Source organism: Phycicoccus sp. Root563 (assembly GCF_001427915.1).
GTDB lineage: Bacteria > Actinomycetota > Actinomycetes > Actinomycetales > Dermatophilaceae > Pedococcus.
This window is the reverse complement of sequence record NZ_LMGM01000001.1, coordinates 562,104-619,774: the sequence shown is the minus strand read 5'-3', so window position 1 is coordinate 619,774 and position 57,671 is coordinate 562,104. Positions and strand designations below refer to the sequence as shown.

Genomic DNA, 57,671 nt, shown 5'->3' with positions numbered 1-57,671 from the left:
GTCCTCGCCCCGACCGGCTGGACCCGGCCGACGGAGCGCCAGTCCCCGACCGGCGCCGACATCGTCGACCGGTACCTGCGCCCGTTGGCGGACGCCCTCGGCCCGGACGTGGTCCGCACCGGCGTACGCGTGCTCGCCGTCTCGCGCGACGGACTGGACCGCTCCCGCACCGTGGGCCGAGCTGACCGGCCGTTCGTGGTGCGCGTCCAGCACACCGACGGTGCCGTCGAGGACCTGCAGGCACGGGCAGTCATCGACGCCTCCGGAACGTGGGAACAGCACAACCCGCTCGGCTCCTCCGGACTCGCAGCCTTGGGGGAGGAGCAGGCTCGCACTGCCGGGTTCCTCGTCGGCCCGCTGCCCGACGTCCTCGGCGCCGACCGCGCCCGGTTCGCCGGCCGCACCACCTTGGTCGTCGGGATGGGCCACTCCGCCGCGAACACCCTGCTCGCCCTCGCGCAGCTCGCCCGGGAGGTGCCCGGAACCCGCATCGTGTGGGCCATCCGCGGCACCAGTGCGCGCCGCGTGTTCGGTGGCGGCACCGACGACCAGCTCGCCGACCGCGGACGCCTCGGCTCGGACCTGCAGGACCTGGTGACGTCCGGAGCTCTGGAGTACGTCACCGGGTTCGCCACTCGGCAGCTCGACATCCACACCAATGACACCGTCTCCGTCGTCGGTGACACAGCGGACGGAGAGCGACTCATCGCCAGCGTGCACAACATCGCCGCCGCGACCGGGTTCCGCCCCGACCTGGCGATGCTGTCGGAGCTCCAGCTCGACCTCGACCCATCCGTTCAGGCACCCCGTGCCCTCGGCCCACTGATCGACCCCTCTTTCCACTCCTGCGGAACCGTGAGTCCGCACGGCTGGCGAGAGCTTGCGCACGAGAGGGAACCTGGCTTCTTCACGGTCGGGATGAAGTCCTACGGCCGTGCCCCGACCTTCCTCATCACCACCGGCAACGAGCAGGTTCGGTCCATCGCTGCGCACCTGGCCGGTGACGACGCCGCGGCAGACGAGGTCCAGCTGGTGCTTCCCGAGACAGGCGTGTGTTCCTCCTCCAACGCGCTGTCCGATGACGAAGTCGCTACTGGTGTTCAGTCTTCGGGTGGCTGCTGCGACACCACTCCCGACGTAGCCATCGCCGACCCTGCGACCGAGGAGTCGCTCGAGCGGCTGCGAGTCGGATTCGCGACAGGGGTGCCGAACGGCCGCGCAGGGGATCTCGAGGCGCAGCCGACTACCCGCACGTCCCTCGCGCTGGCGAGTGGGACGTCACCGAGTTCTGGTGGCGGCTGCTGCGGCTGAGCCGTACCGAGGTGGATACGCCCGCCCCGCCCGGGGATGGGGCGGGCATGGCAAGCCGCGGCAGAACGCTTTGGCCTGCTTGACTAACTGCTTGACAACGAGGGCGTGTGCGGGCGGATTCAGGGGCACGTCGGGGGACTGGTTCGTGCTCAGATGGACGTCTGGGCACGGTCTCGGACGGGTCGAGAATGCTTGACACGGAAGAGGTCACTGGTTCAAACCCAGTATCGCCCACCAGTACGAAACAGCCCCTGACCTGCGGAAACGCCGGTCAGGGGCTTCTTCGTTGGGTCGGGCCCGCGACGCCTGCTTGACCAGCTGCTTGACTAAGACGTCGCGTTTCGGCCCTGGTGCCGGTCCCTGCACGTCCCCTGACGTGCGTGGACGTGCGAAAGAGAGCTAGTCACTTCCCGTGCAGGGAACAGGTCAGTCGCTGCGTCTCGAGGCCGTCTCTCTATTCTCCTGAGACCGACCTCACGGCCATGGCGATCGTGTTGTGGACCTTGGACGAGTACGTCCGCCCTCTGAGCGGCCTGACGTCCCGCGGAGCTGGGCCGCAGCATCTCGGTGTGGGTCGACCACCTCGAAGGATTGGGACTAGGGGACTTCCCCGCAGAGCGGCATCCTGCCGGGCAATCCCCGGTCTATTGGCCGACGCATCCACTGTCACGTCCATGACGTCTGAACGTGGCCCAGGCGGTGCGTCATCAACAGGCAGGTGGACGTCGCCCACGCTTCCCACGCGATGTATACCGAACTGGGCACGAATAGTTTCGAAGTCCATAGGCTTCAGGGGTCGATCGGTGCCGTCATCGAGGCAAAGTCGTTGGAATGAGCGACGTTCAGCCCTGCGCTCGTCCAAGAGCCGAGATTTCAGCTCCTGCGACCATTGACGTGTCGCGCCGAATTGTATACCGTCCGAGATCTACCGACTGAGAGGTGCCAATGAGCACGTTCCGCCTTGTAGGGGTGCTGCATCTCCCGCCGCTGCCGGGGGCCGCCAACTATGGTGGTGCCTGCGTCCGGGAGATGGCGAAGACCGCCGCGGCCGATGCCAAGATATTGGAGGCCGCGGGATTCACCGACGTGATGGTGCAAGACGCCAGCGACAATCCTCAGCCCTCCTTGGTGGGGGCCCCGACCGTCGCGGCATTGGCCGTGGTTGGAGCGGCCGTGCGCGCTGCCACCAGCTTGGGGCTGGGTGTGATCGTGGGCCACAACGATGGAGCCGCTTCCGTTGCGGTCGCACATGCTGTTGGCGCGCAGTTTGTCCGTGTCAAGGTCCTCACTGGCGTCTCCGCGGGCCCGACGGGGTTCATCCAGGGTTGCTCGCTGCAGGTTGCACAGATGAAGCGGCTTCTCGGCAGCGAGGTGGAAGTCTGGGCAGACGCCCACGAGGCGACCAGTGCATCCCTCCTTGGCGACACCCCTTGGGCGGCAGCGCAGGCCGTGGCTTTCGGCGGGGCTAACAAGCTCATCGTGACCCGAGACAGCGGAGTCGGCGACGCGATTGACGACATCGCTCGCGTCAAGGCCGAGTTGGGCGCCGGGATCGACGTGCTTGTTGGCGGCAGGGTCACTGCCGAGTCATTGCCTGCGGTTCTTCGGGGAGCCGACGGAGCGATCCTAGGAAGCGTGCTCAAGACCTCCGGCGGGTCCGCGCCGCGGATCGACGCCGCGAGGGCCGATCATCTGGGGTCGCTGTATCGCGACTCCCTTCCGCGCTGACGTCGTCGGCCCCTGTGACCCGGTGTGACCACTGACCTGAAAGGCACCTGCCAATGACCCTCGACAGTCCCCTCCTGGGGCCGGGCAGCCCCCTCGATGCGCGCCAGCAGTCTGTCGTCGCGCGTGTCTCCGAAGGGGAACGCGCGAGCATTCTCGCGCTGCCGACCGACGACCCCTTGGACCCGAAACGTCGACACCGCGTCGAGGTCACCCGAGGAGAGATGTTCGGCCAGCCGCAAGCCATCCTCGACACGTGGGAGCGGAACGTCGCTGGTCTCGACTCGGTGAGCGAGCACATGGCTACCCGGTCGTTCGACCGGATCTTCCTGGTCGGCGCCGGTGACTCCTTGGCCGTGATGATCGCGGCGCGACAGGCACTGGAGCTGATGACCGGCGTGCCCTGCGAGGCCGTGCAGTGCATGGAGTTCGCCTACTACCAGCAACACCTCGTCACCAACCGCTCCATGGTCATCGCCCTGTCCAGCTCGGGAGAGACGACTCGCACGGTCGAGGCAGTGCTGGTGGCCCAGCACGCTGGCGCCTACACCCTTGCGCTGACGAACACACCCGCCTCCTCGATCGACCAGGAAAGCCAGCACTCCCTGATGATCGAGGCCACGAGAGTGGGCTGGCCCACGCAGTCGTCCACAGCCGCTCTCGCGCTCCTGCTCCGACTGGCGAGCAAGGTCGGCATCCAGCGTGGCGCGACGGGGGCGGCCGACCTGGGTCGTGAACTCGCTGGTGCCCCCGAGCTGATGGCCCGTGTGCTTGATCGAGTGGACGGGCCCATCGCCCAGATCGCTGCTGCCGAAGCAGCACGGCAGATGTACCTGTTCTCGGCGGCAGGCCCGAACTGGGCCGCTGCAATCGTCGGCGCCGCCAAGGTCAAGGAGACGACTCCGGACCACGCGGTGGAGATCCAGGTCGAGGAGTACCACCACTACAACTCCCAGAAGCCGCACGAGCCGTTGTTCCTCTTCGCGCCCACAGGACCTTCGGTGGCTCGGGCCACATACACCGGGCGGGACGCTCGACGGTACGGCGGCACGCTCTACGCCATCAGTACCGAAGGAGAACGAGCCTTCGACGCGGACGCCAACCAGGTTGTGGAGATGCCTGCGGTCTCGGAGACCCTGAGCCCCCTGCTGTACCTGGTGCCGGCCCAGATGATCGGTTATCACCTCGGGATGGCGAAGTTCGCCCTTGCTGAGGCGGCCCTCGGTGACTGACGGGACGTCGGACCGCTCGTTGGTCTGCGTCGGCAACCTGACGATCGACGAAGCAAGGTACGGTGGAGAGCGCGGCAGACCGGCGCTCGGTGGTGATGCGGCGTATGCGGCGCTGGCCGCCCGTCTGTTCACCGAGAACGTCAGGATGCTGGCCCCGGTGGGGCACGACGTCCCCCAGGAGCTCCTCAGCGCCCTCGCTACGGCAGGCGTCGGCGCCGATGACCTCCCCGAGAGGGACAGCGCGACCATCCGCAACATCATCACCTACCACGCGGACGGGACCCGCACCTGGGACATGTTGTCGACCGAGGAGGACTTCGACCTCATGTCGGTCTACCCAGTGGACGTCCCGCACGCAGCGTTGGGCGCCGACGGCATCGTCCTGTTGGCCATGAGCCTGGCCTCGCAGCTCGCGCTCACACCGTGGCTGAAGAAGAACAGCGGTGCCCGCCTCTACCTGGACCTCCAGGAGGACTACCTCGAGGGGAACCGGGAGTCGATCAACGCGATGATCTCGTGCTGCGACGTGTTCCTGCCCAGTGAGGTGGAAGCTGTCGCCTTGGCCGGCACCACGGACCTGGTAGCTGCCGCGCAACAGTTCCGAGGACTTGGGCCGCGGACGGTCGTGATCAAGCGGGCCGAGCGGGGGAGTCTCGTGGTCGAGGAAGGCCGAGTTCTCGAAGTGCCGACCGAACCTGTTCCCGCGATCGACAGCACCGGGGCGGGAGATGCCTTCTGCGGAGCGTTCGCGGCAGTCCACCTGCGCACCGGTGACGCCGCGACGGCCGCCCGTGCCGGAGCCACGGCAGCGAGGGTCGCGATCAGTGCCTACGGCGTCGACGCCCTCGTGTCAGCAGCTCAACAGGTCGAAAGATCCGGTCAGGTTTTTGGGCCAGGCGCTGGGGATGGAGGTGTCGGCAGATGAAGGACGCACTGCGGATCGCGGTCGTCAATCCCAACACCACCGAGTCGATGACTGCTGCTGTGGTGGCTCGCGCTTCCCTGGCGACCCGGCCGGGGACAGAACTTGTGGGTGTCACGCCGGGACACGGCGTGGCCACGGTGGAGAGCCACACGGATGAGGTCACCGCTGCCCTCAGCGTCCTCGAGGAGGTCGAGAAGGCGGAGGCGACGGACGAGCCGCCGGCTGCCTACGTGATCGCCTGCTTCGGCGACACGGGACTGCAGGCGGCCCGCGAGGTCGCAATCGGCCCGGTGGTGGGGATGACCGAGGCCGCGCTGCTCACCGCGACCCTGGTGGCGCACCGGTTCACGGTGATCACAATGCCGCGGCGCACGCTGGCCCAGTCTGACCGGGTCGTGCGCGCCCTGGGGCTGGGGCACCGCTGCACGGTTCGTGCGATCGACGTGCCGGTCAGCGAACTGGCTGACGGATCCAGCCACCTGCTCGAAGCATTCGTGGAGCAGGGCAGGATCGCCATCGAACAGGAATCGAGCGAGGCCATCATTCTCGGCTGTGCCGGCTTGGCTGATCTCGTCGTTCCGCTGCAGGCGCGCCTCGGCGTCCCGGTGATCGAGGGAGTAGCAGCAGCAGTCGTGCTGGCCGAGGGGCTGGTCGCGCAGGGCGTGGCCACCTCCCGTGCGGGTACCTGGGCTCGGCCCGACCGACCGACGACGGGGGACCGATCATGAGCGTCCTGTTCACGGATGTCTTCGTGTACGACGGCGACCACCCTGCAGGGATGGTGGGCCCCACCGACCTTCTGGTCCTCGGCAACCGGGTGGCCTCGATCGGGGCTGACGCTCGACGGCTTTTCGACGAAGGGCTCGGCCAGGACGGCCCGCACCGGGTCATCGACGGCAGGGCACAGAAGCTCATCGTCCCCGGTCTGGTCAACGCTCACTTCCATTCGCCCGCGAACCACCTCAAGGGTTCGCTGCGCAGCCTGCCACTGGAAATGTTCATGCTCTTCGAGTCACCGTCGGACGAGCAGCTCGTCCCCACGCCGCGGGAAGCGTACGTGCGCACGATGCTGGCGGCTCTGGAGATGCTTCGCACGGGTGTGACCACGGTGCAGGACGACGCGTTCCTCATGCCCTTTCCCACCTCGGAGATCATCGACGCCGTCATGCAGGCCTACGCGGATTCCGGCATGCGTGCCAGCGTGGCGCTGGACCAGCCCGAGGTCAGGGAGGCGGACAAGCTCCCCCTCTCCCAGACGGCAGACCCCCACGTCCGTGCAGCCCTGTCGGCGTCGCCCCCGATGGGCGCGGCGGCGCTGCTCGACATGTACGACCACCTGATCTCCCGCTGGCACGGCTCCGAGGGCGGTCGCCTCACTGCCGCCGTGTCCGTGTCGGCACCGCAACGAGTGAGCCCTGAGTACTTTGCGGCGCTGGACGACCTGAGTCGTGTCTACCGGATCCCTCTGTTCGCGCACATGCTCGAGACGAAGTTGCAACGGACGTTGGCGACGACCCAGCCACGGTTCGCTGGCCGGTCCCTGGTGGAGTACACCGCGGACCTCGGCCTGCTGAGTGAGCGGATGAACGTCATCCATGCTGTCTGGGTCGATGACCACGACCTGGACCTCATCGCATCCTCTGGAGCCATCGTCGCCCACAACCCGGTCAGCAACCTGCGGCTGGGAAGCGGCGTGGCGCCCTTCCGCAAGCTCAAGGATCGCGGGATCACCACCTGCCTGGGGATTGACGAGGCGATTTGCGACGACTCGTGCAACCTGTGGGGAGTCGTCAAGATGGCCGGCCTGATCCACAACGTGTCCGGACTCGAGAGCGATGAGTGGCCATCGCCTCATGAGGTTCTCGACAGTCTTTGGGTGGGCGGCGCGGCGGCCCTGTTGCGGTCTGATGAGCTCGGCGCGGTGCGAGAGGGGTTCTTGGCCGACCTGGTCGTCCTTGACCTTCATAGCCGGGCCTTCACGCCCTTCAACGACCTGCGCGGTCAGCTCGTCTACTGCGAGTCCGGCAATAGCGTGGAACTGACCATGGTGGATGGGCGCATCGTCTTCGAGGACGGCGCCATCTCGACCGTCGACGAATCCGCCCTCCTGGACGAAGCGCGCGACCTCTTCGCCCGGAAGCGGCCAGCGGTCGAGCGCGCCCGCCATGACGCCGAGGCTTTCCTTCCCCATTACAAGGGGCTCGTCCACGACGCGGCGCTCGCCGACGTCGGCATGAACAGATGGGTGGGATCCGCATGACATGCGTGCCAAGGCCTGACGAGCGTTACGACTACTCACCCATCCTGGACCGCCCATCCGCCTCCTGGCCCGGTGGTAAGAAGCTCGCCGTCTACGTGGCCATGGGCGTGGAGCACTACACCTTCGGAGAGGGCCAGACCGAGGACCTCCTTGAAGGAGTCTCGGCGCCCGATCTGGTGAACGCCAGCTGGCGCGACTACGGCAACCGCGTGGGCGCCTTCAGGCTGCTGCGGCGCATGGAGACCTTCGACATCGCACCTACGGTCCTGCTCAACACGGCGCTCTATGACAGCGCGCCTCAGCTGCTCGAGGCCGTGCGTCGAAGCGGCGCCGAGGTGGTGGGCCACGGAGTGTCCAACTCACACTCTCTGGGTTCCTTCAGCGAGCCCGAAGAGCTCCTGTACCTCAAGGAGGTGGCTGCGCGGATCCATGACGAGGAGGGTGCAGCCCCCCTCGGCTGGTCAAGCCCATGGCTGACCCAGACCAGCAACACGCTCGACCTACTGGGGGAGAGCGGCTACCGCTACGTGCTGGACCTCCGCCTGGACGACCAGCCCGTCTGGCTGAACACTCGCTCGGCTCCGTTGCTGGCGATTCCTTACGCCCTCGAGCTCAACGACAGCACGTCGATCATCGGTCGCAACGTGGGCGCCCGCGAGTTCGCGGACATGATCATCGACGAGTTCGAGGAGCTGCTGCTGGCTGCCGGGGAACAGCGACTGGTCATGAGCATCGTGATCCATTCGTTCATCTCGGGCGCGCCGTTCCGACTTCGGCAGCTCGCTCGCGCGCTGGAGCACCTCGCCAGCAGGGGAGACCAAGTCTGGTTCACCCAACCGCGTGAGATCTACCGCGTCATGGCTGACGAACGATCCGCAGCAACCGGAATGGACGTGACTGATGAAGTTCGCTGACGTTCGCTCGAAGCGGTCGACCGGGGACCGGCCCGACCCGCACCCCGCCGAGGGTTTGGCTGCCTCCATCCGTGGGCTCACGGTCAGCCTGGAACGCGACGGTGCACGCAGCGAGGTGCTGCGTGGTGTCGACCTTGACGTCGGACGCGGCGAGATCGTGGGACTGGTGGGCGAGTCCGGATCGGGCAAGAGCGTGCTTGCGCTGAGCATGATGGGCCTGCTGCCCCAGGCGTCCCGACCGCGCACGCACGGTTCGATTGAGATCGCGGGCGTGGACGTCCTCAACAGCGCGCCATCTGAGCTGCGTCACCTGCGCCGCCACGAGCTTGGTGTGATCTTCCAGGATCCAATGACCTCGCTCAACCCGACCATGCGGGTGGGCAAGCAGATCGGTGAGGTCAGCCACGACCGGGAGACGTCGCTCCAGCTGATGACGTCGGTCGGGATCGCTGATCCCGAACTACGTTTCCGGGTGTTCCCCCACGAGCTCTCAGGCGGACTGCGCCAGCGGGTGATGACGGCCATCGCTGTAGCAGGGCGACCCTCCTTGATCATCGCCGACGAACCCACCACCGCCCTGGACGTCACCGTGCAGGCCCAAGTGCTGGAACTGCTCGCCGACCTCCGCGACACCTTTGGCTGCAGTGTCGTCCTGATCACCCACGACCTCGCCGTCGCTGCCCAGATCGCCGATCGCATCGCTGTTCTCTACGCCGGACGGGTGGCTGAGCTCGGTCCCGTCGCGGAGATGCTGCGACGTCCCACGCACCCGTACACCGTGGGGCTGCTGAGTTCCCGGCTGTCCCTGGAGACACCACGCAACCTGCCACTGACGACCTTGAAGCCGGAGACGGCTACCCCGGCCGAGCGCATGCTGGGTTGCGCCTACCACTCGCGGTGCCCCCTCGCCGACGAACAGTGCTCGCGCGAACAGCCGCCGCTAGCTCCCGTCGCCTTGGGCGCCGATGCGACCCTCCTGCACGAACGGTCGTGCTGGCGATCTGTGGCTCAGGTGCAGGCTCTTGCCCACTCGCGGGCTCCCGTCGATCCGGTGCTGCGGTCCGAGAGCCGTCAGCTCTCGGAGGCAGGGGAGTCGGTACGCCTCGACGACGTGCACGTGCGGTTCGTCCTGAAGTCCGGGGCGCGCCACCGCGAGGAGGTGCATGCCCTTCGTGGCGTCGACCTGACGGTCGGAGCCGGCGAATCACTCTCGATCGTGGGTGAGAGCGGGTCGGGGAAGTCCACCCTGCTGCGCGTGGTGGCGGGACTGATCCCCCCCACCTCCGGTGCCGTGCACGTGGGCAACAAGGGAGCGCAGATGGTCTTCCAGGATGCCGGCTCATCTCTCACGCCCTGGTTGACGGTGGGTGAACTCCTCCGTGAGCGCCTGCGCCCGCTGCGCCTGGGTTCGGCTGAGGTGCAGCGCCGGCTGGACTTGGCGCTCACCACGATCGGTCTCCCGGCTGGTATTGCCAATGCCCGCCCGAGCGAGCTGTCCGGCGGCCAGAAGCAGCGTGTCGCCCTCGCTCGTGCCACCGTCATCCCACCGTCCGTGCTGTTGTGCGACGAGCCGACCAGTGCCCTCGACGCCTCCTTGGCGGCCAGTGTGCTCAACCTCATCCGTGAGCTGCGCAGCGCATTCGCGATGACCGTCATCTTCGTGACACACGACCTGTCGGTAGCTCGCCTCATGGGCGACCAGATCGCCGTGATGACCCAAGGGCAGATCGTCGAGATGGGACCGGCGACGGATGTCATCGAGAGACCGGAGCACCCCTATACGCGCTCTCTTCTTGCCTCGGTCCCGACGATCGAGGTGACGACGTCATGACTGTTGCGAAGATCCCCGCGTCACGAATGCGCGTGCTGGCGTTCACGTCTCGCACCCCCTCGGGGTCACGGGCCAGTACGGCTGTCGCCTCACTGCTTCTGCTCGTCACCATCGTTGCCGTTCTCGGTCGCGTCCTCTCGCCCTACGACCCAGTCCAGCCGGTGGGGATGCTCAACTTGCCGCCAGGGTCTCCCGACCACCTTCTCGGCACCGACTCGATCGGCCGTGACCTGCTCAGCCGAACCCTGTGGGGCATCCAAATCAGCTGGTTCACCTCACTGGTCGTCGTGGCCTCCGGCTTGGTCATTGGCGGTGCGATCGGCGTCACGGCAGGGGTGTGTGGCGGTTGGATCGACAACCTGCTCATGCGGTTCACCGACCTGTTTCTGGCGCTACCCGGCGCTCTGGTGGCCATCGCCATCGTCGCTGCGCTCGGACCCGGACTCAAGAACACCCTGATCGGAATCATGATCGTCTGGTGGCCCTACTACGCCCGCATCATCCGTGCCGAGGTGAAGTCCCTCGCATCGAGACCGCATGTGGAGGCGGCGCGGCTCGCCGGTGTCGGGCGCGGTCGCTTGGTGCTGCGACACATCGTCCCCGGAGCCGTGCCCACGGCCCTGGTGACGGCCAGCCTGGACATCGGGAACGTCATCCTGCTCCTGGCAGGTCTGTCATTCCTCGGGCTCGGCCAGTCCGCCCCTGCCCCCGAGCTCGGAGCAGACACTGCCCGCAGTCTGCAGCTCTTGCTGACCCAGTGGTGGATTCCCATCACTCCAGGCATCGCCGTGTTGTTGATGAGCCTGATCGCCAACCTGGGCGGGGACGCCGTCCGGCAGCTACTGAACTCAAAGCGATAAGGGGACGACCGTGCTCAAGTTCATCTTGCGTCGCCTAGGGTCGAGCCTCGTTCTCATCCTCGTGCTGTCAGCAATCATCTTCCTTCTCCAAGAGATCACCCCCGGGGACCCGGTCAAGGCCTACATCGGACTGAACGCCTCGCCGGAAGCCGTTGCGGCGGCCCGGGAGTCTCTCGGGTTGAACAGCCCACTTCCCCTACGCTATCTGCACTTCTTAGGACGCCTCCTGCACGGTGACCTTGGCGTCTCCTTCCGCACTCACAGGTCGGTCGTCTCCGACCTAGGCGACTTCCTACCAGCGACGGCCGAGCTCGTGACGGTGGCGTTCGTGTTCGCCCTTGTGCTGGGCATTCTGTTCGCCGTATCGGGGGCACTGCGGTGGTGGGGAACCTCGGTCCTACGCGGCCTGCTGCTCGTGCTGGCCACCGGCCCGTCCTTTCTCCTGGCCCTGGGCGGCATCGTCCTCTTCTACTCTCGTCTCGGCTGGCTCCCGGGCGGCGACCGCGGCGCCAACGCCTCGGGCCCGACCGGGTTCCTAATGGTCGACAGTCTCCTCCATGGAGACGTAGCGCAGTGGGCGACAGCCCTTCAGCACCTGGTCCTGCCCGCCCTTGCCCTGGCGATCGCCCCGGCCATCGCCATCGGACGCATCCTGCGCGCGAGCCTGGAGACCACGATGAATGCCGACCACGTCCGCACCGCGCGTGCCAAAGGCCTCAGCGAAGGGGCGGTTCTGGGAGGCCACGTGGTTCGTAACTCGATCGGACCAGCGCTGTCGATGGCCGGCCTGCAACTCGGCTTCATGTTTGCGGGCGTGATCGTCGTCGAGCAGATCTTCAGTTGGCCCGGCATCGGGAACTACCTGGCTCGGAGCATTCCGGTATCGGACTTCCCGGCCATCGCCGCGGTCACGCTTGTCCTCGGCACGATCTACATCATCGCCAACGCGCTGGTTGATCTCCTCCAGGCGGCCGCCGACCCACGCTTGAACCTATGACCCGCCGTGCTGCCCCGAAAGGGCGCGCGTGCGACCAGCTTGAACACAAGAAGTCTGCCGGATCACAACTAAGGAGTAGCGCGTGATGAATCAACTAGGTGGGAAGAGGGCTCTGAAGGCGCTGGTCGCCGTCGCCATCCTTCCTCTGCTCGCAGTCGCCGGCTGTGCTGACAAGACCAGCTCCCAGGGGTCCGCGGGCGGTAAGGCGGCCCCTACCGACGGCGTGTTGACGGTTGGACTGCTGGGTGACATCGGACAGCCACCCGACCCCGATGTGTACTACGCCAACAATGGCTGTGCCATCATCCTCAACGTCTACGAAGGCTTGGTGCAGTACAAGAACAACCTCGACAAGGTAGAGGTCGCGCCGCGTCTGGCTGAGTCCTGGACCGTTTCACCGGACTTCAAGACCTATACCTTCAAGTTGCGCAAGGGTGTCACCTTCCACGACGGCACCCCGTTCACCTCGGACGCTGTCCGCTCGTCCTTCGCCCGCCGCGCGGCGGTCAAGGGTGGCGCTGCTTACATGGTCGAGGATGTCGCGTCGGTCAAGACGCCGGACGCAGCCACGGCCGTCGTCGAGCTCAAGTCCTCGAACTCCGCCTTCCTGGACTACCTGGCATCCCCCTTCGGCCCGAAGATGGTCTCGCCCGACGGTGTGAAGAAGAACGCAGGGTCGGACAACGCCCAGAAGTACCTGTCCACCCACGACCTTGGCACAGGCCCCTACGAGCTGAGTGACGTGCAGGTGGGATCGAAGTACGTCCTGAGCCAGTACAAGGACTACTGGGGGACGATCTCGCCGTTCAAGACCATCAACATGCCGGTCTACGACGACGTGTCGTCGCTGCAACTGGCAATCGACAACGGCGACGTATCCGTCAGCGTGGCAAACCTGCCGTCCTCGAGCCTGAAGAAGTACCAAGACAACCAGACCGTTGCCAGCTACTTCCTGCCGACCATCCAGTCCGCGATGATCTTCATGAACCCCAGCAAGGACTTCTTCGCCAAGCAGGAGGCCCGGACCGCATTCCTCCAATCCATCAACCAGAAGCAGCTCGTCGAACAGGTGCTGGGCGCCCGGTCGACACCCGCGACGACGATCTACGCCAAGGGAATGATCGACGACGGGTCAGACAAGCAGAACATCACGTACGACCCGTCCGTGCTGAGCAAGTATGCGAAAAGCTTGCCCGCCGGGACGGCAATGGTGATCGGACATGCTTCTGACAATGTCAACGCTCAGCAGATGGCCAACATCGTGGCTGCGCAGTTGCAGGCCATCGGGATCAAGGCCAGCGCTCAGAGCTATCCGACGTCGCAGGTCTTCAACTGGCCCAACGACCCCACCAAGGGCCCAGACGTCTTTTTCGACGGCAACAACGGACCTGACGGAGGCAGCCCGTACATGTGGGGCCACGTGTTCTGGGACAAGACCGGAGGCATCAACTACTTCAAGTGCGACGACCCGTCCACGGACGCCGACCTCAACGCCGCGCTAAAGACCGGCGACAAGGCGCTGTTCGCCAAGGCCGCCCAGACGTACTCGGCCACGGGTTGCTGGATGAACCTGTCCTACAACAAGGACTGGGTGGTGGCGCAGAAGTGGCTCACGGGCGTGCCGGAGTCCCAGAACATTGGCGCCAATGAGCTCAACTTCAGCATGCTGTCCATCAAGAAGTAGACACGCCCGCGACAGCGGGGGCCAGCAGACGACTGCTGGCCCCCCAGGCGAGATCGGGTCACCGCACGAGTGCCGCACGTACCCAAATGAAGGAGTCACATGGCCACCCAGGAACGGGAACTGGTCGAGGTTGCTCAGAAGGACTCGTTGGCGCGGCAGGTCTACTTGGCGCTGCGCGAAGGAATCATCCTCGGGACCTACCCGCAAGGTTCGCGTCTGATCGAGCAACGCCTGGCCGAAGAGCTCGAAGTCTCCCGGGTTCCACTCCGGGAGGCAGTTCCGCAGCTGGAGATGCACGGCTTTGTGGAGACGTCTCCGCGCAGAGGTGCCGTGGTGGCCACGTGGGACGCCAAGCGGGTGAACGACCTGTTCGACCTGCGGCTGAGCCTCGAAGTCGGGGCTGCGCGCTACGCCGCCGCACGGGTCGCTGCCGGGGCGTCGACAGAGCCACTGGATGCGGCACTGCAATTAGCTCAAGATGTCGTGCACGAGGGTGACCCCTACAAGATCGCGGAGGCCAGCACCCGCTACCACGAGGCAATCGTTCAGCTGGCGGGTAACGACCTGATGGCCACCTTGATGCGGTCAGTCTCGGAACGAGCCCTCTGGCTGTTCTACCTGACCTCGCAGCTCGATGCCGACGAGGCGTTCAACGATCACGTGCATCTGACTGATGCGATTCGCTCGGGCAACGAGCGCCTGGCTGAGGCACTCGCCTACACCCATATTGAGCACGACCGCATACCCTCCTTCACTGCGCTCCGATCAAGAGAAGGCTGAGCATCTTGGAGGTGCAGAGGAGGGGCCTCGCTATCGATTGGCCGTTTAGCTCGTCCGGGTCGGCGGAACGAAAGGTCGCAACGTGTCTGGGGTGGCGACGGCCACGGACGCGTCAGCACGAAACCACCCAAGGTCGCGCCCCGGCCGACCCCCGGTTCCCGTGACAGTCGCATAACGTCTGCTTGACTAACTGCTTGACAACGCCGGCGTGCTAGACCGGATGTCGAGGAACATCGGGGGACTGCTTCGTGCTCAGCAGGACGTCGACGAACAGTGACGCACGGCATGAGAATGCTTGACACGGAAGAGGTCACTGGTTCAAACCCAGTATCGCCCACCAGTACGAAATAGCCCCTGACCTGCGGAAACGCTGGTCAGGGGCTTCTTCGTTGGGCCGCGTCAACGACGCCTGCTTGACTAGTTGCTTGACTAAGAGGGCGCGTTTCGGCCCTGGTGCCGCTCCCTGCACGTCCGCTGACGTGCGTGGACGCCCGAAGGAGGGCCAGTCACTTCCCATGTGGGGAAGAGGTCAGTTGGCTGCGTGAAGGGGGCGTCGGTGCTTGAACGTCGCATGGTCAGAGACGGGATCGTTTTCGAACACTCGCGACCGCTGTTCAGGTGGGCGGGCTCAGCGCCACCCTGGGCGCTGAGACGAACTGTGTCGGTGCTACTGCGGGAGGACGACGAGCCCGATGATGCCTAGGAGGTAGAGGCCCAGGACCGCGATGCTGTCGATGCCGAGACGGGCGTGCTGCTTCGCTGGACGGAAGATCAGGCCGGCCATGTAGACGACTGTCAGGAGTGCGGCCAGACCCGTGAGGTAGATGTCGGCGGCGTGGGCGTTGGGCAGGACGGCCTTGCCCGAGACCAGGACCGCCAGCAGGAACAGCACCGGCAGGAAGGCGTTGCCGCCGAAGATGTCGCCGAACGCAAGCTTGTAGTCGCCCTGCCGCGTCGCGTTCAGGCCCGTACTGAGCTCTGGGAGGGACGTCGCAGCCGCCAGCACGGTCGCACCGAACAGCACTCCTGACAGGCCCACCTGGTCGGCAGCCGCCGTGCCGCTCTCCTCGGCGACGGCACCGGCGACCAGGGTCGCCACCGCTGCGGCACCGAAGATGAGGATGACCCGGGTGGTGCTGACGCCCTTTCGGGTCGCCTCGGCTGAGCGGGTCTTCTGCGAGTGGCCACGCGGCTTCGGCTGGCTGTCGGGGGCTTCACCGCTGTTGGACCAGGGCAGCTTCCCCCCTGCCCGCTGGGTCAGCATGAGCCCCGCGACCCAGACCAGCCCGATGAGGACGACGTCGGGCGTCAGCCGGGCGACCACGAGGTCCTTGGGCAGCTGGGTGCCCATCACGACGACGACGAGCACTGCCAGGACGATCGCCCCCTCGATCACGAGGGTGAGGCTCGCGGCCTGGTACGTCAGCGGCCGTCGTTCACGAACACCGAACGCGTCCAACGCGACCAGGACCACAGTCTGGATCGCGATACCTCCGAGGATGTTGCTCACCGCCACGTCCAGCTTCCCGCTGGCCGCAGCGCTGTAGGTGATGGCGATCTCGGGCAGGTTGGTGGCCACCGCGAGGAGGATGAGACCCCCGAGCGCCTGACCGAGGTGGAGCCGGTCGGCCAGGATGTCGGTGTAGTTGGACAGCGGGATCCCGGCGACCCAGATCACGGCTGCACTCGCGACGAAGAGCAGCAGCTCCGCCCACAAGGGCAGGTGCGGCAGCACGTTCAGGCCCTCCCGGGGGTGAAGGCTGCCGGCGGGTCGGCCGGGGGAGCCACGATCAGGGCCTGGGGTGCGGCGGACTTCATCCGGGTCACCAGCCACGCCAGCTGGCGGGAGACGTCCTTGCGTGCGGCCTTCTCGATGGACAGCAGCTCTTCGTCACGCAGTCCCTGCGCCCCTTGTCCGATAACCGTCCAGGTGCTGTCGACCAGGGTCGCGAGCATGTGGAGGTCCTGCAGGTCGCGCAGCAGGCCGACGGCTCCACTGCGAACCTCGCCGACACCCGAAGCATGCAGGCGTTGTGGTTCTTCGACGTCCGAGGCCTCGCCGTACCTGGCCGCAACGGGTTGCAGCTTCGCCACGTGCTGCCGGCTCATCTTGGCCAGGGCCTGGCAGGTGAACAGCACGTCTGGATGGTTCGCGTGTCCTTGGCCGATAGTGTCGAAGGAGTCGGCCAAGGTGGCTTCGCTGGCGTGGATGAGCGCGACATACGTCGCGAGGTGGGTGCTCATGACCGGCCCCCTTCCGACGTTCTGGCGTCGCCTTCCGGCAGGACAGGGACGCGTCCGGACCTGGGTGCCTGCGCAGGGTCGTTCGGATAAAGGGGTATGGGGTCGAGGACGACGCTGGAGGTGGGTGTTCCTCCGCGGGTCGGTGGCACGTCGGCTTGAGCGGGGGCGGAGGCCGCCGTGGTGGGAGCGGGGGAGGGGCCGTCGCCGTCGCGCACCTTGACCACTCGGCAGGCGGCCGTCTTGAAGTACGGCTGCTTGGACACGGGGTCCCACACGGTCATGGTCAGCTCGTTGGCCTGCCGTGAAGGGCTGTCGAGCTCGGCGTCGGTGAGGTCCCAGGTGCCGTAGTGGAACGGCGCGAAGACCGCGCCCTTCATGACGCGGCCCACGCGGGCCTGAACCTCGATGGCGCCTCGGGGTGACTCGACGCGGACGACGTCGCCCTCGGCGACACCGAGCCCTGCCGCATCCTCGGCGCTGAGCTCGACCCAGGCGTCGGGCGCGGCCTCGTTGAGCCTGCGCGCCCTAGCGGTCTTGGTCCGTGTGTGGAACTGGTAGACGGTCCGACCTGTGGTGAACAGCAACGGGTATTCGTCGCTCGGGACCTCGTGGGCGGGGGTCCACTCGCACCCCTTGAGGAAGGCCCGGCCGGCAGGAGCGAGGGCACGGTGCTCGGTCTCGGTGACGGCACCTCCGGTGAGCAGGTCGTGTCCGTAGGTCTCGCACTCGTCCGTGTGGGTGGGGAAGACGGCGTCGGTGTAGAGCCGGTCGGTGCCGTCGGGTGCGGTCTGGGCGTTGACCGGCCAGGGGATGCCGCTGGGGCCGCGGAGCTGGTCATAGCTCAGTCCCGTGTAGTCGACCGGGCGTCCGGCCGTCGCTTCCTTCCACGCCTCGAATGCCTCTTCAGGGGTACGCCATGACGGCAACGGCCGGCCCGAGCGGTCGGTGAAGCCCATCAGCTCCGCGTACAGCGTGAAGATCTCGAGGTCGCTCTTGGCCTCACCTGGGGGCTCGACAGCCTTCTCGGACAGGTGCACGGTGCGATTGACGTTGGTGAAGGTCCCGGTCTTCTCGCCCCAGCCCGCGGCCGGGAGCACCACGTCGGCCAGCTGCGCGGTCTCGGTCAGGAAGAGGTCCTGCACCACGACGAAGCACTGGTCGCCGCCGAGGATCTTGCGCATCCGGGCTGACTGGGGCATGGACACCGCAGGGTTGGTCGCCGACACCCACAGCATGCCGATGGTGCCCTCCTCGGCGTGGCGGAAGATCTCCATGGCGTTGGTCGGGGGAGCCCAATGGGGTATGACCGACGCATCGACGTCCCACAGGTCGGCGAGCTCCTGGACGTGGGCGGCGTTGTCCCAGTTGCGGAAGCCGGGCAGGTCGCCGTCGGCTCCGCACTCACGGTTGTTCTGGGCCGTCGGCTGGCCATTCATCTGCAGCACACCGGAGCCGACCTTGCCGATCTGCGCTCGCAGGAGGTGCAGGTTGTTGACCGCGACCGACGCCGCTGTCGCCTGGTGGGACTGGTAGAAGCCCTGCAGGACCGTGGACAGCACGTGGTCGCTCTCACCGAAGATCCGCGCCGCACGCCGGATGTCCGCGGGGTCGAGACCGCAGATCTCCCCGGCCCACTCGGGGGTGCAGTGCTCGACCGTCTCCAACAGGTCCTGCAGGCCGACGGTGTGGGCCTGCACCCACTCCTGGTCCACCCAGTCGTTGACGAACAGCTCACGGGTCAACGCGTTCATCAGCGCCAGGTTGGTGCCCACCTTGGCCGCGAGGTGGACGCCCCCCGTGCGGATCGCCTCATCGGCGACGCGTGTGCGGCGCGGGTCGACGCAGACGATGGTCGGCGGGTTCGGACCACGCGTCCGGTCCAGGATCCGGGTCCAAAGGACGGTCTGCGTCTCGGCCATGTTGTGGCCGAACAGGAAGATCGCGTCACAGTGCTCGATGTCGGTGTACGAGCCCGGTTGCCCGTCGGCGCCGAAGCTCTCCTTGAACGATGCCGCAGCCGTGGCCGTGCACAACCGCGTGTTGCCGTCCATGTGAGGTGTTCCCAAGCAGGCCTTGCCGATGACGGCCAAGGCGTAGTACTCCTCGATGAACAGCTGCCCGGAGGTGTAGAAACCGAGTGACAGCGGCCCCTTCTCCTCGAGAAGGCGCTTGCTCACCTCGACGACTGTGCCCATGGCTGTCTGCCAGTCGGTCTCCACCAGGACCCCGTCCCGCCGCACCAGTGGTCGGGTCAGGCGATCCGGGGACGATGCCCACGGCGTGCTGCCGTACAAGCCCTTGGGTCCCAGCCGTCCGTGGTTGACGACGTCACCGCCACGTCCCCGCACCCCTACCATCCGGCCGTCCTTGACTGCGATGTCACATCCACATCCGTTGCTGCACAGCAGGCACGCCGACTGGACCCACCGGTCGACCGAGTCCGGGGTGATTCCTTCCTCGAGGTGGGTGTCGACGCGGGCGGGCCACGCCGTGCCGCGCGCGTGCGGGGTCAGGGGGCCCCAGATGTCCGCAATGCGATCGATCGAGTCGGTCATCGTCCGCTCCTTGTTGTCGTCGTCAGCCCGCCCCGGTGTCCAGCGAGGGAGTGCTCCCTCCGAGAGGCCTGACTGCAGCCTGCCCAAGTATGTGCGCGCCCGCAACAGATGCGATGCCGCACACTATTTCTCCGACGGGAGTCAGCTGCGCCCGAGGCGGTTCGGGCCGCCTACTCGTTCGTGCCGCAGGGCGTCATGGTCCTCCCGAAGGAGGTCCTCGGCCCGGCGCTGGTCCGGTGGGGACGGAGTGGGGACCTGGTCCGAGAAGTAGAGGCCTGCCGCTGCGCGACTCAGCCGCCCACGCAGCCCCGTGACGTGCAGGCGAGCTGCCTGCGTGCCAAGGACGTTGCGGTCAGGAGCGTCTTCCGCCGAGTCGGACGTCGGCAGGCGCTCATCTTGTCCATCTCCAGCAGCGACGTCGGGTTGCCCGTGCGCCACCAGGCGCCACTGCTCGTACGTCGACAGTGGGCGGTGTGCTTCGAAGAACCCGCCACCGGCCGTGCGCACCAGCGTGCCCGTCTCACGACCCTTCAGGACCGTTGCGCGGTCGCGTGACTGCAGTGACAGGCAGATCCGGCGTGTCGTCCACCCCACGACCAAGGGCGCCAGGACGACCAGGATCCGCAGCGACCAGGTGATCGCCTCGATGGACAGGTGCAGCTTGAGCGCGATGATGTCGTTCCCGCCGGCCAGAAACAGGCCGACGTAGAAGGTCAGTGCACCGGCACCGATCGCCGTACGGGTAGGTGCGCTCCGCGGTCTGTCGATGAGGTGGTGCTCTTGCGGGCCGGCGCGGGTCGCCCATCGCTCTATGAAGGGGTACGCGGCGGTGACGGCGTACATCACCGGGATCAGCAGGACCCCAGGGAGGAGGACGTTGAGGCTGAGCGTATGGCCGAACGCGTGGATCTCCCATGGCAGCATGAGCCGCAGGGCTCCTTCGGCAAAACCCATGTACCAGTCCGGTTGCGACCCGGCGGAGGCCGCCGTGGGGTCGTAGGGACCGAACATCCAGATCGGGTTGATGGTGACCAGGGCTGCGATGAGGGCGGTGACCCCGAAGACGATGAAGAAGAACCCACCGGCTTTGGCGAGGTAGGTCGGCATGAGTCGGAAGCCGACGACGTTGCGGTTGGTGCGGCCGGGGCCGGCGAACTGGGTGTGCTTCTGGACGACGACGATCAGGACGTGCACCAGTGCCAGCCCCACGAGCAGGGTGGGGATCAGGAGGATGTGGGCCACATACAGGCGCGGGATGATGTCGTCGCCGGGGAACTGTCCGCCGAAGACCGCGAACGCGAGCCACGAGCCGATGACCGGGATGGACAGCATGAGGCCGTTGGCGATGCGCAGACCCGTGCCCGACAGGAGGTCGTCGGGAAGGGAGTACCCGGCGAAGCCTTCGACGATGGCCAGCAGGGACAGGCTCACGCCGATCACCCAGTTAAGCTCGCGGGGCTTTCGGAACGCACCGGTGAAGAAGACCCTCATCATGTGCACGGCGATGGCAACGGTGAACAGCAGTGCAGCCCAGTGGTGGACCTGCCGGATCAGGAGCCCACCGCGCACGTCGAAGGACATGTCGACGGTCGACCGGTAGGCCTCGCTGACCGTGAGCCCGCGAAGAGGCGCATAGGACCCCCCGTAGACGACGGTGCCGCTGCTCGGCACGAACCACACAGTGAGGAACGTCCCGGTGACGAGCAGCACCAGCAGCGAGTACAGCGCCAGCTCGCCCAGCATGAACGACCAGTGGTCGGGGAAGACCTTGCGCAGGAGGTGGCCGATGGGCTTGGCTGCACCGGTGCGGTCGTCCAGCCAGCCGGCGACCCCACCCAAGGTCCTTCGTGAGTCCATCACGCCACCCTGTACGGGATGACGTCGGACTCCCGCAGGGTCAGACCATGGCCGGGTGAGTCCGGGCGGGGTGTCAGGTGACCGTGCGCGGGATCGAGGGTGCCTTCGAAGAACATCGTCTCGATCCGGACGTGGTCGTGGAACCACTCGAGGTGCCGAAGGTTCGGGGTGGCTGCAGCGACGTGGGCGTGCAGGTGGGGAGCGCAGTGCCCGGAGACCTCCAGTCCGAAGGACGCCGCAACAGCCGCCGCACGCAACCACTCGGTGATGCCGCCGCACCGGGAGGCGTCAACCTGGAGGCAGTCCACCGCCCCGGACTGGCACAGGCGACGAAAGTAGTAGAGGTCCGTCCCGTACTCGCCGGCGGTGACATCGGCATCGATGGCGTCGCGTACCTGGCGCAGTCCCTGGTGGTCGTCGGAGGACACCGGCTCCTCGAACCACCGCACCTCCAGATCGTCTGCGGCCCGAATCAACCGGATGGCCTGCTTCGCCGAGTACCCGCCGTTCGCGTCCACGAACAGCTCGACCTCCGGCCCGATCACTGTGCGCGTATGGCGCATCCGCTCGAGGTCGCGCCCGGTGTGGGTGCCCCAGGACTCGCCGATCTTGATCTTCACCCGCGGGATGCCCTGCCCGCACCAGCCAGTGAGCTGGTGGTCCAGCTGTGCGGCGTCGTACGTGGTGAAGCCGCCGCTCCCGTACACCGGCACGTCATGGCGGACCAAGCCGAGGAGGCGGTGCAAGGGTAGGTCGAGCAAGCGGGCCTTGAGGTCCCAGAGGGCGACGTCGACGGCGCTGATCGCGTAGGACACCAAGCCGGGACGCCCGGCGTTGCGCACCGCGCGGATCATCGACTGGGACAGGCCCGTCACGTCCAGGGGGTCGGCACCGGACACCACGGGGGAGAGGAGCTCGGTGACGAGCGCGGCCGCCGCGGCGGGGGCGTAGGTCCAGCCCGTTCCCACGACGTCGGCCGCCCTGACCTGCGCCAGGACCACCGTCGTGGAGTCCCAGGTGGTGGTGCCATCCGCCTCGGGTGCGTCGGTCGGCACCGTGTAGACGCTCACGTCCACGTCGTCGATGACCGGGTGGGACTGGCCCCGGAGCCGCTTGGCGGTCATGCGCGCTGGTCTCGGCACATCAGCTGTCACCGCCGGGCATGACCTCGGCGACCTTGGTCTTCACGCCCTCCTTGATGACACCCCACCGGTCCTCGTCGCCCCCGAGGATCGACCGTGCCGTGGCCTTCATCTCCGTCCAGGTCGCGTGCGGGGGCACGGGGGGCACGTCCGGGTCGACGTGCACGTCCAGCACCGTCGGGCGGTCGGCAGCGAACGCTCGCCTCCAGGCGTCTTCGAGCTGTCCTGGGTGGGTGACGCGGATCGCTTGCAGGCCAAGGCTTTCCGCGAAGGCGGCGTAGTCCACGTCCGGCAGTCGCTGGGACTCGACGAACTTGGGCGCGCCTTCCATGGCCCGCATCTCCCACGTGACCTGGTTGAGGTCGTTGTTGTGCAGGACGGCGACCACCAGTCGCGGGTCGCTCCAATGCTCCCAGTAGTGCTTGATGGTGATCAGCTCCGCCAGACCGTTCATCTGCATGGCTCCGTCACCTGCGAAGACGACGGCAGGCCGATCGGGGTGGGCGAACTTCGCTCCGATGCCGTAGGGCACGCCGGGCCCCATCGTCGCGAGGGTGCCCGAGAGCGAGCCGCGGATGTCTCCCCGGAACTTCAGCTGTCGGGCGTACCAGTTCGCTGACGAACCTGAGTCCGCGGCCACCATGGCATTGGAGGGCAGTTGTCTGGACGCCTCGTGGAAGAGCCGTTGCGGGTTGACCGGGTCCGCGTCCACCATGGCCTCGCGCTCCATCGCTCCCCACCAGTCGGCGACGTTCCCCTCGATCGTCTCGCGCCAGGCGCGGTTCTCGTTGCGGTGCAGGTGCGGGATCAGCGCCTGCAGCGTCGTCGCAGCGTCGCCGACGAGGTTGAGCTCGTAGGGATATCGCATCCCGATGAACTTGCCGTCGATGTCGATCTGCACCGCGCGCGCCTGCCCGAACGCCGGCATGAACTGGGTGTAGGGGAAGTTCGACCCGATGGTCAGCAGGGTGTCGCAGTCCGCCATCATCTCGTAGCTGGGCCGGGTGCCCAGCAGGCCGATCGAACCGGTCACCCAGGGCAGGTCGTCCGACAGCACGTCCCTGCCCAACAGGGCCTTCGCCACACCCGCACCGAGGATCTCGGCGACCTGTCCGATCTCGTCCGCCGCGCCGCGGGCACCCTGCCCGATGAGAATCGCAGGCTTCCCACCGCTGTTGAGCAGATCAGCGGTCTCGCGGATGGTCTCGTCGTCAGGGACCACCGCGGGCCACCGGACCCCGAGGCTGGAGGGGACCATCTTCATGGCGTGAGTGGGGGCGGAGTACTCCAGCTCCTGCACGTCGGAGGGAATGATGATGGCCGTCGGCGCGCGCTGCGCCACAGCGGTACGGATGGCGCGGTCCAGCACGTTGGGCAGCTGCTCCGGCACCATGACCATGTGCACGTAGTCGCCGGCGACGTCCTTGAACAGGGTGAGCAGGTCGACCTCTTGCTGGTAGGCGCCGCCCATGCCGCTGCGCGCCGTCTGTCCGACGATGGCCACGACCGGCACGTGGTCGAGCTTGGCGTCGTACAGCCCGTTGAGCAGGTGGATGGCTCCGGGGCCCGACGTGGCCATGCAGACACCGACGTGGCCGCTGAACTTGGCGTAGCCGACGGCCTCGAACGCGGACATCTCCTCATGTCGGGACTGGATGAACTGAGGTGTGTTGTCTGCTCTCCCGAACGCGGCGAGGATGCCGTTGATGCCATCGCCCGGGAAGGCGAACACGTGCTCGACTCCCCAGTCACGCAGTCGTTCCAGCAGGTGGTCGGCGACCGTCTGTGCTGCCATGTCTACTCCTGTGATCGAACGGGTGGGCCCCGTCTCAGTGGGCGCGTGAGGTCCTCGAGCGAGCGTTCTGGTCCGCCTGCCGTTCCGGGTCCCTGCGCGGGGCACCGCCGCGACTTCCAGCGGCGAGCAGGTCGGCGGCTCGTGCGGCGACGGCCATGATCGTCAGTGCGGGGTTGGCGGCGCCCTGGGTCGGCAGGACGCTGCCGTCGGTGATGTAGAGGTTCGGGACGGCGAAGCTGCGGCATGACGCATCGACGACACCTTCGCGTTCGTTGGCGGCCATGCGGGCGCCCCCCACCAGGTGTGCGGAGCGGTTGATCGTGATGACCTCACCTGCACCTGCCGCGCGAAGGATCGACTCCATCACCTCACCGGCCGCCTTCAGGAGCATGCGGTCGTTGTCGCCCTGTGAGTACGAGAAGTGCGCCACCGGCAGTCCGTGGCGGTCCCGCTCGTCAGAGAGGGTGACCCGGTTGCCCGGCCGGGGGAGGAACTCGCAGAGCGCACCGAGACAGGCCCAGTGCGGGTAGTCGCTCATGTACCGGCGCAGGTCCGCACCGAAATGGCCCTGAGCCGAGACGTGCTCTGCCCAGGTGATGGGCAGCGGGGACACCGTCTGGATCGAGAAGCCGCGCTTGTACGGCTTGGCCGGGTCGGTCTCGTAGAACGCCTCAGTGCTGGCCTCGGGCGGGGGCGCCTTCCACATGCGCACCTCGCCGTCGAACCTGCCCGCGGTCTGGGGCGCCCCCTGCACCATGAGGTAGCGGCCCACCTGGTCGAAGTCGTTGCACAGGCCCTGGGGAAACCTGGCGGAGTCTGAGTTGAGCAGCAGCCGTGGGGTCTCGATGGAGTAGCCGGCGACCGCCACCATGCGCGCTCGTTGGAAGCGTGCCCTGCCACGTCGGACGAAGTGCACACCCGTGGCCAGGCCGGTCCGTTGGTCCACCTCCACCCGGGTGACCATCGAGTCCGCCCTGACCTCCGCGCCGTGAGCGAGGGCGTCGGGGACGTGGGTGATCAGGGGCGAAGCCTTGGCGTTGACCTTGCACCCCTGCAGGCAGAACCCCCTGTAGATGCAGTGCGCGCGATGTCCGAACCGGCCGTTGGCGATCGCCACCGGACCCACCTTGACCGGGATGCCGAGCACCTCGGCGCCCCGCAGGAACACCTCGCCGTTGCCGCCGACCGGGTGCGCCGAGTGGGGGTATCGGTGCGGATCCCCCCAGGGCCAGTCCTCGCCGGCCACGGGCAGCTCGCCCTCAATGTCCTCGTAGTAGGGGCGCAGGTCCGTGTACTGCAAGGGCCAGTCGGCTCCCACCCCGTCCTGGGTCCTGGTGTGGAAGTCGCTGGGGTGGAACCGAGGTGTGTACCCGGCGAAGTGCACCATCGATCCGCCGACGCCACGCCCGGAGTTGTTCGAGCCCAGGGGGACCGGGTTCTCACCGGCGATGACGCGGGGCTCGTTCCAGTACAGGTGGTGGGAACCGGCCTCGTCGCTGACCCAGTCGCGCTCGGGGTCCCAGAACGGGCCGGCGTCCAGGGCGACGACCCGCCAGCCCCGGCGCGCCAGTCGTTGCATCAGCGTCGAGCCGCCTGCACCACAGCCGACGATGACGAGGTCGACCTCGTCATCGTCGTCGAAGGTGCGCATGTCGGAGCGCAGCTGGTGGTTGACGTCGCGACCGTCGGCCGGCACCAGCCACGCGGACTCGTTCCGGCTGCGGACCGCGCGGCCGTCGAGTCCCTTCACTGGTTGCCCCGCGGACGCAGGGGGTCGAGCTGGCGACGGGTGTCCTTGACCTCCCACGGTTCCAGGGCGTCGACGCCGAGGTTCTTGTAGCCGCGCGGGTACGCGGGGCCACCGAAACCGATCTCGTTCCACGCCAAGGGATGGGAGTAGAAGGCGGTGTCGGCGTAGCGGGTCCATAGGCTCCATACCGAGTCGGCCGGCATGCCGTGCCATGACCCGGTGGCATGCTGGACGGCACGCAGGACCGCGAGCTGGTCAAGCCACCTGCACTCTGCGAAGTCGGCGCCGAAGGCGTTGCGTGCATCGGCGTCGATCCCGGCCAGGCTGTCTCGCCAGGCCTGGGCGTCCGGGGGCATGTGGACGTGGTGCCAGCCGTCCCCCTGGCCTTCGGCGAGGCGAGCGTCGATCATCCGCACCACCGGTACGCGAGGGTCTTCACGCTGCCCCAGCAGCTGGTCGGTGAGGGCGCACGCCGCGGCTTCTTCCGAAAGGGTGAAGAAGCGTAGGTCGGCGGGGATCCCGATCCGTGGCGCCACGATTCCGGTCGTGGCGGCGTCCCAGTGCTGCGACTGGGCAAGGGTGTCGAATCCCGGGTAGCGGCCACCGCCGTCCTCGGGGCTCAACGGCAGCGGAACCCCTTGGCCGCGTGCACCTTTCACTTCTCCCTCCGGAGAATGGCTGCGACCACGCCCATCCCGCCGACCAGGGTGACCAGCAGGGGGGCCAGCAGGGGAGGGCCCATCTCCACGTTGTAGCGCCAGTTGCGCCATCCGCCCGGCTTGTCGGCCACGCCTCGCGCATGGAGGTAGGTGCCTTGGAGTCCGTTGGCGACGATCGCGGCCGAGGCGATGGGCAGCGCGGTCTTGGCGGCGCGCTGGCTCACCACTCCTGCAACGCCTGCGGCGGCGCCTATCGGTCCCAGGACGACTGGTGTCCACATCCACGGGTTCCCGAAGCTCGCCTTGTCGTGCTCGAAGTAGATCTCCGCGGCGGTGATCAGGGCTCCGGCGGCGGTCAAGGCAGACAGGCTCCGCTCGAACCGTCCGTGGGCGACGTTTCGCACCAAGCGATCGATCCCATGGGAGGCGCTGGGTGGGTGGTGGTCATGACGTGTGGACACAAAGGGCTCCTGACAGGTCGGTGCCGTGGTGCAACGATTGCGCGGGTGCAACTATAGCGAGGATGACACGCCAAGAATGAATCCACAAGCGCAACGATTGAGTGGCTGCAACGGCTGGCATACTCGTGTCATGAGTGGTGATTCGGTGGCAAGTGTCAATGACCCAGACCGGCAGGCCGATGCGGTCATGCGTGCGGCGCGGGTGCTCGTAGGGGTGATCGCCCGGTCGGTGGCTGAGGTGGAGGACATCGTCTCGTTGCCACAGCTGCGCGTCCTGGTCCTCGTCGCCAGTCGCGGGACACTGAACCTCGGGCAGGTCGCCGATGCCCTAGGTGTCCACCCGTCCAACGCGACCCGGACGGTGGAACGGTTGGTGGTCGCAGGGCTTCTCGAGCGCACGGAGGACCCCGCAGACCGTCGATACCTGGCGCTGGAGCTCTCGAAGGGTGGCCATGACGTGGTCGAGCGCGTGATGGCCTACCGTCGCGAGTCGATCCTGGCGGTGATGGAGAACATGAGCCCCACCAGCCGTCGGGCTCTGGCCCGGACGCTGGAATCGTTCGCGGAGGCAGCTGGGGAGCCGTCCGAGGGTGAGGATGCCTATGTTCTGGGGCTCCCCACCTGACGTAGGTGGCGGTGGTCAGGTGGGGCCGTGCGGGGGAAGCTCCAACCCGGTGTCCTGCATGGCGGGACCGTTCACCACATAGATGTTGCCGTTGACCAGGTCGATCGCGGCGGCCTCCAACCAGGGCTCTGGCGGCACGCCGAGCCCTCGGGCCTCCAGAGCGCTCACCAGTGCTGCCCGGGTCTGCGCCAGGTTGAGGCCGGGGGACTTGGCGAGCACCTCTCTCAGGGCATCCTGACGCTCGTGCCGGTGCCGCCTTCGTAGCGCGGCGCCACCCGTCAGTCCCCGGTCCGCTATCGGGAGCACTCCCTTCGGGTGCGGGGGTGCGGGGAGGTCGAGCAACGGCTGCGGCGTCCGCGTCGCGGGCCGTCGACGGGGGGCGAGGGCGTTCGAGTTGTCCTCGGTGGGACTCGAGGGTCCGGCGAAGAGGGTGGCGACGGCGGCGTCTGCCATGGCCGTGCGGGTCCGGTCCGGGGCCCACGCGGCCAGCAGCAGCATGCTCGCGGCGTGCAGCAGGTCAACGGCGCGGCCCACTCGGCGCACGGCGGCTCTGCCGTCGCGCGCGACCAGAAGGGCTTGGGCGATGTGCCGGCCGCCGAGGATGCGCGCCGTGACGCGCGCCCGACGGTCCAACCCGCCTCCGGTCAGCACCCTCGCCACGCGCTCGGGACGAGTCAGGAGCAGGAATCCGTACCCGAGGCGCACCGCGTCGCGGACCTTCATCGAGGAGACCGGGTCCGTGCTTCGTCGAGCACCGTGGTCCTCACCGTCGCCTGGCCCAGATACCGGCGACCAGGCCGCCGACCAGCGCGGCTCCCGCGCCGACGACTCCGTGGTGTTGGGAGGCCCAGACCTGAGGGCTGCGGGAGGTCGAGCGTGCGTCGAACCTGCCATGTGCTCCGAAGTCGTGGTCCTGGTCGGCCGGATCCCACAGGTTGACCGGTGCGTCCGACGGTTGCGGCTCCTGGGTCTGCTGTGACGACATTCCGGTGCGGGCCAGGTAGCGGTCGAGGATCCCTGGGGCGACGGCGTTGGCGATGAGGGTGCCCACCGTGCTGCCCCCCACCCAGTACTCGCGCCGCTGGGGATGATCTGCAGCATGGACGACCGCCCGTGCGGCCACCTCTGGTTGGTAGATGGGCGGCACCGGTTGCGGTCTGCGGGGCAACCGCGAGAGCACCCAGGAGAACTGCGGTGTGTTCACGGCCGGCATCTGCACCATGGTGACCTTGACCGGGCTCTTGTCGTGCAGGAGCTCGCACCTCAGCGATTCGTGGAAGCCCTGGATCGCGTGCTTGGACCCGCAGTACGCGGTCTGCAGCGGGATCCCGCGGTAGGCCAACGCCGAACCGACATGGACGATGGTTCCCCTACCGCGGCCCTTCATCAGGGGGAGCACCGCCATCGACGCGTAGACGTAGCCGAGGTAGCTCACCTCGGTCACCCTCGCGAACTCCGCAGGGGTGATGTGGTCGAAGCGGCTGAAGACCGACGTGAATGCCACGTTGACCCAGACGTCGATCGCGCCAAGCTCGGCTTCGATCTGGTCGACCGCCTCCTGTACCTGCGCAGGGTCGGCCATGTCCGTGGGGACGACCAGTGCCACGCCACCGGCGGCCCGCACCTGCTCGGCGGCAGCCTTCAGGCCCTGCTCGCCGCGGGCCACGAGCGCGACTGCGGCCCCTTGCCGGGCGAACTCGATCGCGGTGGCCCGACCGATGCCTCCGGATGCTCCCGTGACTGCGACGACGCGACTTCGCGCTGCAGGCTTTCGGGTCTGTTGACTGTTCATCTGTCGTTCCGTCATGAGCTTCATCTCTCCTCGTGGGCGGTTCGGATGGCAGGGCTTGCCGCCGGATGATCAGGTCATGGGTGCGGTGCTCGGGCCGGCGAGTCGCGTGGCCGACTCGATGAGCAGAGCGTGGACGAAAGCCTGGGGGTAGTTGCCCCGTAGCTGGCGCTGCTCGACGTCGTACTCCTCGCTGAACAGTCCAGGAGCACCGCAGGCGGCCCGATTGCGCTCGAACCAGCGCATGGCCTCGGTGTGCCGTCCTTGTTGATGGACCGCCATGGCGAGGTGGAATCCGGACAGCAGGAAGGCGCCCTCCGCTTCACCCAGGGGTCGTTCGTCCTGGCGAAAGCGGTACACGTAGCCCCGGGAGCCGAGCTGTCTGGCCACGGCGTCGACGGTGGCCACGGTCCGTGGATCTGACGTCGGCAAGGCACCGCGAATCCCGGGTAGCAGGAGACTGGCGTCGGTTCGCCCATCGTCGGGTGAGCGCTGCCAGTGTCCTGAGGGGTGGAGGCAGTCCCGCGCCGCGTCGGCGACGATGGAGTCGGCGAGCGAGCTCCAGGCTGACCCCTGACGCGCTGGCGCGTGCCGGCCGAGGGCTCGCAGCCCGGCGGCACACATCAGTCGTGAGTGGGTCCAGCGGCGACCCTCGAGCTCCCAGATGCCGGAGTCTGGCTGCTGCCACCGGTCGCGGATGGCCGCAACGGCGACCTCCGCGGCGCGCCAATGTTCGACGTCCAGGCGGTCGCGCCCGGCGCCTGCTGCGAGCAGGAGCAGGACCTCTCCGAGGTTGTCCAGCTGGAACTGACCGTTGATCCAGTTGCCGACGGTGCTGCTGCCACCGGGATACCCGGGCAGGTCGAGCCGGCGCTCCTCGGGGACCGGTTCACCGGTCACCGTGTACGCCGGCGCGAGCTGGTCACCGTCGGCCAACACCCTGTCGCTGACGAACCGCACGGCGGAGTCGAGCAAGGTCAGGTCACCGCTCGCGGCCATCGCCTGTCCGGCGTAGCACTGGTCGCGGATCCACGCGTATCGGTAGTCGTAGTTACGTCCCTGCGCAGCCCGCTCAGGAAGGCCGAAGGTCGCGGCAGCCACCATGGCCCCACTACTGCTGGTCAGCCCACGCAATGTCGCCGCAGACTGTCGGGCGTCGTCCGCCGCGATGGTCGTGTCCATCGCGGGTACGGCGGACGACCATGCGTGTTCGGTGCTGTCCCATGCGACATCCGGGGACGGCGCCGGTCCATCCCATGGCCTCGTCGAGATCTCCAGGACCAGGTCGTGGTGGTCGCCTTCGGCCACGACAAGGTCGAGCTCGAGACCGCCCCCGTGGGAGGAGCGGGCTTGGGTACCGCCGGACCACCGGACGTAGAGGGAACCCAGACGGCCGGTCCACACCCCGTCGCGCTCGGCCAGGCGAGTCATGCCGAAGCGACCGAACTCCGTACGCGGACAGAGCGTCACGCGGACGGCCGCCGGCCCCGACATGGCCTGCACCCGACGCAGTAGTACCACAGTCTCGGGGGTGGCGGGAAAGGCCAGCGCTTCACGACACTCGATGATGCCGCCGCTCGTCACCCACCGGCTGCGCCAGATCAGGGAGCCGTCCTCGTAGCGTCCGCCCCAAACATGGCGGTCGTCCTTCGGCGTCACGGCATACGCGCTTGGTGCGCCCAGCAGCGAGGCGAACACGGCGTCGTCGTGCCAGCGGGGGGCGCACATCCAGGCAATGTCTCCGCGAGGGCCGACAAGTGCGCCGCGTTCACCGTCGGCCAGAAGTGCATACTCGCGCAACACATGCGGCGGGAGGGGGGAAGGGGCCTTGCTGGTCATACCTTCGTTCTATCACGCAATGATTGCGTATGCGCAATTGAATGACCTCAGGCTCAATTGAGTTGGTCCGACACGTCCCGCTCGGACGAACGGACGCCGCGCCCTTGGTAAGGCGGGAGTTCTCCTGATAGCGACGCCGCCTCCCCACGCTGCTGGAGGAGACGACGCCTCCATGAGTCCGCATACCCACGAGGACCCGTTCCACTCTCATGCACGCCGCATCGTGACCGTCACCGGGTTCATCGCCCTGATCGCCCTGATCGTCTGCAGGACCTTCTCACTCCGGGAGAGCGACCATGACTGCGCCAGCGCCCGGTACAAAGACGTCGAGTGTCTGGCCAGATCCGGTCCAGGAGATCGGCTGGCGGCTCGCTTTGCGGCTGACCACCGGTTGTATCGGTGTGAGTTGAGGGAGGGCGCGCATGGTGGGAATGTCGCCCGCGCTACGAGCAGACCTGGCAGGGAGGCAGTCAGTCTGCGCGATCCACGCAGCGCACCTCGGTCGGCGAGTCACATTGCAGCCTCGGTGAGGAGCTCCTCCACGTGGCCGCACGGCACTGTGGCTATGAGGTGTCGAGTTGTGCGCACGGTGACAGCAACGACACGGACGGTGGGTCGTCGGGACAGCAGATGATCCGATCCGGGCCACTGGCACCTCCAGGACCGGTCAGGTACCGGTGGGCGGACGTCCGGTTCGCGGCCGCTCGTGTGCGCAAGCCCAGTTACCGAGTCAGGGGTCCCGGTTGGTCGGCTGACCCGGCTTCCGGGCCATGGTCGCCACGCCTTGCGGTGCCCTCGGAGGTGAGCAGGGCACGCAGCGACTGGACCTCTTCCTGACAGGCGGCACAGCCCTGCAGGTGCCTGTCCATGGCGAGGTCGTGATGGCCGGGGTCACGCAGCAGCGCCTCGACGTGGGTGTCCATGCGTTCGAAGCATTCGTCGCAGGACAGCCACGGGGTGGTGTCCAGCACCAGCTCTCCGATGGCAGCTGGGGTCAGGCTCCCGGATTCGGAGGGTGGTGTTGGGTTCATGGCGTACCTGCCGGGTTGCTGAGGATCGGTTGGTCCTTCGGAGCGACGGTTGCCGTGGCATCGAGAAGGTAGCCGCGGCTGGCGAGCTCGGTGCGCAGGCGCACCCGGACGTCGTGGACCGTCTTGTACAGGGCCCCCCGGCTGGTTCCGAGCCGGTCGGCCAGGACGTCGATAGGGATGTCGTCGACCAACAGGGCGAGCGCGACGCGTCGCTGGTGCGGCGTGAGAGCGGTGCGCATGGCACGGGCGACGGCCCGTGCCAGGTCGCTGGCTTCGGCCTGGTGTTCCGGACTGTCGTGACCGACGGTGGGCGGGTCGCTCAGTTCCAGGTCGTGCAACTCGACCTCACGGTGCTGCCACTGCACGCGGCGTACGTCGGTGGCGGCCTGGAGGATGGCGAACTTGTACGCCCACGTGGTGAACCGGCTGCGGCCCTCGAACGTGTGCACCTTGGCCAACAAGGCCGTCATCGCCTCGTCCGCGGCCTGGTTGGCGATGACCTCGACGGCGCCTGGTGAGGAGTTGGGCAGGACGGCCCGCATGCGCCACACCTGATGCGCTGCAGCGCGCACCATCAACTGGTGCAGCAGGTGCAAGGCCTGCACCTGCCCGGGACCGGGCGTGCTGAGCGCCTCCACCCAGTCGGCAGGCTCGCCCCGCTCAGTCATCGGCGTCGCCGAGATCCTGTCGGAGCCAGGACTCGGGCGGTCGGGCCGGTGCTCGTCACGCCTGACGGCGGTCACCACGAGGTTCTCGTGTCGTCGGCCGGGGACAGGATGCGTGCGGCCAGATCGGGGGCACAACCCGCATCGACGAGCTGCAGCAGCGCATGCAGGTCGACATGTTGGGCCGCCAGGGCGTCGGCCAGTGGCAGGGGGAAGCCGGCTTCGCGCAGTCGGCATGCCCGCCAGGCGACGACGTCGACCGGTGGGCCGGGCAATGCGCACGCCCCGGGGGTGCGAGTCCGATGGGTGGTCATACCGTGTTTGCTGCCCGCGGCGCCGAACCTCTTACCCGAACCGGCTGGGCGGGTAAGACCTTGAGGACCGGTCACCACTAACACGGTGTCAGCCTCCCACGCGCTCGCTCGTGCCAGCCAGACCCGCAGCCTCGGGAGGACACCGCCAGTCCTTGGAGGACCCACCATGGCCACCACTCTCACCCCACGCGAGACCCACGTCCCCCACCCCGCGCCGAGGGACGCTTCGTACCAGGCGTACTTGGTGCTTCGTACCGCGTTCGTGGTCGCACCCGTCGTGTTCGGGCTCGACAAGTTCCCGAACCTGCTCGTCCACTGGGACAAGTACCTCGCCCCTGTCATCGCCCGGCCGCTGCCCGTCACACCCCATCAGGCCATGTATGCCGTCGGGGTCGTTGAAGTGTTGGCCGGCTTGCTCGTCGCCTTCCACCCACGTCTGGGCGGGATCGTCGTGGCCGGCTGGCTCGGGGGAATCATCCTCAACCTGCTGTTGATTCCCGGCTACTACGACGTCGCCCTTCGGGACTTCGGTCTGCTGCTGGCCGCTGTCGCCCTGCAGCGACTGGCGACCAGGTACGACTCTCGAGCCATCTTCTGGCCGCTTCGCAGGGCGTAGGACATGAGCGCCCCTGGTAACGCGGTCCGTGGTGGCGCAGGTAGGACGGCGTTCGTCCTGACCGGCGGCGGCAGCCTGGGAGCCGTCCAGGTCGGGATGATGACGGCCCTGCACGAGCACGGCATCGATCCCGATGTGCTGGTCGGCACATCGGTCGGTGCGGTGAACGCCGCATACCTGGCCGGGCCTGGCACCACCGGGCAGCGGCTGACCTCATTGGCGGCCTTGTGGACTGGGATGCGCCGTCAGGACGTGTTCGTCGCAGAACCGCGGCGCTGGGTCCGCGCGGCCGTGGGCGGTGCGCCGTCGATGTTCTCGTCTCGACCGTTGCGTCTACTCCTCACCACCCACCTCGGCTACGAAGCGTTCGAGGGGGCACGCCTCGGCCTTGCCGTGACGGCCACCGACATCGTCACCGGCGCAGCACTGTTGCTGGACAGCGGCCCCGTCGTGGACGCGGTCGCTGCCAGCGCGGCCGTGCCGGGGATGCTGCCCCCGGTGCGTCGCGGTGGGCGGACCCTGGTCGACGGTGCGATCGGGCACGCGGGTGCGCTGGCGTATGCCGACGCGCACGGGGTTGCTGACATCTACCTCCTACCGGCCGGCTACCCGTGCGCGGCACCGCCCCCGGCCACCGCACTGGGGGTGGGTCTGACCGCCCTGAACCTGCTCCTGCACCGGCAGCTCGTCCAAGAGGTGCGCGCCTATGCCGGCCCTGCCCGGCTGCACATCGCCCCGCCCCTTTGCCCGCTGGCCACCTCATCGGCCGACTTCACCCACGCGAACACGCTCATTCGCCGCGCGTTGACCAGCACCCGCCACTGGTTGGACCAGCCCGCCCACGCGACGACGATCGCGACCCAGAACGCTGGCGCCGCAAGCGTTCTCGCCATCCACGGCCCGCACCACCACGCAGCCCCACCCATCACCCGTGCCGTCTCAGCACCCATGAAAGGAACGCTCGCGTGAGCACCTCAGCCATTGACCTCAACGACGAGGACCCGAACCCCCACGCGAACGGCGCCCACTCCGGACGACGACAGCCGCGAGGGCGGTGGGGCGGTACAGGAGCCGTCCCACGGCCCGACCTTCTGGCGGCGACCTCGGCGGCGCACGACCTGCTGCGCGCTCTCGGTGTGGACCTGGACAGCGAATCGATGACCAAGACCCCGGCGCGCATGGCGTCGGCTCTGGCCGAGCTCTTGACGCCACGGCCGTTCCAGCTGACGACGTTCCCCAACGACGGCGGGTACGACGAGCTGATCGTGGCCCGCAGCATCGCCGTTTGGTCCGTGTGCGAGCACCACATGCTGCCGTTCATCGGCGTCGCGCACATCGGCTACCTGCCCGGCGAACGGATCCTGGGGCTGTCCAAGCTGGCCCGCGTTATGGAGCACTTCTCCCGCAGACCCCAGGTGCAGGAACGCCTGACCACCCAGGTCTCCACATGGTTGCGCGACCAGCTGGGGGCCGCCGGTGTCGGCGTGGTCATCGAAGCAGAGCACCTGTGCATGACTCTGCGCGGCGTCCAGGCACCGGGGACCACGACGGTCACCTCGAGCCTGCTCGGCGTCCTGCGTGAGGACGCGCGCACGCGAACGGAGTTCCTGGCACTCACCCGGATTGAGCGTTGACGAGCCGGCTGCGCTGCGTCGGTGGCGGCCGAATAGATCGAGCGCTCACAAGACTGGTCTGGAGACTGCCTCGGTCAGGCGATGAAGGCGCCACCAGGCGTCCCCCTTCCTGAGTGCCAGATTGGCACGCGCCGCGGCATCCACAGCGCTGAATGCCGCAGCCCACCGCCATCATCCCCTGCTCCCTGCGTCACCCTCTGGTCGCCGCACGGCCTGGACGCGACACTGAGCCAGGGAGACAGAGCCGCTGGTCGAGATCGAGACTCCTCACGGCCTGATGCCGTCCTGTGCGGCGATCCCCCCGACGGCGCCGCCGTGGCCAGGCGTCGTCATCATCCACGACTTCACCGGCATGAGCCAGGACCTGCGGCACCACGCGGACTGGCTGGCCGGAGAAGGCTTTCTGGCGATCGCACCTGACCTGTACTACTGGGGCAGCCGGCTGCGCTGCCTTCGCACGATCATGCGTGAGCTCGGTCCTCGCCGTGGGCGCACCTTCGACGACATCGAGGCGGCACGGCAATGGCTACGTGACCAGGTCGGCTGCACAGGTGTCGTGGGCGTGGTCGGCTTCTGCATGGGCGGCGGGTACGCCATCGCACTGTCCGAAGGCCACGGGTTCGACGCCTCGGCGGTGACCTACGGGGTTGCCCTTCGGACGCCGCAGGCTGGCTGCCGCGCGCGTGCCCGGTCGTCGGAAGCTTCGGCAGCGCTGACAGGTCCCCGTTGGGCGCCAAGGCCGGTGAACGGCTGGAGAACCTGCTGACCGAGTTCGACGTGCAGCACGATGTGAAGATCTACCCCCGCGCCCGGCACGGGTTCATGAACAATCACGCAACCGCAGACCAGACGCTGTTCTTGCGCTTCCTGGCCCGGAGCTCGGGCACCCGGTACGACCAGGAGGCCACTGTGGATGCTCGTCGGCGTATCGCGGCGTTCTTCAGGGAGCACCTCCGCCCGAATGCGCCCTCGTCAACCTGACCGCGCGCACGGCAACTCAGAGGGTCTTCGCTTCCTGCGCCTCCGTGGCAGCGTTGGGCACGGCGTGGAACTGGATAGCGAGCGCGCGCTTGATCTCCAGGTGGCGCACCAAGAAGGCGCGCTCGTCCAGCCGCTTGCGCCGCAGCCAGCCCGTGACCTCGTCGTTGCACTTGCTCGAGTTGCAGGAACCACAGGCCGGAGCGACGTTGTCGAGCGTGTACCGCCCGCCACGTGAGATGGGCAGAACGCAGTCCCGCTGAAGAGGTTTGTTGGTGGCTCCGCAGTAGGCGCAGCCACCACCCCAAGCCGCCTGCAGGGCAACCCATTCGGCATCGCTGAGGTCATGGGCGACGCTGTCCATCCGGCGTTTGCGTCGGCGGGCGATCCTCGCCCTGCGACTTCGATTGACCGCCATTGGCACAGCGTAGGCACCGGAGCTCTTGAAAAGATCCATGTGACGCGCCGACGGACCGTGTCGGCGTGCACCACGTTTACCTGAGCACCGTCGCGGCATTCGGGCGGTAAGTCGCTGCAGTTCGAGGCATCGCTTTGGCGGACGGATCGGGTCATGAGCGGACGTTCAGGCCGAGAAGGGCAGGCTACTCGCCGATCATGAGGTCCTTGGGGTGCGCCTCGTGCCACGCCTGCATGGAGGCGTCCCATTCATCGCCACTGAGGGTCACCAGCGCTGCGGGGAAGAGTCCGTCCTCCTCCTTGGCGATGTGTTCGTGCAGCTCGAAGACCGCAGTGCGCACACGTGCCTGATCGGAGGGCTTGGTGAGATCACATGCGTCGAGCAGTGTCTCCAGCTCGCGGTGCTCCTTCACCAGTGGCCCGATGTGCTCGGCGAAGAGCTCGTCACGACGCATCACGGCGAACAGGCCGTTCTCCTCTCCCTGCCAGTGGGAACGCAGCTCGGCGGCCATGGCGCGCAGCAGTGCGGTGGCTTCGGTCAGCTCACCGCGGTCGAGCGCGCGCACTGCGTCGCCTCCCAGGTTGGTCGCGCGTTCGTGTTCGGCGATGTAGTCCCGGATCAGCGGTATGTCGCGGCATCCGCAGTAGTGGCACATCGTCTAGGGCCTCGTCCCCGGTCGCGCGATCATGACGCCTTCAGTCGGTACCGATGTCACGTCTTCTTGGCCACGGTCAGCAGGATGACCGAGTCCTCGACTGCGTGCAGGGCGTGTCGGGAGTCGGGGATGAACAGGAGGTCGCCCGGCGATCCGTTCCAGCTGTCGTCGCCGGCGATGAGGGTGACCCGTCCCTGGAGCACCTGCAGGGTGGCTTCGCCTGGGTTTTCGTGGTCATCCAGTCTGCTCCCGGCCGCGAGTGCGATGAGGGTCTGACGCAGGACGTGCTCGTTGCCCCCGTAGACCGTGTGGGCGCTGCGACCGCTGGAGGCGGTCGATGCCATCTGCAGCTGGTGTCGGGCCAGTGCCGTCAGTGACTGCTTCTGCACGTTTGCTCCTGAGCTAGGGGTGGGTGGGGACGTCGACGTGTCCCGCACGTGGGTGATCAGCTGACGCGATCCCAGCCTCGCCGGTCCCGGTGGCTGCCGAGCTGGTCGTCGTCGCGGCTGCGGTAGACGATGTAGGGCCGGGTGAGGTAGCCGACTGGCGCGCTGAACACGTGCACGAGCCGGGTGAAGGGCCACAGTGCGAAGAGCCCGAAGGCGACGAGCGCGTGCAGCTGGAAGCCCAGTGGTGCCCTTGCCATCAGGGACGCGTCAGGCTGGAAGGCCAGGAACGAGCGGTACCAGACCGACACGCCCTCGCGGTAGTTGTACTCGCCACCGATGGTCAGGATCGACCCGGCAATGGTGTTCCACATGCCCAGGACGATGACGACGGCCAGGAACGCGTACATCACCTTGTCCATCACGGTGGTCGCGGAGAACACCGGCCCCACGGTGCGGCGGCGATAGATGAGGATGACCATGCCCACCAGGGCCGCCAGCCCGGCGACGAGGCCTCCCGCCACGGCCACCACGTGGTAGCCGTGTTCACTGATCCCTACCGCCTCGGTCCAGGACTCCGGCACGAGGAGACCGATGATGTGGCCACCGACGACCCCGAGCATGCCGAAGTGGAACAGCGGGCTCCCGATCCGCAGCAGTCGGTTCTCGTAGAGCTGGGACGACCGGGTGGTCCAGCCGAACTTGTCGTAGCGGTAGCGCCACAGGTGTCCGACGACGAAGGTCGTCAGGCAGACGTATGGAAAGATGACGAAGAAGAACACGCTCATGTCCGGGCTCCGGGGAACGAGGGCATGGGCAGCTGGATGGACCCGGCGACCTCGCCGCTGGAGGCGCCGGGGCTGAACTGCGGGCTGGCGAACGGGGCGAGCCCGACCTCCTCCTCGGGTGGGCCCTCTGCGGCCAGCCGTCGAACTGCGTCCCGCTCGTCGCCACGCAGCTTGGGCAGGGTGGTAGTGACCGCGTCGATGAGGTCGGCCCACGGAGAACCCATGTCGCGCAACGAGAGCCGCAACAGCTCCAGGCCGGCGCGGTGGTCGAGGAGCAGGTCCCGACCGCGGGCCCGGTCGACCGTGGCCGCGAACTCGAGCACGACGCAGAGGTGGTCAGGCAGCTCCGCGTCATCGAGCTCGAAACCTGCCTGCAGGTAGGTCTGCTTGAAGCGCAGCAGCGCCATCCCACGCTTGCGGGTGTCACCGTGCGCGAAGTACGTGAGGAACAGGTTGCAGCGACGACGCGTGTCGAACGTCTCCACGTAGTCGGCCTGGAGCTCAGGCAGGGGTGTCTGCTCGACGTGGTCGAGGAAGGTCGTGAGGGAGTCGCGGATGACCGGGGACACGTCGCGCGATGCCGATCGGACGAGCGCGACCCGGTCCGGGAGCCGGTCGTCGGGGTAGTCGAGCAGGAGGGAGACCGACTGCCACACGATGGTCAGCTGGTCGGGGGGCAGCGTGGGAGCAGGTCTGCGGTCGCTCATGAGTCGGACCCGGTCGGCGGGAACATGCCGGGGGGTGAGCCCTTGCCGTCCCAGTTGAGCAGGTTGACGCGTCCCGCCTTGTTGACCGGTCCCGCAAGGGAGTCGGAGGTCTGCCGGGCCTGGAGCATCTGGAAGTTCTCGACCGCCACCGGAGTGGGCGTTCCGGACCCCTCGCCGAAGACGTCCTGCTGCCCGCCGCCGTAGTCCGAGACGGAGCACTCCGTCGACAGCTCCTCCAGGGAGTGCGCCAGCTCGGCATGCGCCGGTGGGATGACGTACCGCTCGTCGTACTTGGCGATCGCGAGGAGTCGGTACATGTCGTACATCTGCTCCTCGGTCATCTCCACCGCGGCGGGGATGGACGCGTCCGGGTCGCGCCCGATGTTGATGTCGCGCATGTAGCAGCGCATGGCTGCGAGCTTCTTGAGCACCGCGTCGACGGGCCCGACGTCACCGGCGGTGAACAGCTCCGCGAGGTACTCGACCGGGATCCGGAGGGCGTCGATGGCAGCGAAGAGGTTGCCCGTGTCCTCGGCGTCCTCGCCGGTCTCGGCAACGACGTCCACCACCGGGGACAGCGGCGGGATGTACCAGACCATCGGCATGGTGCGGTACTCCGGGTGCAGGGGCAGGGCGACGCGAAAGGTGTTGATGAGCGCGTAGATGGGGGAGCGCTGGGCGGCGTCGACCCAGTCCCGGGCGATGCCCGCCCGCTCTGCCTCGCGCATCACCTCGGGGTCGAAGGGGTCCAGGAACACGTCTCGCTGGGCCTCGACGAGACCTTCGTCATCGGTGGTCGAGGCGGCCGCGAGGACCTTGTCCGCGTCGTAGAGCATCAGCCCGATGTATCGCAGTCGCCCCACGCAGGTCTCCGCGCAGACGGTCGGCAGCCCGACCTCGATGCGCGGGAAGCAGAACGTGCACTTCTCGGCCTTGCCGGTGCGGTGGTTGAAGTAGATCTTCTTGTAGGGGCAACCAGAGACGCACTTGCGCCATCCACGACACTTCTCCTGGTCGACCAGGACGATGCCGTCCTCCTCGCGTTTGTAGATCGCGCCGCTGGGGCAGGACGCGGCACACGACGGGTTGAGGCAGTGCTCGCAGATCCGGGGCAGGTAGAACATGAAGGTCTGCTCGAACTCGAACTTCACCTTGTCGGCGATCTTCTTGAGCATCGGGTCACGGTGGGCCGTGGCCATCGACCCTCCGAGGTCGTCGTCCCAGTTGGCCGACCACTCGATCTTCATGTTCTTGCCGCTGATGAGGGACTTGGGTCGTGCGACCGGGGTCTGCTCCTGCGCCGGGGCGTCGGTCAGGGTCGAGTAGTCGTAGGTCCACGGCTCGTAGTACTCACCGATCGAGGGCAGGACGGGGTTGGAGAAGATCGTCATGAGGTTCTTCAGGCGCCCGCCCGCCTTGAGCTTCATCCGTCCGCGCTTGTCGAGCTCCCAGCCGCCCTTCCACTTCTCCTGGTCCTCGTAGGTGCGTGGATAGCCCAGACCCGGCCGGGTCTCGACGTTGTTGAACCAGATGTACTCCGTGCCAGACCGGTTGGTCCACGCCTGCTTGCAGGTCACCGAGCAGGTGTGGCAACCGATGCACTTGTCGAGGTTCATCACCATCGCCATCTGGGCCATGACCTTCATCAGTACGTCACGTCCTGGCTGCGCTTGCGGATGATGGTGACCTCGTCGCGCTGGTTGCCGGTCGGGCCGAGGTAGTTGAACGCGAAGGTGAGCTGCGCATAGCCGCCGATCAGGTGGGAGGGCTTGACGAGCAACCGGGTCAGCGAGTTGTGGATGCCTCCGCGCTTGCCCGAGGTCTCTGCCAGCGGCACGTCGATCAGCCGGTCCTGGGCGTGGTACATGTACACGGTTCCTTCCGGCATGCGGTGGGACACGATCGCCCTGGCCACGACGACGCCGTTGCGGTTGACCGCCTCGATCCAGTCGTTGTCCTTGATGCCGACCTTGACCGCGTCTCGGTCGCTCATCCAGATGTTCTGGCCTCCGCGTGACAGCGAGAGCATGAACAGGTTGTCCTGGTACTCGGAGTGGATCGACCACTTGTTGTGGGGTGTCAGGTAGCGCAGGGTCAGCCCCTCGACCTGGCCGTCGGACCCGTCCGACACCGTCCCCAACGTGGGCTCGGAAAACAGGGCTGCCATGTTCAGGGGTGGCCGGTAGACCGGGAGGCCTTCACCGAGTTCGGTCATCCAGTCGTGGTCGAGGTAGAAGTGCATCCGTCCCGTGAGGGTGTGCCATGGCTTCTTGCGTTCCACGTTGATGGTGAAGGGGGAGTATCGCCGTCCTCCGGTCTCGGAGCCGGACCACTCGGGAGACGTGATCACGGGGACCGGTGGCCCTTGCGTGTCCGCGAACGTGATCTGTTTTCCCTCGTGCTCGGCAGCGAGGTCTGCGAGCTGGACACCGGTGCGCTTCTCGAGGGTCCTGAAACCCTGGGTGGCCAGGTGTCCGTTCGTGGTCCCGGACAGGGCGAGGATCGCCTCGCAGACGTTGACATCCTTCTTCAGGGAGGGCCGGCCGTCGGCCACACCGCCGCGGACGGCTCCGTTCTTGGCCCGGAGGTAGTCGACCTGCTTGCTGAGCTCGAAGGTGACGCCCTTGGTGGTCGCGCCGAGGGTGTCCACCAGGGGACCGAGGGCATTCATCTTCTCGAACACGGCGCCGTAGTCGCGTTCGACCTCGACCAGCCTGGGCATCGTGACGCCCGGGATCGGTTCGCAGTCGCCCTTCTTCCAGTCGCGGACGACGCCGTGCGGGTTGGCCATGGCGTCCGGGGTGTCGTGCGTCAGCGGCACCGCGACGACGTCCTTACGGACCCCCAGGTGTGTGCCTGCGAGCTCGCTGAACTTCTCGGCGATCGTCTGCCAGGCGTCCCAGTCGGTGCGGGTCTGCCAAGGAGGTGCGATGGCCGGGTTGAACGAGTGCACGAAGGGATGCATGTCGGTCGTGTTGAGGTCGTGCTTCTCGTACCAGGTCGCGGCAGGGAGGACGACGTCGGAGAAGATCGTGGTGCTGGTCTGGCGGAAGTCGATCGTCATCAGCAGGTCGAGCTTGCCCTCGGGTGCCGTGTCGCGCCACGTCACGTCGACAGGGCGTTGGTCCACGGGTGTCTCGGTGGCGCGTACGGAGGAGTCGGTGCCCAGCAGGTGCTTGAGGAAGTACTCGTTTCCCTTGCCAGAGGAGCCCAGCAGGTTGGCGCGCCAGATGGACAGGATGCGGGGGTAGTTGCCGGGTGCGTCGGGATCCTCGCCGGCGAACTCTAGGTCGCCGGACTTGAGCTGGTCGACGACGTACTCGCCGACCGGCTTTCCGGCGGCGGCGGCGTCGTCGCTCAGGTCCAGGGGGTTGCGGTCGAACGTGGGGTAGGAGGGCATCCAGCCCATGCGGGCGCTCTGCGCAATGACGTCGGCGGTGGACTTGCCAGCGAGCTGCCCCTTGCCGGTGGTGGCCGAGAGGGTGTCGGCGCCGAACTGGTCGTAGCGGAACTGGTTGGTGTGCAGGTACCAGTACGCGGTCTGGATCATGTTGCGGGGAGGGCGGTTCCAGTCCAACGCGTTGGCGATCTGGGTGTATCCGGTGATCGGGCGGACCTTCTCCTGGCCGACGTAGTGCGCCCAGCCGCCGCCGTTGACGCCCTGGCAGCCCGTGAGGTTGGTCAGGGTGAGGAAGGCGCGGTAGATCGTGTCGGAGTGGAACCAGTGGTTGGTGCCCGCACCCATGACGATCATCGAGCGGCCCTTGGACTCCTCGGCGTTCTGGGCGAACTCGCGCCCGATCCGTGCGGCCGTGGCTGCCGGAACGCCGGTGATCTTCTCCTGCCACGCAGGGGTGTATGGCGCGGACGCGTCGCCATACCCCCTGTCGTCCCCGGTCGGCCACGCTCCGGGCAGCGGCTGGCCCTGGAAGGTGCGGCCCACCCCGTACTGGGCGAGGAGCAGGTCGAAGACGGTGGTGACCAGGTGGCCGTCCACACGACGCACGGGGACGCCGCGCGGGAGGTCGGCGGCAGCGCCGTCGGCGGTGTCGAACCGCGGCATACGGACCACGACCGACTCGGTGGCGGAGTCGAGGAGCGACAGATGGGGGTCGACGTCCCCGAGGTCGAGGTTCCAGGACCCGATGCCGCTCTCGCCGTAGCGGTGGCCCAGGGAGCCGTTGGGTATGACGGCCTGGTCGGTGACCGAGTCGAGGAGGACGGTCCTGAAGGCTGCGTTCTCCTCCGCGGCGTGGGCCGGGAGGTCGTCTGCCGTGAGGAACTTGCCAGCGGTGTACTCCCCGTTGGCCGATTCCTCGAGACGCACGAGGTGGGACAGGTCGGTGTAGGTCTTGACGTACTGGGTGAAGTACGGCGTCTGCCGGTCGACGAAGAACTCCTTGAGGACGACGTGGCCCATCGCCATCGCCAGGGCACCGTCGGTGCCGGGCTTGGCGGCAAGCCACTCGTCGGCGAACTTCACGTTGTCGGCGTAGTCGGGGGCCACCGCGATCACCTTCTGGCCGCGGTAGCGGGCCTCGGTCATCCAGTGCGCGTCCGGCGTCCGGGTCACTGGGAGGTTGGAACCCCACATGATGAGGTAGCCGGCGTTCCACCAGTCACCGGACTCGGGGACGTCGGTCTGGTCCCCGAAGACCTGGGGTGAGGCGACGGGCAGGTCGGCGTACCAGTCGTAGAAGCTCAGCATCGAGCCGCCGAGGAGGTTGACGAACCGTGCGCCTGACGCGTGGGAGACCATCGACATGGCAGGGATGGGGGAGAACCCGGCGACGCGGTCGGGCCCGTACTTCTTGATCGTGTGGACGTGCGCGGCGGCGATGATCTCGGTCGCTTCGTCCCAGGTGGCCCGGACGAGTCCGCCCTTGCCGCGGGCGGACTTGTAGGCCTTGGCGCGCAAAGGGTTCTCGACGATGTGCTCCCAAGCCTTGACCGGGTCGCCGTCGTGCTGGGCCTTGGCCTCGCGGAACATCTGGAGCAGCACGCCGCGGACGTAGGGGTAGCGCACACGGGTTGGTGAGTAGGTGTACCAGGAGAACGCCGCCCCTCGAGGGCAGCCGCGCGGTTCGTACTCGGGGGAGTCCGGACCGACGGAGGGGTAGTCGGTCTGCTGGGTCTCCCAGGTGATGATCCCGTCCTTGACGTACACCTTCCACGAGCAGGAGCCCGTGCAGTTCACGCCGTGGGTGGACCGCACCACCTTGTCGTGGCTCCACCGGTCCCGGTAGAAGTCGTCGGCCTGGCGACCACCGACCTGCGAGATGGTCCGCAGGTCGGCGGAGACGGTCCCGCGGGTGAAGAACCTCCTGCTGCGGACGAGGGCCCCCAACAGGGGGCCGTCCATACCGATGTCGGGCGTGGAGTTCTTCCGCGGAGGGGTCAACGCGCTTCCTGTCCTTGGGCGGCTGTTCGTCGGACGACGGTGACGGTGAGAAGCAGGGCGAGGGCGGCTGTGGCGCAGAGCATCCACAAGCCGATGGCGTAGGACTCTGTGCGACCGTACACGTAGCCCATGACCAGGGGCGGTACGAAGCCGCCCAGGCCGCCGGCAGCTCCGACGAGCCCGGTGACGCCGCCGACGCGGGACGGTTCGGTGACCTTGGCGATGAGGGCGAAGGTGGCCCCGCTGCCGGATCCGAGTGCGGCGGCCATGGCGAGGAAGGCGACGGTGCCGATGCCCCGCAGGGGCGGGGTCCCCGCCGAGATGCCTGCGCACACCACGACCACGCCGAAACCGGCCGCGAGCACCGGGATCGCCCCCACCTTGTCTGCGAGCCAACCCCCGACCGGGCGCATGACAACGGCGACGAGCACGAAGCCCGCCATTCGGCTGGCGGCGTTGTCGGGGGTGAGGTGGTGGGCGGTCTTGAGGTAGGCGGGGAGGTAGACCGAGAACGCCACGTACCCACCGAATGCGACCGCATACAGGAGGCATGCCTGCCAGGTGATCGGGAGCCGGGCGTTCGCGGAGATCCGTGAGGCGAGGGAGGTGGTGGGCACGGCCCTGCCGGGTGCGTCACGCAGGATCACCCAGGCGGCGACGGCATACACCGCCAGCACGGCGGCCGTGATGAGGAAGGGAGACCTCGCACCGAGGTGAGCCGTGAGCTTGACCGTGGTCAGGGCGCTGATGGCCGTTCCGCCCATGCCGGCGCCGAAGACGCCAATGGCGAGGCCGCGCTTTTCCGGTGGGAACCAAGCGTTGACGAAGGGGACGCCCACGGCGAACGCCGTGCCTGCGATCCCGAGGAAGAAGCCGCCGAGGAGGAGCAGTGCGTACGACTCGAGCGCGAAGAAGGCGATGAACAGGATGGGCAGGATCGTCACGCCCGAGACGATGGGGAACATCACCCGGCCGCCGTACCGGTCGGTCAAGCCGCCGACGACGATGCGTCCCAGCGAGCCAACCACGACCGGCACTGCCACCAGCAGCGCGACGTCGGACTCGCTGAGCTCACCGAGTGATCCGGTCGTGCGGAAGAGTGGACCCAAGGGGCTGATGAGCGCCCAGGCCCAGAAGTTCACGGCGAAACCCAGAGTGGCCATCGCCAGCATCACCCACGGCGACCCGGTTCCCAAGCCGGACGGGTGCACACCGACCGGAGGAGAAGTCGCCTCGCTTCCACTCGGCGGCCGTGGCTCGTCTGCTTCGACGCCATGACCGGAAGATGCGACGGCCTCGCTCGCCATGTCCAGTCTCCTCGATGTCCATCGGCGGCGGGCGCCACGCGAACCAAAGATAGGGAAGTTTCTTGGCCTGACTAGTGCCAAAGGTCCCTTGTTTCGGGGATGTCACGGGCGAGGGTGTGCGCTGGCAGGTCGGTAGACATGGCGAGTGCGCGAGGCCGCTCGAGCGACAGAGTGAAGGACCGAGGATGCTTGACTAACTGCTTGACAACTGGAGCGCGTCCGGGTGGGCGCAGGCGAACGTCGGGGGACTGGTTTCGTACTCACACGGACGTCGAGGCAGGTTCGCGGATGGTCTGGGAATGCTTGACACGGAAGAGGTCACTGGTTCAAACCCAGTATCGCCCACCAATACGAAACAGCCCCTGACCTGCGAAAACGCGGGTCAGGGGCTGTTTCGTTGCCAGGTTCGAGGGGCCAAATCTGACCTCTTCCCTGCTGATGAGTGACTAAGTCCCTCGCGCTCACTCCTTGCAGCTATCCATGGAGGTCTGCTGTCGTGCGTAGGGATGCTGTGGCGGCCGGCACCGATCGGCCGATCTTGGGTCCACTCACTGCTGACTTCTTCTGTGAGCTGAGCGCATTCGGGCCGACGACGCCGAGGAGGTCATCAGGCACCGGCAACAGGTCTACCGCGCGCAGACCGAACCCCTCATGGCCGTGTACCAACGTAGGAGCCTGGTCCAGGTCGTCGATGGACGGCGCGAGATATTGGAAGTCGGCCAACGATGCCTGAAGGCGATCAGCGGGGCGGGGGCTGCCTCCATGTAGCGGCCAATCGCCGAGACCAACGGGAAACGGCCCCTGCTCCAGCAACGGAGATCAGGGGCCGTTTGGGTTGACGAGGTCGTTCACAACGACGCGTAGAGCGCTTCCTCGAAGTCGCCGTAGAGCTTCCAAGCGTCGTCACGGGTGATGAACGGCAACGAGTTCGTGTAGATCGACGCGCAGATCCCAGTCGTCCTGTCTATGAAGAAGTGAGTGTTGAACAAGCCGGCCCACGCGCCGCTGCCGGCACGACGCCGCCCCGGGACGTCGCTCATGTTGAGCAGGAGGCCGTAGCCCCACTTGTTGCCGGGTCCGGCATACATCGTGTCGGTGATCGGAGGGTCCGCGGTGGGGATCTCCGCAGGGAAGTCGAGGTCGCCGATCTGGTTGGAGAAGGCCGCGTCCACCGTCGCCTCCTTGAGGATCCGCGTGCCGTCGAGCTCGCCACCGCGCAGCAGTGCTCGCTCGAACCGGATGTAGTCCTTCGGGGTCGAGTAGAGGCCGTGACCACCCGCCCACCAGTCCGGCTCCTGGTTGAGGATCTCGCCCGCGGACGTCCAAGCGCCGTCGTCACCCTTGACGTGCACTGTGACTGCGTTGGCGGTCCTGGCCTCGTCGAGCCGGAACATGGTGTCATCCATGCCGAGCGGCCCGGTGATGCCGTCCCGGATGACGTTGTCGAGTGTCGTGCCCGCCACAGACTCGACGACCTTGCCGAGCCAGTCGGTGTTGATGCCGTAGACGTACCGGGTGCCCGGGTCAGCCACCAGTGGCGCCTTGAAGGCGTCTGCGGAGCCGGGGACGACGTTCGGGATGCCGGTCGCTGCCTCGTACTTCACCAGATCGGCATTCCAGAACCAGTAGGCGAGACCGGAGGTGTGGGTGACCAGCTGGTGCACGGTCGCTTTGCTGGCAGGGTTCCGCAGGATGGGTGTGTCGCCGTCGAACCCTTCGAGAACCTTCACGTCAGCGAACTCGGGGCAGTACTCCTCGACAGGGGCGTCGAAGTCGAGCTCACCTCGCTCCTTCTGCTGCAGGGCCGCTGTCGTTGCCACCATCTTGGTCATCGACATGATCCGGAACTGCGTCGACGTTCCCACCTGGTCGTCGGACTCGCCAGCTATGCGGACGCCAGCGCCGCCTTCATAGAACACTCCGTCGGCATCCGCTGCGATCGCCGCGACGTGCGGGACTGCGCCGCGGTCAACTGCGTCTCGCAGAACTGAGTCGATGCGGTCGGCGTTGATGGTTCTGCTCACGTCGAAACCTCCTGAACGGGCGGGGCCGCGCCGTTGCGGCCCGCATAACGGCACGGTCCCGCAGGTCCGTCTCGCCCGGAACCGAAGAACGGACGCGGAATCATACGGATTGACCGCCAAATGGCGGGGTGTCGAGTTCCCTACCGCCGAACTCTCGCCAGTGCGTGCACGACGGACTAGCGTGCCCGACAGCGGTGAGATTCGACCCACGCGTGAAGGAGAGGCGATGCCTGCAAGTGGGGTGGTGCGTCCCGACTTCGACGCCGAGCTCCGCGGCGGGCTTGCAGTGGTGGGCGGAATGTTCCCACCCACGATCACGCCCGACCTCGTGTCCTTCATGCGGGTCTCGTACGCGTCACCACCGATCGACGACCTCCTACGTGAGCGCCGTATCGGGCGCGCGGACGTCACCATCGAAGGCCATGGCGGCGACCCCGTCGAGCTGTCGGTACTCACGCCGCCGGGGCATGGGTCGAGGTCAGGTCCCCGGCCCGCTGTCGTCTACGCCCACTCCGGGGGCCTGATGTTCGGCGACCGGTTCAGTGGCATCGACCTCGTCCTGGACTGGGTGGACCAGCTCGGTGCGGTCCTCGTCACGGTGGACTACCGGCTCGCCCCCGAGTTTCCGGACCCCTACGGCCGCGAGGACATGTATGCCGCCCTCAAGTGGACGGCCGTCCATGCCGAGGACCACGGCATCCGCCCCGACCGGATCATGGTGGCAGGCGCGAGTGCGGGTGGCGGGCTCGCCGCCGGCATGGCTCTGGCGGCGCGCGACCGCAGCGGTCCGGAGCTGTGCGGCCAGGTGCTCGACTACCCGATGCTCGACGATCGTTGCGTCTCACCCTCCACCCACCAGTTCGACGGCATCGGTGTCTGGGACCGGGTCAGCAACGAGACCGGGTGGGCGGCATTGCTGGGTCCGGCCCGGGGCACTGCTGATGTGTCGCCGTATGCGGCCCCGTCACGGGCCGCTGACCTGGCGGGGTTGCCGCCTGCGTTCATCGACGTCGGGGCAGCCGAGATCTTCCGCGATGAGGCGATCGCGTACGCCGACGGCATCTGGCGTGCGGGCGGTGACGCCGAGCTCCACGTCTGGTCGGGGGCCTTCCATGCGTGCGACATCTTCGCGCCGCATACGGCCGTGGGGCAGAGCATGATCCGAACGCGCAACGCGTGGGTCGAGAAGATCCTCGCTGACTGACGCGGCACCCAACTGAACGCCACACGAGAGAGGGCAAGGCATGCAAGAGCTCCTGGGCCGTATCGCGCGGCTGGACCCCACTGCGAGTCTTGGTCTGCGGGTCATCGCCTGCTTCGACGAGCTGGTGGTCGGGAACGTCAACACCCGGGCCTTGCTGTCGGCTGCGGCGTCGCTCGCCGGGTGCACCGCCGGCTTCCGACACGACCCTTCGGCGCGCTCGGAGCGGATCACCCCGCGTGGGCAGAACGCCCCCGTGCCGAGTCACCCCTCGGCGGCACCGACCGACGCGGGCACGTCGGACAACCCTTGGCCGACCGCCTCCGCGGATGGCCTCACCGTCTGGTTGGAGCGGGCCGGCCCTGGACTGCCCAACGACGCGATCATCCTCGAGCGGCTCGCCCTTGCGGTACGCATCAGGCACGGCCGAGGCCGCACGGGAGCCGACAATCGTCGCGATCTCGGTCTGCTCGTCGACTCCGCCGTGCCCCTCGAACAGCGAACGACCGCCGCCGGTGCCCTCGGTCTCACGTCAGGTCGGCGGTACCGCGTTCTTGCGGCCCCGCTCTTCGCGGTGTGGCGTGAGCATCCCAGCGGTCCTGAGGACGTCGTGCCCACAGTGCACGGGCCAATACACGTCCTGATCGTCCCTGAGCACGCTACGACGGTGGTGGCGAGCCCGGTCGGGGTCGGCACGGCCGCCGTGATCACCGAGCTGCACCACTCCTTCCGGACCGCGCTGGTCTCCTTGAGGCTCTGCGAACCTCCGGCCGTCGGCGTGGTGCACGCCGACGACTACGGCAGCCTCATCGAGCTCTTGGCCCAGCTGCCGGAGGACGCACCCCACTCCGACGCCGAGGGTCTGGCGGAGCTCGCCGACCACCCTTGGGGCCGTGCGACCATCGACGCGGTCGTCCGGTCGCAGTCGGTGCGTCAGGCTGCGCGTGCTGCCGGTGTCCACCACAGCACCATGCAATCGCGTGTGGACACCATCATCAAGACGTTGGGCTACGACCCGTTCGAGGGCTTCGGCAAGTCCCGCCTGGGTATGGCCTACCTGTTCTGGAGGCTGTGTCACTCTCGCGTGCTCGACCTCCCAGCGCCTGCGGTCTCGTCGGGTTCAGCCTCGCTGGCCTAGAGCCCAGGAGGTCATCACGGCGGGAACCGAGATGGCACGTGAGGCGAGGTGTTTGCCCCGACAAACCTCTCGGCCGGACGGGAGCGGGAGCGGGAGCGGGAGCCAAACTCTGCGCCGACCTGCGAGGTGAGTGACTAAGTGAGTGACAACCGGTGCGGATTTGGACGGACGTCTGGGGACTGCGGGGGAGTGGTTTGTGCTCAGACGGATGCCGGCGGACGGCTAAGGACGGTGTGAAAGTCGTTGACACGGAAGAGGTCACTGGTTCAACCCAGTATCGCCCACCCATACGACACAGCCCCTGACCTCCGAAAACGCGGGTCAGGGGCTGTTTCGTTGTCTGCCCTGAGGTTGGACTGATCTCTTCTCTGAAGACCTCGCGTCCTTGACTAGCTCGCTCGCTTCGACAAGATGTGGTCGGAGACGCGCCAGGCGTTGGCCATGATGGTGAGTGTCGGGTTCGCCCCCGTGGCTGTGGGGAACGGCGAGCCGTCGACGACGAACAGGTTGTCGATCTCGTGGGCGCGGCAGTTGCGGTCCAGGACGGAAAGCGCAGGGTCATCGCCCATCCGAGCGGTGCCGTGTTGGTGCGAACAGTTGCCGGTCACCTGCTCGGCGTAGACCCGGTCGACCTGCTTCGCTCCTGCAGCGTCGAGGATCTCCCCGCACCGGTCGACGAGGAACCTGCCCTGGTCGATGTCGTTCTGGTGCGTCTGGAGGGTGATGCGGGCGACCGGTAGACCCCAGGCGTCCTTGACCTCGGGGTCGAGGTCGACCCGGTTGTCGTGCTGCGGCATGTCGTGGAGGACCATGGCCACCGCCATGCTGTGGCTGAAGTGGTCTCGGTCGTTCTGCTTGGCCTCAGCGCCCCAAGTGGGTCGACCCGGCAGTCCCCAGTTGATGGGGAGGGGGATGCCGACGCCTGCGGCGGCGATGTGCCCTCCGCTGACGAAACCCCTCGACTCGTCGTGCTCGTAGAACTGGAAGCTGCTCGCACTGACGTAGCCGCCACCGGCCCAGGCGTTGATCGGGTCCTCGAAGGTGCCCACCGACGCGCTGTACTCGTGGAAGGTCACGTTGCGGCCCACGAGGTCGCTGCCATTCGCGAGGCCGTTGGGAAATCGTGCGGACGACGACAGCAGCATCAGACGGGCAGTCTCCACGGCGCCACAGGCGAGGACGAAGACATCCGCCTCCTGTTCGACCAGACGACCTTCGGAGTCCTCGTAGACGGCGCTCTTGATGCGTCCCTGAGAATCCACGGTGAGCTCGCGGACGTAGCAGTCCGCCCGGAGGTCGTACCGACCCGTGGCGACGGCGTCAGGGATGAAGACGTTCAGGGCGCTGGACCGGGTGCCACTGGGATCACCGTGCTGCTGCGCGAAGGCGCTGATGACCGTGGCGGGCCGTCCGTTGAACGGCTGCGACAGTGCTGCCTGCGGAGTGGGGAACGAGTTCCACCCCAGCTCTTCGCAGCCGAAGTGGAACTTCTCGGCATAGCGGGACTGTGGCATCGGCGGGCAGGGGTAGCCGCGCGAACGGAAGGACTCGAACGAGTTCGCACCGGCCTGTCCCGAGACGCCGAAGGCCCACTCCACCTTGTCGTAGTACGGCTCGAGCTCAGCGTACGTGATCGGCCAGTCGGCGAGCGTGGTGCCGGCGAGCTCGCCGGCGATGCTGCGCAGGCGGAAGTCGTTCTCGGTGAACCGGGGGAGCCACCCCTGCCAGTGGACCGTGCCGCCGCCGACCATCTGCGGGACGGGGCAGAAGAGGTCGACCTCGGCGTCGCTGTCAGTGTCACGCCGTGAAGTGCGAGGGTTCAGCAGCGGGTCGGGCCACAGGTTGTAGCGGTTGACGTTGGCCAGCTCGTCCCCGCCGAACGACTCCTTAGTGCGCCACGGTCCCTTCTCCAGGGCGACCACGCGCATGCCGCCCTCGGTCAGCACCTTGGCCGCCGCTGCTCCGGAGGCGCCGGCTCCGATGATCACGGCGTCGACCTTCTCGGGCCTGGTCGCGGGGGTGGTCATGAGTGGTCCTCCAGGCTGCGGTGGGTGGGGTTGTCCGAGAAGTACTGGCGGGTGGTGTAGCGGCCGCTGTGCACCTCCGCGAGGTCCTTCGGACCGGGGAAGCCGATGGTCTGCCAGCCCACCTGGCCCCGGTTACCGCCATAGATCGGATCGGAGAGGAAGCCCTGGCGGGTGTGGGCCACGAGCAGTCCGAAGAAGTCGAGGTCGGACTCGGCACTGGTCTGCTGCAGCGCCGGCTCGTCGGGGCCGCCGTAGTTGATGGTGGCTGCCGTCGAACCCCGCTCCAGACCGTGCAGGACGTCGTCCTGCTCGGTCTCACCGAGCTCTGCGAAGGCGCGTGCGTGGGCGAGCTCGGCACGCCTGTCGAGCTCGGCGACTCCCGCGACGTACACCGCACGCGCGTGGTCGACCCGCTGTTGCCAGGCCTGCGCCTGCAGGCCGGTGAGCGTCTCGAAGCCGCTGCCGTCAGGCAGTGCGTAGATGTAGCCGATGCCTGACAGGTAGCGGTCGAGGAAGTCGATGGTGCCGGCCTCACGCGCGCCCGGTGTGTCGTCGGTGGGGATGATGCGGGCCATTGCCGCCTCAAGGGTCTCGCGCTGGTGGGCGTCGAGGAAGGTGTCGGCCATGGGGGCCTCCGTTCCAGTCGTCGGGATCAGGCGATGATGAGTGGTCGCAGGGTCCGGTGGGCGACGAGGAGCCCGGTCTCGATGCGGCCCTCGCTGCCGCCCCATACGGGGTCTTCGTGCTCCACGGACAAGACGCCGTCGAACCCGCCCTCGTAGAGCGTGTCGACGATGCGGTTCCAGTCGACCTGGCCGCGGCCGGGAACTCGGTAGCGCCACCAGCCGACGTTCCACGGGTCGGCGCTCTTGTCGGCGATGCCGGGCCAGCCGAACCGGTTCCGCTTGTGAGGGAAGAGCTCGATGTCCTTGGCCTGAGCGTGCGCGACCCGGTCCACGTAGGGGCGCAGGGCCTCCACGGGGTCGATGCCCATCCAGAGGAGGTGGGACGGGTCGTAGTTCAGGTACAGGCCCAGCCCGAACATCCACTCCCACAGCTCGGGCGAGTACGCGAGGTTGCCGGGGTAGCCGTCGGGGTGCCAGCCCTCCATGACGCAGTTCTCGATGACGAGCTTCACGCCCTTCTGGCCCGCGTGGTCCACGAGCCGCGGGAAGATCCGCTCGGCCTCACGGAGGTTCTCTGCGACGGTCTGGCCGGGGTGGCGGCCGATGAACGTACCGACGGTGGGAACGCCGAGCATGGCAGCAGCGTCGATGCACGCGATCACGTGGTCGTTGACGGCCTGCCGCTCCCGGGGGTCGGGGTGGAGGTTGTTGTCGTAGAAGGCCAACGAGGACAGCGTGATCCGGTGCTCCTCGAACAGCGAGCGCGTTCTCTCGGCGTCACCGTCCGTGAACGACTCGGCCGTGATGTGGCTGGCCGTGAACGGACGATCGCCGAGCGCCGGCCACGCGGCCACCTCCAGTGCCTCGAAGTCGTGCTCCGACGCCCATCGGACGATGTCGTCGAGCGACCGGTCCGGCAGGCAGGCAGTCAGGAATCCGAGCTTCATGAGGGCACCTCCACCCATGAGTCCTTCATGGCCGAGGCCAGGACGGCCTCGGTGATGACGGCGGCCCGGTGGCCGTCGCTGAAGCTGGGCAGCCCCTCGGGGCGCGGACCGGACACCGCGGCATAGGCATCTGTCATGAACGCGGTGAAGCTGTCCTGGTAGCCGTGCGGGTGCCCGGCTGGCAGGCGTGAGTAGTCGGCGCCGCCACCGGCGCTGAACGTGTCCGGTCCCCGGGGGATGACCTGGCTGGAGGAACGTCCGCCGATCCACAGCGAGTCGGGAAGCTCCTGGTCGAAGACGTATGCCGCGTCGGTGCCGTCTAAGGAGAACCAGAGCTTGTTCTTGCGACCGAGGGACACCTGGCTGGCCACCAGCGACCCAGTGGCACCGCGGTCGGTCTCGAACAGGATGACAGCCCCGTCCTCGGTGCTGACCACCGAGTCGGACTCGTCACCCTTCCGGCTCGGGTGAGCCTGGGACAGGCGGGACACGAGGCGCGTGATGCGGTGCCCGGTGGTGAACTCCATGACGTCGCACCAGTGGACGCCGATGTCCCCGAAAGCTCGGGACCCTCCGCCCTTGGCCGGGTCCACGCGCCAGTTCGTCTCCTGCGAGCTGGAGAGCCAGTCCTGGAGGTAGGAGCCGTGCAGCATCCACAGGGCCCCGGCCTGGCCGCTCGAGATGCGGTGCCTTGCTTCGAGGACGGACGGGTAGAAGCGGTAGATGAACGGCACCGCCGTCACCGCGCCCGTGGATCGCGCCGTCTCTGCCAGTAGCGCTGCGTCCTCGGAGGAGGTGGCCAGCGGCTTCTCGCAGATGACCGCCTTGCCCGCCTTCATCGCGGCGAGCGCCAGGTCGAAGTGGGTGTCGTTCGGGGTGCAGATGTGCACGACGTCGATGTCGTCCGACGCGATGAGTGCCTCGGCGGACTCTGCGCTCGAACGGGCTCCGAGCCTGGTGGCGGCGAGTGCGGCGGCCTCGGGGGAGTGGTCCGCGACCTGCATCACGACACCCCCGCTGGCTCGCACGGCGTAGGCGTGGACACCACCGATGAAGCCGCCGCCGATGATCCCCGCTCTCAGGGTGGGCACGTCGGTCACTTCTTCCGGGCGAGGGCGACGGCCAGGATGATGATCACGCCGCGGACGACCTGCTGCTGGCTGCTGTCCAGCCCGGCCAGGATCAGCCCGTTGTTGATGAGGCCGATGAGCAGCGCTCCGAACAGCGTCCCGACCACAGAGCCGGCTCCGCCGAACAGGCTGGTACCACCCAGGATCACTGCCGCGATCGCGGACAGCTCGTCGCCAGCACCCCACTGGAACCGACCGGACTGAAGCCGCCCGGCGTAGAGCATGCCTGCGACGCTGGCCACCGTCGCGGAGAGCAGCAGCACCTGGAACTTGATCCGCCGGGTGTTGACGCCGGTGAACTGGGCCGCGGTGCGGTTGCCGCCAGTGGCGAGCACCTGGCGGCCGAAGCGTGTCTTGGCCAGGACGATGGCGCCGATCGTCACGAAGATGGCACTCCACGCGAGCAGGCCGGGGACCGGGCCGAAGTTCCCGCCGCCGAAGATGAGGTTGAAGGTGTCGCTCAGGATGGGCTGCGGCGCCGAGCCGGTGATCCATTGCGCCACCCCCGCAGCGATCCCGAGCATGCCCAGGGTGACGAGGAAGGACGGGATGCCCAGCAGGCTGACCAAGGCGCCGTTCACGGCACCGACCGCAAGGCCCACCGCGAGTCCGGCGAGGACCCCGGGGACCAGACCCCAGCTGGACAGGGCCATGGCCGTCACGACGCTCGACAGCCCGGCCACGGATCCGACGGACAGGTCGATCTCGGCGCAGGCGATGACGTAGGTCATCCCGACGGCGATGACGGTGATGGTCGCGGTCTGGCGGAAGATGTTGAGCAGGTTGTTCTGGGACAGGAAGCCCTCGTCCCGCAGCAGCACGGCGAAGAACGCGAAGACCACGACGAAGCCGATGTAGATGACGTACCGCCGCCAGTCGATCGTGGACAGGCGGCTCTGGAAGGAGGCCCCGGACGAGGTCTCCTCGGTGGATGTGATGGTGCTCATGGCTCAGACTCCTTGAACGGCGAGTTGGAGGGATTCCTCGTCAGCGATCTCGCTGCGCCGCAGGTCGCGGGTCACGGAGCCGTCACGCAGGATGAGGATGCGGTCACTGACCGCAAGGAGCTCGGGATACTCCGAGGAGATGACGATGACGGCCTTGCCTGCATCGGCCAGGGCGCGGACCATGTCGAGGATCTCCGACTTGGTCCCGATGTCCACCCCTGCGGTGGGCTCATCGAGGATGAGGACGTCGGGTTCGGTGCCCAGCCACTTGGCGATGACGACCTTCTGCTGGTTGCCTCCCGACAAGAGGCGGATGGGCCGACCGGGGTTGGCCGCCTTGATGGCGAATCGTTGGATCAGGCTGGAGGACAATGCCTTTCCTGCTTTCCCATCGAGCAGCGGACCCTTCCTGAGCTTGCGCAGCAGGGGGAGCAGGAGGTTCTCGCGCACGGAGTGGTCCAGGACCAGTCCCTGCTCGCGACGGTCCTCCGGGACGAGCGCCAGCCCGTGGCCGATGGCGTCGCGTGGGTCGCTGATCGTGACCTCCTTGCCACGCAGCCGGATGGTCCCGCTCGTGGCCTTGTCGATCCCGAAGAGGGTCCGGGCGAGCTCGGTGCGTCCGCTGCCCATGAGGCCTGCCAGCCCGAGGATCTCGCCGGCGTGGACGGTGAAGGAGACGTCACGCACCAACGGACCGCTGGTCAGTCCGACGACCTCGAGCAGCGCCTCGCGCTGGTCCAGGCCCTCGCGCTCGCGATAGCTCAGCTGCCCCTCGATCTTCTTGCCGACGATTCCCTCGACGATCTGCTCGGGCGTCACGTCAGCCAGGGGCTCGGTCAGGAGCCGCTGCCCGTCGCGCAGGATAGTGATGCGGTCGGCGATGCGGTAGATCTCGTCCATCCGGTGGGAGATGTAGATGATCGAGATGCCCCTGGCCTTGATCCGACCGATGAGGTCGAACAGCGCCTCGGTCTCATGCTTCGCCAGGCTGGCGGTGGGTTCGTCCATGATCAGGACCTGGGCATCCTGTGCCAGCGCTTTCGCGATCTCGGTCAGCTGCCAGTAGGCGGTCCCGAGGCTGGCGACCGAGGCCTTCGGGTTGACCGAGACCTCCATGTCGGCGAAGACCTCCCGGGCCTGCGAGACGGCGGCCCGGTCGTCGATCAGGCCGAACCTTCCGGACGGCTCGTCTGCGAGATAGATGTTCTGGGCCACCGTGAGGCTGGGCACCAGACTGAACTCCTGGAACACCATGCCGATGCCCGCGGCCCGCGCACTCTGGATGGAGGTGATGTCGACGGGAGCGCCGTTGACGCGGATGCTGCCCGCATCGGCCCGGTAGACCCCCTGGAGGATCTTCATCAGTGTCGACTTGCCAGCGCCGTTGCCCCCGGCAAGAGCGTGAACCTCGCCTCGGCGGACGTCGAAGTCGACGTCCTTCAGCACGACGACGCCGTCGAAGGCCTTGTGTATGCCGTGCATCTCGACCGCGGTGG

At 67.4% G+C, this 57,671-nt stretch carries 50 protein-coding genes (1 of these 50 only partly in view); 20 read left to right on the top strand and 30 right to left on the bottom strand.

Features of this window, described 5'->3' with window-relative positions; all coding sequences use genetic code 11:
* The 12 genes from ASD62_RS02920 to ASD62_RS02865 form a co-directional block, all read left to right on the top strand.
* On the top strand, positions 1-1,311 hold the 3' portion of the coding sequence (locus ASD62_RS02920) for an FAD-dependent oxidoreductase (protein ID WP_082580537.1). The gene continues 234 nt to the left of window position 1, outside the view; the window shows 1,311 of its 1,545 coding nt (coding positions 235-1,545); its start codon lies beyond the left edge, outside the window; the stop codon is at positions 1,309-1,311.
* 945 nt (positions 1,312-2,256) lie between these two features.
* The gene (locus ASD62_RS02915; RefSeq protein WP_056914682.1) at positions 2,257-3,039 is read left to right on the top strand and encodes a BtpA/SgcQ family protein; all 783 of its coding nucleotides are present in this window, start codon (positions 2,257-2,259) and stop codon (positions 3,037-3,039) included.
* Between the two features lie 53 nt (positions 3,040-3,092).
* Positions 3,093-4,268 (top strand): SIS domain-containing protein, encoded by a 1,176-nt coding sequence (locus tag ASD62_RS02910; RefSeq protein WP_056914681.1) that lies wholly within the window; start codon positions 3,093-3,095, stop codon positions 4,266-4,268.
* Positions 4,261-5,193, top strand: coding sequence for a carbohydrate kinase family protein (locus ASD62_RS02905; protein ID WP_056914680.1), 933 nt, complete (start codon positions 4,261-4,263; stop codon positions 5,191-5,193). Before ASD62_RS02910 ends, ASD62_RS02905 begins: the two co-directional genes overlap by 8 nt.
* Entirely contained in the window at positions 5,190-5,921 is a 732-nt protein-coding gene (locus tag ASD62_RS02900; protein WP_056914679.1) for an aspartate/glutamate racemase family protein, read from the top strand. Before ASD62_RS02905 ends, ASD62_RS02900 begins: the two co-directional genes overlap by 4 nt.
* On the top strand, positions 5,918-7,453 hold the full coding sequence (locus tag ASD62_RS02895; RefSeq protein WP_056914678.1) for an amidohydrolase family protein: 1,536 nt from the start codon (positions 5,918-5,920) through the stop codon (positions 7,451-7,453). The genes ASD62_RS02900 and ASD62_RS02895 overlap by 4 nt, the downstream gene beginning before the upstream one ends.
* A 107-nt stretch (positions 7,454-7,560) precedes the next feature.
* Positions 7,561-8,367 (top strand): hypothetical protein, encoded by an 807-nt coding sequence (locus ASD62_RS02890; RefSeq protein WP_235530609.1) that lies wholly within the window; start codon positions 7,561-7,563, stop codon positions 8,365-8,367.
* A gap of 55 nt (positions 8,368-8,422) precedes the next feature.
* A complete protein-coding gene (locus ASD62_RS02885; protein ID WP_235530608.1) occupies positions 8,423-10,198 on the top strand; it encodes an ABC transporter ATP-binding protein in 1,776 nt (591 codons plus the stop codon).
* A complete protein-coding gene (locus ASD62_RS02880) occupies positions 10,195-11,058 on the top strand; it encodes an ABC transporter permease (RefSeq protein ID WP_056914676.1) in 864 nt (287 codons plus the stop codon). Before ASD62_RS02885 ends, ASD62_RS02880 begins: the two co-directional genes overlap by 4 nt.
* A gap of 10 nt (positions 11,059-11,068) precedes the next feature.
* Positions 11,069-12,055, top strand: a complete 987-nt coding sequence (locus ASD62_RS02875; protein WP_056914675.1) for an ABC transporter permease — start codon at positions 11,069-11,071, stop codon at positions 12,053-12,055.
* An 85-nt stretch (positions 12,056-12,140) separates the two neighbouring features.
* The gene (locus tag ASD62_RS02870) at positions 12,141-13,739 is read left to right on the top strand and encodes an ABC transporter substrate-binding protein (RefSeq protein ID WP_056914674.1); all 1,599 of its coding nucleotides are present in this window, start codon (positions 12,141-12,143) and stop codon (positions 13,737-13,739) included.
* A 99-nt stretch (positions 13,740-13,838) separates the two neighbouring features.
* Positions 13,839-14,519 (top strand): GntR family transcriptional regulator, encoded by a 681-nt coding sequence (locus ASD62_RS02865; protein ID WP_056914673.1) that lies wholly within the window; start codon positions 13,839-13,841, stop codon positions 14,517-14,519.
* A 667-nt stretch (positions 14,520-15,186) separates the two neighbouring features.
* Here ASD62_RS02865 and ASD62_RS02860 read toward each other — a convergent pair.
* The 9 genes from ASD62_RS02860 to ASD62_RS02820 form a co-directional block, all read right to left on the bottom strand.
* Positions 15,187-16,254 carry a sodium:calcium antiporter gene (locus tag ASD62_RS02860; RefSeq protein ID WP_082580535.1) on the bottom strand — a complete coding sequence of 356 codons (1,068 nt, stop codon included), beginning with the start codon at positions 16,252-16,254 and terminating at the stop codon, positions 15,187-15,189.
* A gap of 2 nt (positions 16,255-16,256) precedes the next feature.
* Positions 16,257-16,763 carry a hypothetical protein gene (locus tag ASD62_RS02855; protein ID WP_056914672.1) on the bottom strand — a complete coding sequence of 169 codons (507 nt, stop codon included), beginning with the start codon at positions 16,761-16,763 and terminating at the stop codon, positions 16,257-16,259.
* Positions 16,760-19,318 (bottom strand): molybdopterin oxidoreductase family protein, encoded by a 2,559-nt coding sequence (locus ASD62_RS02850; protein WP_056914671.1) that lies wholly within the window; start codon positions 19,316-19,318, stop codon positions 16,760-16,762. Before ASD62_RS02850 ends, ASD62_RS02855 begins: the two co-directional genes overlap by 4 nt.
* A 141-nt stretch (positions 19,319-19,459) precedes the next feature.
* A complete protein-coding gene (locus ASD62_RS02845; RefSeq protein ID WP_157581252.1) occupies positions 19,460-21,175 on the bottom strand; it encodes a ubiquinol-cytochrome c reductase cytochrome b subunit in 1,716 nt (571 codons plus the stop codon).
* Positions 21,175-22,299 carry an enolase C-terminal domain-like protein gene (locus tag ASD62_RS02840; protein ID WP_056914669.1) on the bottom strand — a complete coding sequence of 375 codons (1,125 nt, stop codon included), beginning with the start codon at positions 22,297-22,299 and terminating at the stop codon, positions 21,175-21,177. Before ASD62_RS02840 ends, ASD62_RS02845 begins: the two co-directional genes overlap by 1 nt.
* 19 nt (positions 22,300-22,318) lie before the next feature.
* Positions 22,319-24,112 (bottom strand): thiamine pyrophosphate-requiring protein, encoded by a 1,794-nt coding sequence (locus ASD62_RS02835; protein WP_056914668.1) that lies wholly within the window; start codon positions 24,110-24,112, stop codon positions 22,319-22,321.
* A gap of 34 nt (positions 24,113-24,146) precedes the next feature.
* Positions 24,147-25,862 (bottom strand): GMC family oxidoreductase, encoded by a 1,716-nt coding sequence (locus ASD62_RS02830; RefSeq protein ID WP_082553144.1) that lies wholly within the window; start codon positions 25,860-25,862, stop codon positions 24,147-24,149.
* Positions 25,859-26,485 carry a gluconate 2-dehydrogenase subunit 3 family protein gene (locus tag ASD62_RS02825; protein ID WP_235529175.1) on the bottom strand — a complete coding sequence of 209 codons (627 nt, stop codon included), beginning with the start codon at positions 26,483-26,485 and terminating at the stop codon, positions 25,859-25,861. Before ASD62_RS02825 ends, ASD62_RS02830 begins: the two co-directional genes overlap by 4 nt.
* A gap of 32 nt (positions 26,486-26,517) precedes the next feature.
* Complete coding sequence (locus ASD62_RS02820; protein WP_235529174.1) at positions 26,518-26,880, bottom strand: hypothetical protein; 363 nt, start codon at positions 26,878-26,880, stop codon at positions 26,518-26,520.
* Between the two features lie 178 nt (positions 26,881-27,058).
* Here ASD62_RS02820 and ASD62_RS02815 point away from each other — a divergent pair, with 178 nt between their 5' ends.
* Positions 27,059-27,607, top strand: a complete 549-nt coding sequence (locus ASD62_RS02815; RefSeq protein WP_235530607.1) for a MarR family winged helix-turn-helix transcriptional regulator — start codon at positions 27,059-27,061, stop codon at positions 27,605-27,607.
* Positions 27,608-27,622: 15 nt separating this feature from the next.
* On the opposite strand, the gene ASD62_RS02810 is transcribed toward ASD62_RS02815, so the two are convergent.
* The 6 genes from ASD62_RS02810 to ASD62_RS19575 all read right to left on the bottom strand — a co-directional run bounded on the left by ASD62_RS02810 (position 27,623) and on the right by ASD62_RS19575 (position 33,245).
* Positions 27,623-28,330, bottom strand: coding sequence for a hypothetical protein (locus ASD62_RS02810; RefSeq protein ID WP_056914665.1), 708 nt, complete (start codon positions 28,328-28,330; stop codon positions 27,623-27,625).
* Positions 28,331-28,370: 40 nt separating this feature from the next.
* Entirely contained in the window at positions 28,371-29,423 is a 1,053-nt protein-coding gene (locus tag ASD62_RS02805; protein ID WP_082553142.1) for an SDR family oxidoreductase, read from the bottom strand.
* A 45-nt stretch (positions 29,424-29,468) separates the two neighbouring features.
* Positions 29,469-31,235, bottom strand: a complete 1,767-nt coding sequence (locus tag ASD62_RS02800; protein WP_056914664.1) for a glycoside hydrolase family 15 protein — start codon at positions 31,233-31,235, stop codon at positions 29,469-29,471.
* A gap of 722 nt (positions 31,236-31,957) precedes the next feature.
* The gene (locus ASD62_RS02795; protein WP_200947779.1) at positions 31,958-32,206 is read right to left on the bottom strand and encodes a hypothetical protein; all 249 of its coding nucleotides are present in this window, start codon (positions 32,204-32,206) and stop codon (positions 31,958-31,960) included.
* 56 nt (positions 32,207-32,262) lie between these two features.
* Entirely contained in the window at positions 32,263-33,012 is a 750-nt protein-coding gene (locus tag ASD62_RS02790) for an RNA polymerase sigma factor (protein ID WP_235529173.1), read from the bottom strand.
* Positions 33,006-33,245 carry a hypothetical protein gene (locus ASD62_RS19575; protein ID WP_082553141.1) on the bottom strand — a complete coding sequence of 80 codons (240 nt, stop codon included), beginning with the start codon at positions 33,243-33,245 and terminating at the stop codon, positions 33,006-33,008. Before ASD62_RS19575 ends, ASD62_RS02790 begins: the two co-directional genes overlap by 7 nt.
* Positions 33,246-33,411: 166 nt before the next feature.
* Here ASD62_RS19575 and ASD62_RS02785 point away from each other — a divergent pair, with 166 nt between their 5' ends.
* From ASD62_RS02785 to ASD62_RS20885, 5 genes are all read left to right on the top strand, one after another.
* Entirely contained in the window at positions 33,412-33,861 is a 450-nt protein-coding gene (locus tag ASD62_RS02785) for a hypothetical protein (RefSeq protein ID WP_056914663.1), read from the top strand.
* Positions 33,862-33,864: 3 nt separating this feature from the next.
* The gene (locus ASD62_RS02780; protein WP_082580534.1) at positions 33,865-34,830 is read left to right on the top strand and encodes a patatin-like phospholipase family protein; all 966 of its coding nucleotides are present in this window, start codon (positions 33,865-33,867) and stop codon (positions 34,828-34,830) included.
* 122 nt (positions 34,831-34,952) lie between these two features.
* Positions 34,953-35,495, top strand: a complete 543-nt coding sequence (gene folE / locus ASD62_RS02775) for a GTP cyclohydrolase I FolE (protein WP_056917116.1) — start codon at positions 34,953-34,955, stop codon at positions 35,493-35,495.
* A gap of 352 nt (positions 35,496-35,847) precedes the next feature.
* A complete protein-coding gene (locus ASD62_RS02770; protein WP_255353298.1) occupies positions 35,848-36,261 on the top strand; it encodes a dienelactone hydrolase family protein in 414 nt (137 codons plus the stop codon).
* Positions 36,222-36,476, top strand: coding sequence for a dienelactone hydrolase family protein (locus ASD62_RS20885; protein ID WP_255353297.1), 255 nt, complete (start codon positions 36,222-36,224; stop codon positions 36,474-36,476). The genes ASD62_RS02770 and ASD62_RS20885 overlap by 40 nt, the downstream gene beginning before the upstream one ends.
* A 16-nt stretch (positions 36,477-36,492) precedes the next feature.
* Here ASD62_RS20885 and ASD62_RS02765 read toward each other — a convergent pair whose 3' ends face one another.
* From ASD62_RS02765 to ASD62_RS02725, 9 genes are all read right to left on the bottom strand, one after another.
* Positions 36,493-36,930, bottom strand: a complete 438-nt coding sequence (locus ASD62_RS02765) for an HNH endonuclease (RefSeq protein ID WP_235529171.1) — start codon at positions 36,928-36,930, stop codon at positions 36,493-36,495.
* A gap of 145 nt (positions 36,931-37,075) precedes the next feature.
* On the bottom strand, positions 37,076-37,546 hold the full coding sequence (locus ASD62_RS02760) for a hemerythrin domain-containing protein (RefSeq protein WP_056914660.1): 471 nt from the start codon (positions 37,544-37,546) through the stop codon (positions 37,076-37,078).
* A 56-nt stretch (positions 37,547-37,602) separates the two neighbouring features.
* On the bottom strand, positions 37,603-37,935 hold the full coding sequence (locus ASD62_RS02755) for a cupin domain-containing protein (RefSeq protein ID WP_056914659.1): 333 nt from the start codon (positions 37,933-37,935) through the stop codon (positions 37,603-37,605).
* Between the two features lie 56 nt (positions 37,936-37,991).
* Positions 37,992-38,720: a respiratory nitrate reductase subunit gamma gene (gene narI / locus ASD62_RS02750; RefSeq protein WP_056914658.1), complete on the bottom strand. Its 729-nt coding sequence runs from the start codon at positions 38,718-38,720 to the stop codon at positions 37,992-37,994.
* Positions 38,717-39,427, bottom strand: a complete 711-nt coding sequence (narJ, locus tag ASD62_RS02745) for a nitrate reductase molybdenum cofactor assembly chaperone (protein WP_056914657.1) — start codon at positions 39,425-39,427, stop codon at positions 38,717-38,719. The genes narI and narJ overlap by 4 nt, the downstream gene beginning before the upstream one ends.
* On the bottom strand, positions 39,424-41,073 hold the full coding sequence (gene narH, locus ASD62_RS02740) for a nitrate reductase subunit beta (protein ID WP_056914656.1): 1,650 nt from the start codon (positions 41,071-41,073) through the stop codon (positions 39,424-39,426). The genes narJ and narH overlap by 4 nt, the downstream gene beginning before the upstream one ends.
* On the bottom strand, positions 41,073-44,789 hold the full coding sequence (locus ASD62_RS02735; protein WP_056914655.1) for a nitrate reductase subunit alpha: 3,717 nt from the start codon (positions 44,787-44,789) through the stop codon (positions 41,073-41,075). Before ASD62_RS02735 ends, narH begins: the two co-directional genes overlap by 1 nt.
* A gap of 35 nt (positions 44,790-44,824) precedes the next feature.
* Positions 44,825-45,991, bottom strand: coding sequence for an MFS transporter (locus tag ASD62_RS02730; RefSeq protein ID WP_235529169.1), 1,167 nt, complete (start codon positions 45,989-45,991; stop codon positions 44,825-44,827).
* A 992-nt stretch (positions 45,992-46,983) separates the two neighbouring features.
* The gene (locus ASD62_RS02725; protein WP_056914653.1) at positions 46,984-48,159 is read right to left on the bottom strand and encodes a serine hydrolase; all 1,176 of its coding nucleotides are present in this window, start codon (positions 48,157-48,159) and stop codon (positions 46,984-46,986) included.
* Between the two features lie 226 nt (positions 48,160-48,385).
* On the opposite strand from ASD62_RS02725, the gene ASD62_RS02720 reads away from it, so the two are divergent.
* Both ASD62_RS02720 and ASD62_RS02715 read left to right on the top strand, forming a co-directional pair.
* Positions 48,386-49,363: an alpha/beta hydrolase gene (locus tag ASD62_RS02720; RefSeq protein ID WP_200956842.1), complete on the top strand. Its 978-nt coding sequence runs from the start codon at positions 48,386-48,388 to the stop codon at positions 49,361-49,363.
* A gap of 40 nt (positions 49,364-49,403) precedes the next feature.
* Positions 49,404-50,498 carry a hypothetical protein gene (locus ASD62_RS02715; RefSeq protein ID WP_056914652.1) on the top strand — a complete coding sequence of 365 codons (1,095 nt, stop codon included), beginning with the start codon at positions 49,404-49,406 and terminating at the stop codon, positions 50,496-50,498.
* 389 nt (positions 50,499-50,887) lie between these two features.
* Here ASD62_RS02715 and ASD62_RS02710 read toward each other — a convergent pair whose 3' ends face one another.
* From ASD62_RS02710 to ASD62_RS02685, 6 genes are read right to left on the bottom strand one after another with little or no spacing between them, the layout of a single operon-like run.
* Positions 50,888-52,525 carry a GMC family oxidoreductase gene (locus ASD62_RS02710; protein WP_056914651.1) on the bottom strand — a complete coding sequence of 546 codons (1,638 nt, stop codon included), beginning with the start codon at positions 52,523-52,525 and terminating at the stop codon, positions 50,888-50,890.
* Positions 52,522-53,151, bottom strand: coding sequence for a gluconate 2-dehydrogenase subunit 3 family protein (locus ASD62_RS02705; RefSeq protein WP_056914650.1), 630 nt, complete (start codon positions 53,149-53,151; stop codon positions 52,522-52,524). Before ASD62_RS02705 ends, ASD62_RS02710 begins: the two co-directional genes overlap by 4 nt.
* Positions 53,152-53,177: 26 nt before the next feature.
* Entirely contained in the window at positions 53,178-54,098 is a 921-nt protein-coding gene (locus ASD62_RS02700) for a sugar phosphate isomerase/epimerase (RefSeq protein WP_056917114.1), read from the bottom strand.
* A complete protein-coding gene (locus ASD62_RS02695) occupies positions 54,095-55,189 on the bottom strand; it encodes a Gfo/Idh/MocA family protein (RefSeq protein ID WP_200956841.1) in 1,095 nt (364 codons plus the stop codon). Before ASD62_RS02695 ends, ASD62_RS02700 begins: the two co-directional genes overlap by 4 nt.
* A 5-nt stretch (positions 55,190-55,194) precedes the next feature.
* A complete protein-coding gene (locus tag ASD62_RS02690; RefSeq protein ID WP_056914648.1) occupies positions 55,195-56,175 on the bottom strand; it encodes an ABC transporter permease in 981 nt (326 codons plus the stop codon).
* 3 nt (positions 56,176-56,178) lie between these two features.
* Positions 56,179-57,657: a sugar ABC transporter ATP-binding protein gene (locus tag ASD62_RS02685; RefSeq protein ID WP_056914647.1), complete on the bottom strand. Its 1,479-nt coding sequence runs from the start codon at positions 57,655-57,657 to the stop codon at positions 56,179-56,181.
* Between the last annotated feature and the right edge of the window lie 14 nt (positions 57,658-57,671).

Coding starts and splice junctions, on each gene's coding strand:
- ASD62_RS02770 (WP_255353298.1), top strand. CDS start 35,848: ATGAGCCAGGACCTGCGGCACCACGCGGACTGGCTGGCCGGAGAAGGC.
- ASD62_RS02785 (WP_056914663.1), top strand. CDS start 33,412: ATGGCCACCACTCTCACCCCACGCGAGACCCACGTCCCCCACCCCGCG.
- ASD62_RS02835 (WP_056914668.1), bottom strand. CDS start 24,112: ATGGCAGCACAGACGGTCGCCGACCACCTGCTGGAACGACTGCGTGAC.
- ASD62_RS02815 (WP_235530607.1), top strand. CDS start 27,059: ATGAATCCACAAGCGCAACGATTGAGTGGCTGCAACGGCTGGCATACT.
- ASD62_RS02700 (WP_056917114.1), bottom strand. CDS start 54,098: ATGAAGCTCGGATTCCTGACTGCCTGCCTGCCGGACCGGTCGCTCGAC.
- ASD62_RS02870 (WP_056914674.1), top strand. CDS start 12,141: ATGAATCAACTAGGTGGGAAGAGGGCTCTGAAGGCGCTGGTCGCCGTC.
- ASD62_RS02810 (WP_056914665.1), bottom strand. CDS start 28,330: ATGAAGGTCCGCGACGCGGTGCGCCTCGGGTACGGATTCCTGCTCCTG.
- ASD62_RS02865 (WP_056914673.1), top strand. CDS start 13,839: ATGGCCACCCAGGAACGGGAACTGGTCGAGGTTGCTCAGAAGGACTCG.
- ASD62_RS02840 (WP_056914669.1), bottom strand. CDS start 22,299: ATGACCGCCAAGCGGCTCCGGGGCCAGTCCCACCCGGTCATCGACGAC.
- narI (WP_056914658.1), bottom strand. CDS start 38,720: ATGAGCGTGTTCTTCTTCGTCATCTTTCCATACGTCTGCCTGACGACC.
- ASD62_RS02690 (WP_056914648.1), bottom strand. CDS start 56,175: ATGAGCACCATCACATCCACCGAGGAGACCTCGTCCGGGGCCTCCTTC.
- ASD62_RS02765 (WP_235529171.1), bottom strand. CDS start 36,930: ATGGATCTTTTCAAGAGCTCCGGTGCCTACGCTGTGCCAATGGCGGTC.
- ASD62_RS02915 (WP_056914682.1), top strand. CDS start 2,257: ATGAGCACGTTCCGCCTTGTAGGGGTGCTGCATCTCCCGCCGCTGCCG.
- narJ (WP_056914657.1), bottom strand. CDS start 39,427: ATGAGCGACCGCAGACCTGCTCCCACGCTGCCCCCCGACCAGCTGACC.
- ASD62_RS02845 (WP_157581252.1), bottom strand. CDS start 21,175: ATGGACTCACGAAGGACCTTGGGTGGGGTCGCCGGCTGGCTGGACGAC.
- ASD62_RS02735 (WP_056914655.1), bottom strand. CDS start 44,789: ATGGACGGCCCCCTGTTGGGGGCCCTCGTCCGCAGCAGGAGGTTCTTC.
- ASD62_RS02730 (WP_235529169.1), bottom strand. CDS start 45,991: ATGGCCACTCTGGGTTTCGCCGTGAACTTCTGGGCCTGGGCGCTCATC.
- ASD62_RS02720 (WP_200956842.1), top strand. CDS start 48,386: ATGCCTGCAAGTGGGGTGGTGCGTCCCGACTTCGACGCCGAGCTCCGC.
- ASD62_RS02910 (WP_056914681.1), top strand. CDS start 3,093: ATGACCCTCGACAGTCCCCTCCTGGGGCCGGGCAGCCCCCTCGATGCG.
- ASD62_RS02855 (WP_056914672.1), bottom strand. CDS start 16,763: ATGAGCACCCACCTCGCGACGTATGTCGCGCTCATCCACGCCAGCGAA.
- ASD62_RS02760 (WP_056914660.1), bottom strand. CDS start 37,546: ATGTGCCACTACTGCGGATGCCGCGACATACCGCTGATCCGGGACTAC.
- ASD62_RS02900 (WP_056914679.1), top strand. CDS start 5,190: ATGAAGGACGCACTGCGGATCGCGGTCGTCAATCCCAACACCACCGAG.
- ASD62_RS02705 (WP_056914650.1), bottom strand. CDS start 53,151: ATGGCCGACACCTTCCTCGACGCCCACCAGCGCGAGACCCTTGAGGCG.
- ASD62_RS02780 (WP_082580534.1), top strand. CDS start 33,865: ATGAGCGCCCCTGGTAACGCGGTCCGTGGTGGCGCAGGTAGGACGGCG.
- ASD62_RS02710 (WP_056914651.1), bottom strand. CDS start 52,525: ATGACCACCCCCGCGACCAGGCCCGAGAAGGTCGACGCCGTGATCATC.
- ASD62_RS02715 (WP_056914652.1), top strand. CDS start 49,404: ATGCAAGAGCTCCTGGGCCGTATCGCGCGGCTGGACCCCACTGCGAGT.
- ASD62_RS02800 (WP_056914664.1), bottom strand. CDS start 31,235: ATGACCAGCAAGGCCCCTTCCCCCCTCCCGCCGCATGTGTTGCGCGAG.
- ASD62_RS02880 (WP_056914676.1), top strand. CDS start 10,195: ATGACTGTTGCGAAGATCCCCGCGTCACGAATGCGCGTGCTGGCGTTC.
- ASD62_RS02805 (WP_082553142.1), bottom strand. CDS start 29,423: ATGAAGCTCATGACGGAACGACAGATGAACAGTCAACAGACCCGAAAG.
- ASD62_RS02895 (WP_056914678.1), top strand. CDS start 5,918: ATGAGCGTCCTGTTCACGGATGTCTTCGTGTACGACGGCGACCACCCT.
- ASD62_RS02685 (WP_056914647.1), bottom strand. CDS start 57,657: ATGCACGGCATACACAAGGCCTTCGACGGCGTCGTCGTGCTGAAGGAC.
- narH (WP_056914656.1), bottom strand. CDS start 41,073: ATGAAGGTCATGGCCCAGATGGCGATGGTGATGAACCTCGACAAGTGC.
- ASD62_RS19575 (WP_082553141.1), bottom strand. CDS start 33,245: ATGACCACCCATCGGACTCGCACCCCCGGGGCGTGCGCATTGCCCGGC.
- ASD62_RS02850 (WP_056914671.1), bottom strand. CDS start 19,318: ATGACCGACTCGATCGATCGCATTGCGGACATCTGGGGCCCCCTGACC.